This window comes from Nitratireductor sp. J20-h4 (assembly GCF_056780505.1).
Genome location: NZ_CM165557.1, coordinates 2,803,170 through 2,859,567 on the forward strand (window position 1 = coordinate 2,803,170; position 56,398 = coordinate 2,859,567).

The 56,398-nt window shown below is 65.7% G+C and carries 51 protein-coding genes and 1 tRNA gene (2 of these 52 only partly in view); 22 read left to right on the top strand and 30 right to left on the bottom strand.

The genetic code is table 11. From position 1 onward, the window contains the following. The 5 genes from ACT2B0_RS13635 to ACT2B0_RS13655 form a co-directional block, all read right to left on the bottom strand. A protein-coding gene (locus ACT2B0_RS13635; protein WP_473458334.1) for an AMP-binding protein crosses the window boundary here: on the bottom strand, window positions 1–699 show its beginning. It extends 1,026 nt beyond the left edge of the window; only the first 699 of its 1,725 coding nucleotides appear in the window; the start codon lies at window positions 697–699; its stop codon lies off the left edge, out of view. A gap of 106 nt (window positions 700–805) precedes the next feature. Further along, entirely contained in the window at window positions 806–1,504 is a 699-nt protein-coding gene (hisG, locus tag ACT2B0_RS13640; protein ID WP_473458336.1) for an ATP phosphoribosyltransferase, read from the bottom strand. Further along, complete coding sequence (locus ACT2B0_RS13645; RefSeq protein WP_473458338.1) at window positions 1,501–2,619, bottom strand: ATP phosphoribosyltransferase regulatory subunit; 1,119 nt, start codon at window positions 2,617–2,619, stop codon at window positions 1,501–1,503. Before ACT2B0_RS13645 ends, hisG begins: the two co-directional genes overlap by 4 nt. A gap of 58 nt (window positions 2,620–2,677) precedes the next feature. After that, window positions 2,678–4,165 (bottom strand): histidine--tRNA ligase, encoded by a 1,488-nt coding sequence (hisS, locus tag ACT2B0_RS13650; RefSeq protein WP_473458340.1) that lies wholly within the window; start codon window positions 4,163–4,165, stop codon window positions 2,678–2,680. Window positions 4,166–4,279: 114 nt separating this feature from the next. Further along, window positions 4,280–4,918 (bottom strand): DNA-3-methyladenine glycosylase I, encoded by a 639-nt coding sequence (locus tag ACT2B0_RS13655; protein ID WP_473458342.1) that lies wholly within the window; start codon window positions 4,916–4,918, stop codon window positions 4,280–4,282. 224 nt (window positions 4,919–5,142) lie between these two features. Between ACT2B0_RS13655 and ACT2B0_RS13660 the strand changes: the two genes are divergently transcribed. Then, window positions 5,143–5,982 carry a L,D-transpeptidase gene (locus ACT2B0_RS13660; RefSeq protein ID WP_473458344.1) on the top strand — a complete coding sequence of 280 codons (840 nt, stop codon included), beginning with the start codon at window positions 5,143–5,145 and terminating at the stop codon, window positions 5,980–5,982. 298 nt (window positions 5,983–6,280) lie between these two features. After that, entirely contained in the window at window positions 6,281–7,147 is an 867-nt protein-coding gene (locus tag ACT2B0_RS13665; protein ID WP_473458346.1) for a bile acid:sodium symporter family protein, read from the top strand. A 48-nt stretch (window positions 7,148–7,195) separates the two neighbouring features. On the opposite strand, the gene ACT2B0_RS13670 is transcribed toward ACT2B0_RS13665, so the two are convergent. The 11 genes from ACT2B0_RS13670 to ACT2B0_RS13720 form a co-directional block, all read right to left on the bottom strand. Next, window positions 7,196–7,972 (bottom strand): IclR family transcriptional regulator, encoded by a 777-nt coding sequence (locus ACT2B0_RS13670; RefSeq protein ID WP_473458348.1) that lies wholly within the window; start codon window positions 7,970–7,972, stop codon window positions 7,196–7,198. 186 nt (window positions 7,973–8,158) lie between these two features. Beyond that, window positions 8,159–8,911, bottom strand: coding sequence for a ribonuclease activity regulator RraA (locus ACT2B0_RS13675; protein ID WP_348488430.1), 753 nt, complete (start codon window positions 8,909–8,911; stop codon window positions 8,159–8,161). A gap of 122 nt (window positions 8,912–9,033) precedes the next feature. Further along, a complete protein-coding gene (locus ACT2B0_RS13680; RefSeq protein ID WP_473458350.1) occupies window positions 9,034–10,539 on the bottom strand; it encodes a tripartite tricarboxylate transporter permease in 1,506 nt (501 codons plus the stop codon). A gap of 14 nt (window positions 10,540–10,553) precedes the next feature. Next, complete coding sequence (locus tag ACT2B0_RS13685) at window positions 10,554–11,003, bottom strand: tripartite tricarboxylate transporter TctB family protein (protein WP_473458352.1); 450 nt, start codon at window positions 11,001–11,003, stop codon at window positions 10,554–10,556. An 84-nt stretch (window positions 11,004–11,087) separates the two neighbouring features. Continuing rightward, window positions 11,088–12,062 carry a Bug family tripartite tricarboxylate transporter substrate binding protein gene (locus tag ACT2B0_RS13690; RefSeq protein WP_473458354.1) on the bottom strand — a complete coding sequence of 325 codons (975 nt, stop codon included), beginning with the start codon at window positions 12,060–12,062 and terminating at the stop codon, window positions 11,088–11,090. A gap of 512 nt (window positions 12,063–12,574) precedes the next feature. Next, on the bottom strand, window positions 12,575–13,882 hold the full coding sequence (glcF, locus tag ACT2B0_RS13695) for a glycolate oxidase subunit GlcF (RefSeq protein WP_473458356.1): 1,308 nt from the start codon (window positions 13,880–13,882) through the stop codon (window positions 12,575–12,577). Between the two features lie 117 nt (window positions 13,883–13,999). Then, window positions 14,000–14,380, bottom strand: a complete 381-nt coding sequence (locus tag ACT2B0_RS13700; RefSeq protein ID WP_473458358.1) for a DUF4870 family protein — start codon at window positions 14,378–14,380, stop codon at window positions 14,000–14,002. An 11-nt stretch (window positions 14,381–14,391) separates the two neighbouring features. Then, complete coding sequence (gene glcE, locus ACT2B0_RS13705) at window positions 14,392–15,627, bottom strand: glycolate oxidase subunit GlcE (protein ID WP_473458360.1); 1,236 nt, start codon at window positions 15,625–15,627, stop codon at window positions 14,392–14,394. Then, the gene (locus ACT2B0_RS13710) at window positions 15,624–16,031 is read right to left on the bottom strand and encodes a type II toxin-antitoxin system VapC family toxin (RefSeq protein WP_473458362.1); all 408 of its coding nucleotides are present in this window, start codon (window positions 16,029–16,031) and stop codon (window positions 15,624–15,626) included. The genes glcE and ACT2B0_RS13710 overlap by 4 nt, the downstream gene beginning before the upstream one ends. Further along, window positions 16,028–16,282 (bottom strand): AbrB/MazE/SpoVT family DNA-binding domain-containing protein, encoded by a 255-nt coding sequence (locus tag ACT2B0_RS13715; protein ID WP_106570706.1) that lies wholly within the window; start codon window positions 16,280–16,282, stop codon window positions 16,028–16,030. Before ACT2B0_RS13715 ends, ACT2B0_RS13710 begins: the two co-directional genes overlap by 4 nt. Window positions 16,283–16,382: 100 nt before the next feature. Continuing rightward, window positions 16,383–17,879 carry an FAD-linked oxidase C-terminal domain-containing protein gene (locus tag ACT2B0_RS13720; protein ID WP_473458364.1) on the bottom strand — a complete coding sequence of 499 codons (1,497 nt, stop codon included), beginning with the start codon at window positions 17,877–17,879 and terminating at the stop codon, window positions 16,383–16,385. A 254-nt stretch (window positions 17,880–18,133) separates the two neighbouring features. On the opposite strand from ACT2B0_RS13720, the gene ACT2B0_RS13725 reads away from it, so the two are divergent. Beyond that, window positions 18,134–19,129 (top strand): LysR family transcriptional regulator, encoded by a 996-nt coding sequence (locus ACT2B0_RS13725; protein ID WP_473458366.1) that lies wholly within the window; start codon window positions 18,134–18,136, stop codon window positions 19,127–19,129. Window positions 19,130–19,163: 34 nt separating this feature from the next. Here the strand turns inward: ACT2B0_RS13725 and ACT2B0_RS13730 are convergent, their stop codons facing one another. Then, window positions 19,164–20,465 (bottom strand): DUF3422 family protein, encoded by a 1,302-nt coding sequence (locus ACT2B0_RS13730; RefSeq protein ID WP_473458368.1) that lies wholly within the window; start codon window positions 20,463–20,465, stop codon window positions 19,164–19,166. Window positions 20,466–20,637: 172 nt separating this feature from the next. Here ACT2B0_RS13730 and ACT2B0_RS13735 point away from each other — a divergent pair, with 172 nt between their 5' ends. From ACT2B0_RS13735 to ACT2B0_RS13755, 5 genes are read left to right on the top strand one after another with little or no spacing between them, the layout of a single operon-like run. After that, window positions 20,638–21,438 carry a FadR/GntR family transcriptional regulator gene (locus ACT2B0_RS13735; protein ID WP_473458369.1) on the top strand — a complete coding sequence of 267 codons (801 nt, stop codon included), beginning with the start codon at window positions 20,638–20,640 and terminating at the stop codon, window positions 21,436–21,438. After that, window positions 21,435–22,208, top strand: a complete 774-nt coding sequence (locus tag ACT2B0_RS13740; RefSeq protein WP_473458371.1) for a (Fe-S)-binding protein — start codon at window positions 21,435–21,437, stop codon at window positions 22,206–22,208. Before ACT2B0_RS13735 ends, ACT2B0_RS13740 begins: the two co-directional genes overlap by 4 nt. A gap of 22 nt (window positions 22,209–22,230) precedes the next feature. Further along, a complete protein-coding gene (locus ACT2B0_RS13745) occupies window positions 22,231–23,667 on the top strand; it encodes a LutB/LldF family L-lactate oxidation iron-sulfur protein (RefSeq protein WP_473458373.1) in 1,437 nt (478 codons plus the stop codon). Further along, the gene (locus tag ACT2B0_RS13750) at window positions 23,664–24,335 is read left to right on the top strand and encodes a LutC/YkgG family protein (protein WP_473458375.1); all 672 of its coding nucleotides are present in this window, start codon (window positions 23,664–23,666) and stop codon (window positions 24,333–24,335) included. The genes ACT2B0_RS13745 and ACT2B0_RS13750 overlap by 4 nt, the downstream gene beginning before the upstream one ends. Window positions 24,336–24,354: 19 nt before the next feature. Next, on the top strand, window positions 24,355–25,086 hold the full coding sequence (locus ACT2B0_RS13755; protein ID WP_473465999.1) for a metallophosphoesterase: 732 nt from the start codon (window positions 24,355–24,357) through the stop codon (window positions 25,084–25,086). A 4-nt stretch (window positions 25,087–25,090) separates the two neighbouring features. Here the strand turns inward: ACT2B0_RS13755 and ACT2B0_RS13760 are convergent, their stop codons facing one another. Further along, window positions 25,091–25,222, bottom strand: a complete 132-nt coding sequence (locus tag ACT2B0_RS13760; RefSeq protein ID WP_473466220.1) for a hypothetical protein — start codon at window positions 25,220–25,222, stop codon at window positions 25,091–25,093. A 301-nt stretch (window positions 25,223–25,523) separates the two neighbouring features. On the opposite strand from ACT2B0_RS13760, the gene ACT2B0_RS13765 reads away from it, so the two are divergent. The 5 genes from ACT2B0_RS13765 to ACT2B0_RS13785 all read left to right on the top strand — a co-directional run bounded on the left by ACT2B0_RS13765 (window position 25,524) and on the right by ACT2B0_RS13785 (window position 31,490). Beyond that, entirely contained in the window at window positions 25,524–26,198 is a 675-nt protein-coding gene (locus ACT2B0_RS13765) for a hypothetical protein (protein ID WP_473458377.1), read from the top strand. A 462-nt stretch (window positions 26,199–26,660) separates the two neighbouring features. Beyond that, window positions 26,661–27,398 carry a 16S rRNA (uracil(1498)-N(3))-methyltransferase gene (locus ACT2B0_RS13770; RefSeq protein WP_473458379.1) on the top strand — a complete coding sequence of 246 codons (738 nt, stop codon included), beginning with the start codon at window positions 26,661–26,663 and terminating at the stop codon, window positions 27,396–27,398. Between the two features lie 247 nt (window positions 27,399–27,645). Further along, complete coding sequence (locus ACT2B0_RS13775; protein WP_473458381.1) at window positions 27,646–28,938, top strand: Hsp70 family protein; 1,293 nt, start codon at window positions 27,646–27,648, stop codon at window positions 28,936–28,938. A 124-nt stretch (window positions 28,939–29,062) separates the two neighbouring features. Continuing rightward, entirely contained in the window at window positions 29,063–30,436 is a 1,374-nt protein-coding gene (locus ACT2B0_RS13780; RefSeq protein WP_473458383.1) for a glutamate--cysteine ligase, read from the top strand. Between the two features lie 106 nt (window positions 30,437–30,542). Then, window positions 30,543–31,490 (top strand): DUF937 domain-containing protein, encoded by a 948-nt coding sequence (locus ACT2B0_RS13785; protein ID WP_473458385.1) that lies wholly within the window; start codon window positions 30,543–30,545, stop codon window positions 31,488–31,490. Window positions 31,491–31,624: 134 nt separating this feature from the next. Here the strand turns inward: ACT2B0_RS13785 and ACT2B0_RS13790 are convergent, their stop codons facing one another. Then, window positions 31,625–31,930, bottom strand: a complete 306-nt coding sequence (locus tag ACT2B0_RS13790) for a DUF1127 domain-containing protein (RefSeq protein ID WP_473458387.1) — start codon at window positions 31,928–31,930, stop codon at window positions 31,625–31,627. Between the two features lie 170 nt (window positions 31,931–32,100). Here ACT2B0_RS13790 and ACT2B0_RS13795 point away from each other — a divergent pair, with 170 nt between their 5' ends. Further along, window positions 32,101–33,054 (top strand): LysR substrate-binding domain-containing protein, encoded by a 954-nt coding sequence (locus ACT2B0_RS13795; protein ID WP_473458389.1) that lies wholly within the window; start codon window positions 32,101–32,103, stop codon window positions 33,052–33,054. A 9-nt stretch (window positions 33,055–33,063) separates the two neighbouring features. On the opposite strand, the gene ACT2B0_RS13800 is transcribed toward ACT2B0_RS13795, so the two are convergent. From ACT2B0_RS13800 to ugpB, 3 genes are all read right to left on the bottom strand, one after another. Then, on the bottom strand, window positions 33,064–33,945 hold the full coding sequence (locus tag ACT2B0_RS13800; RefSeq protein WP_473458391.1) for an ABC transporter permease subunit: 882 nt from the start codon (window positions 33,943–33,945) through the stop codon (window positions 33,064–33,066). Between the two features lie 7 nt (window positions 33,946–33,952). Beyond that, the gene (ugpA, locus tag ACT2B0_RS13805) at window positions 33,953–34,846 is read right to left on the bottom strand and encodes a sn-glycerol-3-phosphate ABC transporter permease UgpA (RefSeq protein WP_473458393.1); all 894 of its coding nucleotides are present in this window, start codon (window positions 34,844–34,846) and stop codon (window positions 33,953–33,955) included. Window positions 34,847–34,929: 83 nt separating this feature from the next. Then, window positions 34,930–36,237, bottom strand: a complete 1,308-nt coding sequence (gene ugpB, locus ACT2B0_RS13810) for a sn-glycerol-3-phosphate ABC transporter substrate-binding protein UgpB (RefSeq protein ID WP_473458395.1) — start codon at window positions 36,235–36,237, stop codon at window positions 34,930–34,932. Window positions 36,238–36,383: 146 nt separating this feature from the next. Between ugpB and ACT2B0_RS13815 the strand changes: the two genes are divergently transcribed. Then, window positions 36,384–37,262: a LysR family transcriptional regulator gene (locus ACT2B0_RS13815; RefSeq protein WP_473458397.1), complete on the top strand. Its 879-nt coding sequence runs from the start codon at window positions 36,384–36,386 to the stop codon at window positions 37,260–37,262. Between the two features lies 1 nt (window position 37,263). Here ACT2B0_RS13815 and ACT2B0_RS13820 read toward each other — a convergent pair whose 3' ends face one another. Continuing rightward, window positions 37,264–38,685 (bottom strand): amidase family protein, encoded by a 1,422-nt coding sequence (locus ACT2B0_RS13820; protein WP_473458399.1) that lies wholly within the window; start codon window positions 38,683–38,685, stop codon window positions 37,264–37,266. Window positions 38,686–38,886: 201 nt separating this feature from the next. On the opposite strand from ACT2B0_RS13820, the gene xseA reads away from it, so the two are divergent. Both xseA and ACT2B0_RS13830 read left to right on the top strand, forming a co-directional pair. Next, entirely contained in the window at window positions 38,887–40,437 is a 1,551-nt protein-coding gene (xseA, locus tag ACT2B0_RS13825; RefSeq protein ID WP_473458401.1) for an exodeoxyribonuclease VII large subunit, read from the top strand. Between the two features lie 178 nt (window positions 40,438–40,615). Further along, window positions 40,616–40,756 (top strand): DUF1127 domain-containing protein, encoded by a 141-nt coding sequence (locus tag ACT2B0_RS13830; RefSeq protein WP_343040987.1) that lies wholly within the window; start codon window positions 40,616–40,618, stop codon window positions 40,754–40,756. Window positions 40,757–41,054: 298 nt separating this feature from the next. On the opposite strand, the gene ACT2B0_RS13835 is transcribed toward ACT2B0_RS13830, so the two are convergent. The 3 genes from ACT2B0_RS13835 to ACT2B0_RS13845 form a co-directional block, all read right to left on the bottom strand. After that, the gene (locus ACT2B0_RS13835) at window positions 41,055–41,864 is read right to left on the bottom strand and encodes a class I SAM-dependent methyltransferase (protein ID WP_473458403.1); all 810 of its coding nucleotides are present in this window, start codon (window positions 41,862–41,864) and stop codon (window positions 41,055–41,057) included. Window positions 41,865–42,092: 228 nt separating this feature from the next. Continuing rightward, window positions 42,093–42,169 (bottom strand) — tRNA-His (locus ACT2B0_RS13840). 168 nt (window positions 42,170–42,337) lie between these two features. Next, complete coding sequence (locus tag ACT2B0_RS13845; protein ID WP_473458405.1) at window positions 42,338–42,790, bottom strand: phasin; 453 nt, start codon at window positions 42,788–42,790, stop codon at window positions 42,338–42,340. Between the two features lie 248 nt (window positions 42,791–43,038). On the opposite strand from ACT2B0_RS13845, the gene ACT2B0_RS13850 reads away from it, so the two are divergent. The 3 genes from ACT2B0_RS13850 to ACT2B0_RS13860 all read left to right on the top strand — a co-directional run bounded on the left by ACT2B0_RS13850 (window position 43,039) and on the right by ACT2B0_RS13860 (window position 49,882). Then, window positions 43,039–46,626 carry a histidine kinase dimerization/phospho-acceptor domain-containing protein gene (locus tag ACT2B0_RS13850; RefSeq protein ID WP_473458407.1) on the top strand — a complete coding sequence of 1,196 codons (3,588 nt, stop codon included), beginning with the start codon at window positions 43,039–43,041 and terminating at the stop codon, window positions 46,624–46,626. Between the two features lie 418 nt (window positions 46,627–47,044). After that, window positions 47,045–48,091, top strand: coding sequence for a Fe(3+) ABC transporter substrate-binding protein (locus ACT2B0_RS13855; protein ID WP_473458409.1), 1,047 nt, complete (start codon window positions 47,045–47,047; stop codon window positions 48,089–48,091). A 93-nt stretch (window positions 48,092–48,184) separates the two neighbouring features. Continuing rightward, the gene (locus ACT2B0_RS13860; protein WP_473458411.1) at window positions 48,185–49,882 is read left to right on the top strand and encodes an ABC transporter permease; all 1,698 of its coding nucleotides are present in this window, start codon (window positions 48,185–48,187) and stop codon (window positions 49,880–49,882) included. A 251-nt stretch (window positions 49,883–50,133) separates the two neighbouring features. Here the strand turns inward: ACT2B0_RS13860 and ACT2B0_RS13865 are convergent, their stop codons facing one another. Continuing rightward, window positions 50,134–52,092, bottom strand: a complete 1,959-nt coding sequence (locus tag ACT2B0_RS13865; protein ID WP_473458413.1) for an acetoacetate--CoA ligase — start codon at window positions 52,090–52,092, stop codon at window positions 50,134–50,136. Window positions 52,093–52,324: 232 nt separating this feature from the next. Here ACT2B0_RS13865 and ACT2B0_RS13870 point away from each other — a divergent pair, with 232 nt between their 5' ends. Together ACT2B0_RS13870 and ACT2B0_RS13875 are read left to right on the top strand one after the other, a co-directional pair. Beyond that, window positions 52,325–54,127 (top strand): AsmA family protein, encoded by a 1,803-nt coding sequence (locus ACT2B0_RS13870; protein WP_473458415.1) that lies wholly within the window; start codon window positions 52,325–52,327, stop codon window positions 54,125–54,127. A 128-nt stretch (window positions 54,128–54,255) separates the two neighbouring features. After that, a complete protein-coding gene (locus ACT2B0_RS13875; RefSeq protein ID WP_106570735.1) occupies window positions 54,256–54,498 on the top strand; it encodes a DUF6460 domain-containing protein in 243 nt (80 codons plus the stop codon). On the opposite strand, the gene ACT2B0_RS13880 is transcribed toward ACT2B0_RS13875, so the two are convergent. The 3 genes in view from ACT2B0_RS13880 to ACT2B0_RS13890 are tightly spaced (at most 9 nt apart) and all read right to left on the bottom strand, a layout consistent with a single transcriptional unit that may run on beyond the window. Continuing rightward, the gene (locus tag ACT2B0_RS13880; RefSeq protein ID WP_473458418.1) at window positions 54,495–55,361 is read right to left on the bottom strand and encodes an ABC transporter permease; all 867 of its coding nucleotides are present in this window, start codon (window positions 55,359–55,361) and stop codon (window positions 54,495–54,497) included. The two genes, ACT2B0_RS13875 and ACT2B0_RS13880, sit on opposite strands and share 4 nt — an antisense overlap. Next, complete coding sequence (locus tag ACT2B0_RS13885; RefSeq protein ID WP_473458420.1) at window positions 55,358–56,269, bottom strand: ABC transporter permease subunit; 912 nt, start codon at window positions 56,267–56,269, stop codon at window positions 55,358–55,360. Before ACT2B0_RS13885 ends, ACT2B0_RS13880 begins: the two co-directional genes overlap by 4 nt. Window positions 56,270–56,278: 9 nt before the next feature. After that, on the bottom strand, window positions 56,279–56,398 hold the final stretch of the coding sequence (locus tag ACT2B0_RS13890) for an ABC transporter ATP-binding protein (protein WP_106570738.1). It continues 1,023 nt past the right edge of the window; the window shows 120 of its 1,143 coding nt (coding positions 1,024–1,143); its start codon lies off the right edge, out of view — the gene reads right to left on this strand; it ends in the stop codon at window positions 56,279–56,281.

Below are 56,398 nucleotides of genomic sequence, written 5' to 3' on the forward strand. Positions count from 1 at the left end.
CGTCGCGCCTTTGGGCGCGCCGGTGGTGCCGCTGGTGAACTGGATGTTGATCGCGTCGTCCGGATCGAGACCGGCGCTGATCGCATCGAGCCGCGCATGCTCCTCGGCCCCGCCGAGTTCCATCACCTCCTGGAAGCCGAACATGCCGGACGAGCGCCCGTCGCCCATCCGGATGACGGTGGTCAGCACCGGCAGGCGCGCCGCCTTCAGGCCACCCGGCACGGCCTCGTCGAGTTCCGGCGCGAGCTCGCGGATCATGCCGAGATAATCGGACGATTTGAACGCGGCTGCGGTGATCAGCGCCCGGCAGCCCACCTTGTTGAGCGCGTAGTCCAGCTCGTAGAGCCGGTAGGACGGGTTGATGTTGACCAGCACGACGCCGGTGCGCGCGGTGGCGAACTGCGTCAGCAGCCATTCGCGCCGGTTGGGCGACCAGATGCCGACCCGGTCGCCGCGGCCGATGCCAAGCGCCAGCAGCCCCGCGGCAAGCCGGTCGACCTCGTCGGCAAATTCCCGCCAGGTCAGCCGGCTCCCCTCGGCGCAAAACACCGCGGCCTCGCGCGCGCCGAAACGCGCCACAGTCGCGGCAAGCCGGGCGGGGATGGTTTCCTCCAGCAGGGGCCGCGTACGATCCCCCACGACATGCGAAAGCCCGTCGACCGGCGTCAATTCCGGTTCCCGGGCCGGCTGAATGGTCATGCCTGTCCTCCCTGACGCCGCCGTCGACCTGGCGCGGGCGGCTTTCGGAGGAGTTTAGCACCCGGCGTCGCCGTCGCAATGCGCCGGCCGCGCTTCGGGACGGTGCCTAAAGCGCCCGGCCCACCTTGTCGCCGATCTCGGCCACCAGCGCCGCGTCGGCCGTCTCCCGCGCCTTCAGCGCCGTCACCAGGCACGCCTGCGATTTCAGGATGATGCCGTCGTCGAGCACGCGCAGATGATTGGCCTTCAAGGTCGAGCCGGTGGAGGTGATGTCGACGATCACGTCGGCCTGGCCGGCCGCCGGCGCGCCTTCGGTGGCGCCGAGGCTTTCCACGATCCGGTAGACCTGGATACCGTGCATCTGGGAAAAGAACTGCTGCGTGAGGCGCCAGTATTTGGTCGCGATCCTGAGCCGGCGGCCATGGCGCTGGCGGAAATCCGCCGCCACGTCGTCGAGATCGGCCATGGTGGCCACGTCGAGCCAGATATCGGGCACCGCGACCACCACATCGGCCCGCCCGAAGCCGAGCCGCGCGGCGATGGCGACCCGGGCCTGCCAGTCGGCCAGGCTCTCGCGCACCAGATCCTCGCCGGTTACGCCGAGGTCGACGGCGCCCCGGCCGAGCTCGCTGGCAATCTCCGATGCCGACAGGAAGGCGACCTCGATGTCGTCGCGGCCATCGATACGGGCACGGTAGCGGCGCGTATCTTGCGGCGCCACGACCGGCAGCCCGGCGCGCGCGAACACCGCCATCGCCTCCTCGCGCAGACGTCCCTTGGACGGCAGGGCGAGCGTGACGGTCATGACGAAGCCTCCCGCAGGGCCTCGATCCGGTCGAGCCAGACCGAAAAGCCGACGCCGGGTATCGGATTTTGCGCGCCCAGAAGCGTCAGCAGCCGGTCGTAACGGCCGCCGCCGGCAAGCGGCCGCTCGCCGCCTGCGGCCGATATCTCGAAGACGAGCCCGGTATAATAGTCGAGCGGCCGGCCGAAGGCGGCGTCGTAATGGACGCCCTCGCCTGCCAGGTTGTAACCCGCGATCGCGTCGGCGCGGGCGGCGAAACCGTCGAGCGCGGTTCCCAGCGAAATGCCGGCATCGCCCGCGAAGGCTTCGAGCGCGGCGGCCGCGTCGCCGAGCGGCGCGTGGATCGCCAGAAAGCGCTTCAGCGCCGCGAACGCCTCGGCCGACAGCCTGACGCTTCTCAGCTCGGCCTTTTCGATAAGCCGGCGGGCGATCTCGGCCGGCGTGCGCCCGAGCGCCGCCGACAGGTCGGCCTCCTCCATGCCCGCCGCGATATGCGCCGTCAGCCCGTCATGGTCGCCATCGGCGACGAAGGCGGCGACCGGCGCCGGCAGGGCGACGTTTTTCGGCGGATCGGCGAGGTCGGCAAGCGCCGCCTCGAGTTGGTCCGGCGCGCCGAAGGCGCGGGCAAGCCGCATGCGCCAGCCGCGCGGCAGGCCGAGCGCGGCGAGCACGGCCTCGAAGATCGTCTGGTCGCCGAGCGTGACCGAAAGTACATGTCCGGGCAGCGTCCGCTCAAGCAGCGCATGCGCATCGGCCAGCGAACGGGCGTCGGCGGTTGCGATGTCGGCCTCGCCCAGATCCTCGATGCCGGCCTGGAAGAACTCGCTGCCGCCCTCGCGGCGCTGGCGAAAAACCTCGCCCAGATAGGCATAGCGGCGCGGCGTGCCGGCGCGGCTTTCGATATGGTCGAGACAGACGGGAATGGTGAATTCGGGCCTGAGGCACAGCGTCTCGCCGGTTTCGCTCTCCGTCAGGTAGATGCGCCGGCGCAGATCCTCGCCGGCCATGTCCAGAAACGGCTCGGCCGGCTGCAGCATCGCCACCTCGACCATCGCCGCGCCGCGCTCGGCGAACACGGCCGAAATATCCTCGGCAAAGGGCGGACGCGCCGTCATGACCGCCCGCTGCCGGCCGCGCGCACGAAGCCCGCGCGCGAAGAGACAGAAGCCCGCATCACCGGCCGTCCCGCTCCCTGGCCTGTGCGTCGAGAATGCGCGCAACCGTGGCGACAAGCTCGGCTTCGGGCACCGAGACCTGCGCCACGCGTGCCTCGCGCCATTCCTCGTTGCTGTCGATTTCGGCCGAGAGCCGGGCGCCCTCGAGCAGGTCCTTGACCTGAACCTCGCCCCGGTCGCGCTCGTCCGCGCCCTGGATGACGGCGACCGGGCAACCGCGCCGGTCGGCATATTTGAGCTGGTTGCCGAATTTCTTCCAGTTGCCCTGATACATCTCCGCCCGGATACCGGCGGCGCGCAGCGCCTGGGTGAATTGCTGGTATTTCGCCATCGCCGCCGTGTCGCCGTCCATGACGGTGACCAGAACCGGCGGCCGCACCGGGTCCTGGCCGAGCTTGCCGAGATTCTTCAGCGCCGTGGCGAGCCGCGACACGCCGATCGAAAACCCGGTCGCCGGCACCGGCTGGCCGCGAAACCGCGACACCAGCCCGTCATAACGCCCGCCGCCGCCGACCGAGCCGAAGCGCACGATCTCGCCCTTTTCGTTGGGGATCTCGGCGGTGAGCTCGGCCTCGTAGACCGGACCGGTATAATATTCGAGCCCGCGCACGACCGAGGGGTCGATGCGAATCCGATCCGGTCCGTAGCCGGCGGCGCGGCAGAGCTCCTCGATCATGTCGAGTTCGACGGCCCCGTCGGCGAAAAGCGCGTTGTCGATAGTTCTGCCACCATCGGGAGAGACATAGGCCAGAACCAGATCAACCGCCTTCTCATCCAGCCCCGCGCCCTTGGTGAAATCGCCCTCGCCCTCGCGCCCGCCATCCCAGCGGCCGGGACCGAGCAGCAGCTTGACGCCTTCCGGTCCGAACTTGTCGAGCTTGTCGATCGCCCGCAGCACGGTCAGCCGGCGGCCGGCATTTTCCGCGCCGCCGAGCCCGATCGCCTCCATCACCCCGTCGAGCACCTTGCGGTTGTTGACGCGGATGACGTAGTCGCCGCGGGCAATGCCGAGCGCCTCCATCACGTCGGCCATCATCATCGCCATTTCGGCGTCCGCCGCCACCGAGGGCGCGCCGACCGTGTCGGCGTCGAACTGCATGAACTGGCGGAAGCGGCCCGGGCCCGGCTTTTCGTTGCGGAACACCCAGCCGGCGCGATAGGTGCGGTAGGGAAGCTGGATGTCGTTGAAATTCTCCGCCACGTGGCGCGCCAGCGGCGCGGTCAGGTCGTAGCGCAGCGACAACCACTGCTCGTCGTCGTCTTGAAAGGAAAACACGCCCTCGTTCGGCCGGTCCTGGTCGGGCAGGAACTTGCCGAGCGCGTCGGTATATTCGATCAGCGGCGTTTCCACCGGCTCCAAGCCGTAAAGCTCGTAGACTTCGCGGATCCTGCCGCACATTTCCTCAACGGCGCGGATATCGGCCGGCGAACGGTCGACGAGGCCGCGCGGCAGCCGCGCTTTCATTTTCTGGGGTTTGCCGCTCATGTCGTGCTGCGTCCAGGCGATGGAGTGAACCGTGTGGCGTGAAACGTTTCTAAAACAAAGAAACGACAGCCGGCGTGTAACCGATGCGGCAGGGAGCGGCAAGGGTCGGGACGGTCAGCCCGGCCGGGCGAACTGCTCGCGTTCAGACTCCACCACCTCCCGGCACACGCAGCCTTCGATATGGTCGTTGACCAGTCCCATCGCCTGCATGAAGGCGTAGACCGTGGTCGGGCCGACAAACGACCAGCCGCGCCGCTTCAGCTCCTTGGAGATGCGCGTCGAGGTCGCCGTCTTCGGATTGGCGACAAGCGTGGCATAGTCCACCACGGCCGGCCGCTCCTCCGCTCCCGGCTCGAACGACCAGAACCAGGCCGCGAGCGAACCGGCCTCGTCGGCCAGTTCGCGCGCCCGGCGGGCGTTGTTGATGGTGGATTCGATCTTGCCGCGGTGGCGCACGATGCCGGCATTGGTCAGCAGCCGCTCCACGTCGCGCTCGGTATAGAGCGCCAGTCGGTCGATGTGGAAATTCTCGAAGGCCTCGCGGAAATTCTCCCGCTTTCTCAGGATGGTGATCCAGGAAAGCCCGGCCTGGAATCCTTCCAGGCAGATCTTTTCGAACAGGCGCCGGTCGTCGGCGACCGGGCGGCCCCATTCATGGTCGTGATAGTGCCGATAGAACGGGTCGTTGCCGTGCCAGAAACAGCGCAGCGCCCCGTCCTCGCCCGCGATCAATCCGCTTTTCTGCTCGTCCATGCACTCGAAATCCGTTCGTTAACGCGCCCGGGGCCGGCGTTAAGCGCGCCTTTACCAGATTCCTGAACCGGCCGGTAACCACACCGGACTCTTTCCTGACAGATCGGCATTTTAACGAACCGGATTCACCATTCCGACTCTCCGCGCCGCCACAATCGCCGCTGCTTCCGGGCGTCCCCTCGTTACGCGCCCGGTCATCAGACGAAATGTGGAGAGTACGTCCGATGCGAATCCTGTCCTTGTTTGCCGGCGCCGCCGCCGTCGCCCTTCTGGTTTCGGGTGCGACGGCGGGCGAGCGCTACGGAAAACGCCCCCCGCTGACGGTCAGTCCCGATCTGAGCGCGCCCTGGGTGATGCAGTTGCAGAGAAAACCGACCCTCGACCGGTCGAACACGGCACGCCGCATCGGCAATGCCGAGGCGATCGCGCGCGCCCGCCGGACGATGGACCAGCCGCGCCCGGCTTATGTGCGGCGCGGCGGGGTCGTTTACGACCGCGGCGCGCAGGTCCGTTTCGCCGAGCCGCGCGCGACCAGCGCCCATCGCAGCCGGCCGCTGGAAACCGCCGCCGTCGCCCGGCCGGCGCGAAAGCCCGCACAGCCGCAGATGAACCCGATCTATCTGCCGCAGACGGTCGATTATGGCGGGCCGGAAAAACCCGGCACCATCGTCATCGATACCACACAGAACTTCCTCTATCTCGTCCAGCCGAACGGCAAGGCACGCCGCTACGGCGTCGGCACCGGCAAGCCGGGGTTTGAATGGGCGGGCACGCACAAGGTTACCCAGAAGCGCGAATGGCCGGACTGGCGTCCTCCGGCCGAGATGATCGCCCGCGAGCGCAAGAAGGGCCGCGTCCTGCCCGCGCATATGAAGGGCGGCCCCGCCAATCCGCTCGGCGCGCGCGCGCTCTATCTGGGCTCGACGCTCTACCGTATCCACGGCACCAACCAGCCCTGGACGATCGGCCAGGCGGTGTCCTCGGGCTGCATCCGCATGCGCAACCAGGACGTGATCGAGCTTTACGAACGCGTCGGCGTCGGCACCCAGGTCAAGGTGATCTGACACCGACATAACGAGACCCGATTTTCGCGGCGGGGGCAGTCGGTCGCAGCGCGACCGGCCACGACGCGGCGAAGGGGCGGCGTGCCGAGGGGGCGCGCCGCCCCGTTCTTTTTAAGCCCGGCGCAGCGCCTTAAACATTAGCTTTCCCTTATTCAGAATTCTGATGTAGGCAGGTCCTGGGAGATATCCGGCGACGATTCGCCGGTCGGCGCATGGCCGCGGCCACGCGCCGGAATATGGAACAGGCACGCGACGCGCCATTTCCTGACGGGCGGCGCGTGCCGCAGGGAGGGAAACCATGGACATCATCCTGTCCGTCTTCTTGCCGTTGGCGCTCGCCATCATCATGTTTTCACTCGGGCTCGGCCTCACGCTCGCCGATTTTGCGCGGGTGGCGCGCGAGCCGAAAGCGTTTGCCATTGGCGCCGTCGCGCAGCTTCTGCTGTTGCCGCTGATCGCCTACCTGACCGTGATCGGCTTCGGGATTTCGGGCGAACTGGCGGTCGGCCTGATGATCCTCTCCTTCTGCCCGGGCGGCGTGACGTCCAACATCCTGACCCGTTTCGCCAAGGGCGACCTCGCCCTGTCGATCTCGCTGACCGGCGTCATCAGCCTGGTCTCGGTGGTCACGGTACCGGTGCTCGTCGGCCTGGCGGCCGGCCATTTCCTGGGTGTCGACGCCCCGCCGGTCGACGTCACCGCGCTCGGCGTCGCCATGTTCGCCATCACCGCCGTGCCGGTGGCGATCGGCATGCTGGTCCGGCGCTTCGCCGCCCGCTTCGCCGACGCCGTCGAAACGCCGGTCTCCCACCTGGCCACGGCGCTGTTCTGCATCGTCGTCGCCGGCGCGCTGGCGTCCAACTGGACGGTATTCGTCGCCAACCTGCCGGTGCTCGGCCCCGCCGTTGTCGCCCTCAACGTGGTCATGCTTGCCATCGGCATAGCGCTGGCGCGAAGCGGCGGTCTCGACCGTGGCCGGTCGTCGGCGATCGCCATCGAGACCGGCATCCAGAACGCCACGCTCGGCATCACCGTCGGCTCGCTGATCAGCGAGCAGGCGACCGGCCTGCCGCCGTTTTCGCTGCCGTCCGGCGTCTACGGCATCACCATGTATCTGGTGTCGGTCCCGTTCGTGCTGTGGCGGCGACGGCTCGCGCCGGCCTAGAACCCGATCGCGCCTTCACCGTGGAGCGAAATGGAGCTGCGCGAGAGCTCAAATACCCTCATACTGCCGGCCGTCTGAGTTCCCGCACAGAAGTCTGGAAAGAGACTTGCCGCAGGCGATCAGCTCGGCACTGACCCGGTCGCGCACCTCCGCCTCCTGCGCGGCCAGATAGGGGATGCTCAGCGCAGCCGCGCAGGCGCCGGTTTCGTCGAAGACCGGTACGGCGATGGCGTGAATGCCGAGCGCATGTTCGCCCCGGTCGAAACCGATCCCGTCAGCGATGATGTCTTGCAGCGAGGAGGCCAGATCTGCCGGATCGGTCACGGTCGCGGGCGTCAGGCGCTCCATCGGTCCCGACAGAACGGCAGCGCGGAGTTCGGGCGAGGCATAGGCCAGCAGCACCTTGCTGGCCGCCCCCGCGTGAAGCGGAAAGCGTCGCCCGACCCTGGTACTCATAGCGTAGGGATTGTTGCCTTCCGCGACCGCCACCACCTTGGCTTCGGTCTCATCAATCACGGAGAGTTTGATATTATAGCCGGTCTTTTCCGCGAACGCTTCCATAAGGGGAAGAGCCGTTTCGCCCGGGTCCAACGGTGCGACTACATGCCGGGCCAGTCGCTTGAGACCGGGGCCGAGTTCATACCTGGTTTCGTCGATCCGATGCACGAGCGCCGCGGGTTCGAGCGAGTTCAGGATCCGATATGTGGTTGAGCGCGGCAGATTAAGCGCGGCCGACAATTCCCGGATCGTGCTGCGCGGCTCCTGAGCCAGCCGGGTCAGGATGAGGGTCGCCCTTTCCACGGCGGGAATGCGGTTTTGCGGCATGGTCGCATTCTCCTTTTCGGGACACTCGGGCACCCATCCGCCGGCTTCGCAAAACACCTAGTCATTCAGATGAGAACTGTCTAGGTCGCACGCATCAACGCCCAAGCGGCCCGACGCGTCGGGGCACGGCGGGCCATATGGGCATTGCAGCCGGGACCTTGGGCGCGAGAAACATGCGCGCAGTGTCTAGCTTCTTCTCACCAGATCCGGATTGTCCAGCTTCCACTGCTCGAACTCTCCTTCGGCTTCCGGAGCAAGCGGATAGTATCGCCGCAGATCGCCCCCCTTGGCGAGCTGGATCCGCGAGAAGTCCTCCCATTCCGCGTGCTCGTTGCCGTGGCGGATGACATCCTCAGCATAGTCGATGGGGACCGAGACCGCGCCGTCGTCGTCTGCGATGATAATGTCGCCCGGCATCACGAAGGTGCCACCACAGGCGACGGGACAATTGACGGCAAATGGCATCAGGTTGGTCTGGGTGTGGAAATTGGGGGTGGTGCCTCGCATCCAGAACCCCAGATCGGTTTCGAACGCCTTGGAGGCATCGCGAATGCACCCGTCAATGACCATGCCGATACCGCCTTTGCCGGCGAAATAGGTCAGCATCATTTCTCCAAAAATGCCGCTGCTCTCGTCTCCCCGGGCGTCCACCACGACGATGTCCCCGGGCTGGGTGTGATAGAGGACATGCCGGTGCAGTTGCTTTTCGCGATCGGCGTACTCGTCGTCACCGTAGAGGTCTTCGCGCTTGGGCATGAATTGCAGGGTGAGCGCCGGCCCCGCGATACGGCGCCCCCGCGTGAAGGGCCTGGCACCCTTGATGAACGGATCGCGGATCCCGAGCTTGTAGAGCTCGCTGCTGGCGGTTGCACTGCCAATCGCGGCAAGTGCATCGACCATGTCGCGGGGTGGGCGCTTGATGTCGGGTGTCTCCGTCATTTCGTTGTCCTATTTGAAAATTCAAGGCGCGGCTGCGGACCGTCGTGACATCGGTCGGCGACCGCGTTGCGGAATGTCGATCGGGCAGGATGTTGGAAGGCTCGGAGCGTTCGCATCGCCCCTCAGACCTCATCGCGCCGCGGCGCGGAGGCGAACGAGCGCAGCGCAAGACGCACGATGGGGCCCAGCCAGATGAGAATGACCGCAACACCGAGCACGAGACTGATCGGGCGCGAGAACAGCTCGATCGGATTGCCCTGCGCCTTGGCCATGGAAATCACGAAGTTCTCTTCCACCATCTGCCCGAGGATCAGGCCGAGAATGGCGGGAGCAATCGGGATGTCGTTTTCTTCCATGAAGAAGGCCAGAACCCCGAGGGCCAGCATGATGGCGACGTCGAACGCCGTGTTGTTGGACACGAAGGCTCCGACGATGCAAAAGACCAGCACAATCGGCATGACGACGGCGCGATCTATCTGCGTGATCCGGATCGCGCCCCGGATGACCAGCAGGCCCAGCGGGATCATCACAAGATTCGCCGCGAAAAAGATGAAAAACACCGCATACATGAGATCCGCGGAGTTCATGAAGATCAGTGGCCCGGGGGTGAGGCCCTTCATCATCAGGACGCCGATGGCGATGGCGGTTACGGAATCCCCGGGAATACCGAACACCAGTGCGGGAACCCATGTGCCGCCGATGGCTGCCGAGTTTGCCGCGCTCGCTTCGGACAGCCCGTCGAGCGATCCCTTGCCAAAATCCTGCGGGCGCTTTGAGAACCGCTTCGCGATGGCATAGGCGAACCAGGACCCCACGGCGGTGCCCGCCCCCGGCAGGATCCCGACCGTGATCCCGACTGCCGAGCCGCGCAGCAGGCCGATGGGGTTGCGGATCAGCTTCTGGACCATCGCATTGGCAACGCCCGTGACCTTGTCGGTCACGGCATGGGCCGCGCCGTCGGACGACAGCGCGAACCGGATCAGTTCAGGCAACGCAAACATGCCAACGAGTGCCGGCAAGAGCGGGATGCCGCCATACAGGTCGATCGCGCCAAAGGTGAACCGGGGCGCTCCGCCGATCGCACCGATCCCCAACGTCGAGAGCCACAGACCGATAAGCAGCGACATCGCCCCCTTGAGCGGAGATCCGGTGCTAAGCACCGCCGTGCACGACAGTCCGAGGAGCGCGAGCCAGAAATATTCGTAGGACGAGAACTTGAGACCGAACTCGGCCAGCGAGGGCGCAGCGATGGTTAGGGTCAGCGCGCCCAGAAGGCCGCCAACCGCGCTGAATCCCAGCCCCACGCCGAGTGCCTCCGCGCCCCGCCCGCGCCGGGTAAGGCTGTAGGCATCGTCGATATAGGCGGCGGACGCCGGAGTTCCGGGGATACGCATCAGGGCGGCGGGAATATCGCCCGCGAAGATGGCCATGGAGGTTGCGGTGACGATGGCGCCGATCGCCGGAAGGGGATCCATGAAGAAGGTGACCGGAACGAGCAGAGCCGCCGCCATGGTGGCGCTGAGTCCGGGAATCGCTCCCATGGTCATGCCGTAGAGGGCCGAAAGGGCGATGACTGTCACGACGTCGAGCCGCGCAACCAGCCAGAAAGCAGAAACGAGGGTTTCCATAGAAGTGGCTTTCGCTACGAAAGGGCCATGGGCATGACGCCAACCGGCAGCGTCACCGAGAAAACCCGCGTGAACAGAATATAGATCGCAATGACCGCTCCGGCGGACCAGGCCAGCGAGGACAGTGGCCGCCCTCGCCGCTCCAGCATGAAAATAAAGGCAACGATGATGCCGGTCGGAACAAAACCTAGCGGCTGAATGGCGAATACCGAGAAGATCGACAAAGCGATCAGCAATCCGGCGCTGAGAAGCGGATGCAGGCGCCAGGCCGGGGCGATCGCGGATGTCGCGGGCAAGCCGGCGCGCAACCGGGTCAGGATCAGAAGCGCGCCGACTGCCAGCATGGAGATCGCTATGAGGCGCGGGAAGAAACCAGAGCCGTAGGCGTCCATGGGCCGCGGCGGGTAGGTTGCGGCCTCGATCAGAATATATACGCCGCAAAGGCCGATCAGAGCCCCGGACACGATGTCGGGAACGCGGAAGACGGGCCGGTCGCCCTTTGGCGGTTCGCCGGTCTTGTCGTGATCCGTGGCTCTGTCGGGCATCGTTTACTGGACCAGACCGATTGCCTTGAACGTCTTGCCGGTTTCCTCGTAGGAGTTGGTCATCCACTCGCCGAATTCGTCACCGTAACGCACGACCACACCAAAACCCCGCTCACCCATCTGTTCGGCAAAACGCGGGCTTTCCAGGACGTCGGTCAGCGCATCGGTCAGAACCTGACGCACATCGTCGTCAAGTCCGGCCGGAGCGCCGATTCCGCGCCAGGTGCCGCCGGTCCATTCGACGCCGATCTGCTCTTTCACGGTGGGAACATCGGGAAAATTGGGATTGCGCTCTTCGGACAGGACCGCGATGGCCCGCACCTTGCCCGCTTCGCGCATCGGGCCGGATTCCGGCAGGCTCGTCGCGGTTGCATCAATGGCACCGGACGCCAGCTCCGTCATCGCGTCGGCGCCGCCCTTGACTGGCACCCACACGATCTTGCCCAGATCGACACCGGCCCCCAGAAGCGCGCCGGCAATCGCCGCCTGCGAGTTGCCGCCGGGAGGAGCGCCGACTTTGAACGTGCCGGCCGGTTCCGCCTTCATCGCCTCCACAAGTTCACCGAATGAGGTGAAGGGGCTGTCCGCGTTAACGTTCACGCCCGATGCATCGAAGTTGTAGAGCGCAAGGGGCGTCACGTCGTCCGGCGTGATCTCGGAAGTGCCGAGCCACTTGTATGTCCCGAGTTCGAAGGTGACGACCCCGATCGTATAGCCGTCCGCCGCCGCCTGCGTCAGCGCCGTATGGCCTACCAGCCCGATGGCGCCGGAGCGGTTCACGACATTGACCGGCTGCCCGAGTTTTTCCTCCAGAAGGCCCGCAACGACGCGACCCGTGTAGTCGGTACCGCCGCCCGCGCCGTACGGGACGATCAGGGTCAGCGGGCGGTCCGGAAACTCAGCATGGGCGACACCCAGGGTCAGCGAAAGCGCGCCAATCAAGACACCGACACCGTTCGCAACTGATTTTAAGTTCATCAATCTACTCCCCCAACTTGTTCACATTTGAATGATCAGTTTATATTAGATCAATAATGCCAACTTGTATCGTGATGTCAAGCTGGATCAGGCGCGCCATGCCGGCTGAAAACGGACGCCAGCGAAGAACGCCACGGCAAACGATCTGCGGGGATCAAAACGGATTTGCGGTAGATCGAGTTCGGTCGGTGCGGCGTTGCCGCCGGCACTCGTCTGCAAATGTGGACGCCCATCTGGACACGGCTATCCCGCCCGCGGGCTCTGCGGACCACCGTCCCGGCCGGACGCCCATACGCCCCGCGATTCACCCGAGCGAAGGAATATGCGCTCCGGCGCCTGCTGGTTCGATTCGCCCTGACGCCGCGGTCCGGACGACAAGGCCAGCAAAGGCGAAACCCACAGGGGCAAAGCCGGCGTCTTTGAAAAGGTGTTCGCCCATCCCATCGACGACGCGGCTAGGACATCGATACGATGACACAGATACGATGACTGTCGGTTCGAGCCAGCTCTGGTCAGGCGGCCGGCACGCCGGCGGGTTTCGGCCCGCCATAGGCCCAGTCGAGCAGTTCGACCGTATGCACCACCGGCAGGTCGGACCCGGCCCCAATCTGGGTCATGCAGCCAATATTGCCGGTCGCCACCAGCGCCGCGCCCGTCGCCTCGATGTTTTTCACCTTGCGCTCGCCCAGCCGGGCCGCGATCTCGGGCTGGAGGATGTTGTAGGTGCCGGCCGAGCCGCAGCACAAATGGCCCTCGCGCGGCTCCTTCACGGCAAAGCCGGCCCCGGTCAGGAGCGCCTTCGGCTCGCGGACGATCTTCTGGCCATGCTGCATCGAGCAGGCCGCATGATAGGCGACCGTCAGGCCGGGCGGGGTTGCAGGTTCGGGCAGGTCGAGGCCCGCCAGGTATTCGGTGACGTCCTTGGCAAGCGCCGACACGCGCGCCGCCTTATCCGCATAGGCCGGGTCCAGCCGCAGCATGAACCCGTAATCCTTGATCGTTGTGCCGCAGCCCGACGCGGTGATGATGATTGCGTCGAGGCCGCCTTTGTCGAGTTCGGCCGTCCAGGCATCGACATTGCGCCGGGCCGCGTCCAGCGCGTCCGCCTCGCGACCCATATGGTGCACCAGCGCGCCGCAACACCCCTCGCCGTCGGCGACCACCACCTCGATGCCGAGCCGCGTCAGAAGCCGGATCGCCGCATCGTTGATGCCGGGATCGAGCACCGGCTGCGCGCAGCCCGAAAGCAGCGCCACCCGCCCCTTGCGCAGCCCCCGCGCGCCGTGCACGCCCGGCGACACCGAGGCGGACTTTTTCGGTACGCGTGCCGGGGCGAGCGCCAGCATGGCGCCGAGCGGCTTCAACGACCCGACCCGACGGAAAAGCCCGGCGAACGGCCGGCCGAGGCCGGCCAGCGACAGCGCGGCGCGAAACCGCGCCGGATAGGGCAGCACCATGGCGAGCAGGCGTCGCGTCAGGCGATCGATCAACGGCCGGCGATAGGTCTTTTCGATATGCGCGCGGGCGTGATCGACCAGGTGCATGTAATTGACCCCGGACGGGCAGGTCGTCATGCAGGCCAGGCATGACAGGCAGCGATCGACATGGGTGACGATCTCCGTGTCGGCCGGACGGCCGTTTTCCAGCATGTCCTTGATCAGGTAGATGCGCCCGCGCGGACTGTCGAGCTCGTTGCCGAGCGTCACATAGGTCGGGCATGTCGCCGTGCAGAAGCCGCAATGCACGCATTTGCGCAAGATCGCCTCGGATTCGGCGATATGGGGATCGGCGAGCTGTTCGGGGGTGAAGGCGGTCTGCACGTCAGGTCCTGGATCGGGGAAGGAGAAAAGCAGGGGTGGGCACGGCGGGGTGCGTCTCGCCCGGCGGCGGCGATGCCGCCGATGCGCGCAGGTCCGCGACCCTTCCCCCGAGGGCCCTCAAATCAGCCAGCTTTCCGGATTGTCGATCGGCTCCTCGCGCGAGGATTTCTGCAGGCCGATGACGATGCGCACGATCGCCCACACCGCGACCGCGATCATCAAGAGGAAGCCGATGCCGATCACCGCCAGCACGACGCAGATCACGCCGTAAAGCACGCCGATCCAGAAGGTGCGGATCGCCCAGGTATAGTGCGTCTCCACCCAGCCGCCGGCCTTGCCGCGGTTCATATGGGCGAGCACGATGCCGATCAGCGCCGTCACGCCGATGGCCAGGCTGACCAGGTAAAGCACGTAGATGATCTGGATGTTGGTCTTGCCGGCCTCGAGCCAGCGATCGGTCTGGCGCGGCTCGTTCGGACTGGAATTCATGTCGCTCATCGTTTGTCTCCTCAATCTTGCGTTTCGAGGCTAACAGAACTGCCGGCGGGATACATCCGCCCCGGATTGAGAACGTTTTGCGGATCGAATTGGTTCTTCAGCCGCGCCGACAGCGCAGCCAGCGGCGCCGGTTGCGGCTGAAACACGGGCACGGACGACCGCCAGGCCGGCGCCGCCCGCACCAGGGTGGCATGGCCGCCGCCATGCGCGGCAACCAGCGCGCGCACGATATCGGCCTCGGGTTCGCTTTCCATGCGCAGCCACACCAGCCCGCCCTGCCAGTCGTAAAAGGCATCGGCCGCCGCCTGCATCCTGAGCGCCATCACCAGCGCGTGCCCGCGCGTCGGCGGCACGGAGACGCGCCAGACCGGGCGTTCGGTGCCGTCGCAAAACGGCGCCACGTCGCGGATTTCGCGCCAGAGCGTGCCCGAGGCGTGATCCTCGAGCGTCTCGATCTCACCGCCCTTGAACAGGCCCGTCAGCACGTCGCGGCGATAGGCGACCGACGGGCCGAACCCTTCCAGGCGCAGCAGCGTCGACGCCGCGCCGGCAAGCGCGCCGGCGATCACGGATCCGGTCACGCTTTCGGGCAGATGCGCGGCGCCGGACACCTCGCCGGCCGATCCCATGGCCGCGGCCATCGCCGTCGCCGCGTCGGCATCGCTCAGCCCGCGCAGGACAAGCGTGGTTTCGGTCTCGGCCGCCGGCAGCACCTTGAAGGTGGTATCGGTGACGACGGCGAGTGTGCCCCACGATCCGGCCATCGCCTTCGACAAATCGTAGCCGGTGACGTTCTTGACCACGCGCCCGCCCGATTTGAAGGCCTCGCCGCGCCCCGACACGGCATGGATGCCGAGCACGTGGTCGCGCGCCGCCCCGGCCTTGAGGCGGCGCGGGCCGGCGAGATTGCCTGCGAGTACGCCGCCGATCGTGCCGCGCCCGGCCGGCGCGCCGAACAGCGGCCCGTAATCGAGCGGTTCGAAGGCAAGTTGCTGGCGCTTTTCGGCCAGCAAGGCCTCGATCTCGGCAACCGGCGTTCCGGTCCGGGCCGACAGGACCAGTTCCTCCGGCTCGTAAAGGGTAACGCCCGACAGGCCGGAAAGGTCGAGCGTATGCTCGCTCTGCACCGGACGGCCAATGCCGCGCTTTGTGCCGTGGCCGCAAATTTCCAGCGGCGCGTCCTCGCCGACCGCCCATTGCACGGCGGCAAGCACGTCCTCGGCGCGGGAGGGGGAAAATACGGTCATCGGATCGCGTCCACCAATCGTGCATCGATTCCAGATCTTGCCAACAAGCCTACGGCCTTCCGGTCGAACGACACGAACGTTTCCCCACCCATCGACGCGCCAGCGAGCGCGATAGCGCCATCGGCGAAATCGCCACCGGCCTCGAGCAACACCAGCCCGGCGGCCACAGCCGCATCATCGACCGAAACATTGGCCCGGTCGCAAACCATCCGGATCGACCGCGCGACCTTGTTCGGCGGGATGGCATATGTCGCCAGGAGAACCCACGCGAATTCGCACAGACAGGGCAACGGGATCACAACTGTTTCCGCCGCCTCGAGCAATTCTAGCGCCCTGTCTGCCTGAGAGACGTCGTCCCGAACGACAATCCGCACCAGAATATTGGTGTCGACCGTGATCCTCACTTCGACAGTCCCGCCCAGCCCTTCGCGATTGCCTCATTCATCTCTTCGATCGTTGCGACGTTCCCGGTCTCCTCGGCCAGCATTCCATAGATATCGGCCCACGGGCCTTTCGGCCGCGCAGCCCTGATCGACAGCGCGCCATCGGGCAATTGATAAACCTCGATTTTCTGCCCCGGTGCGACACCGAGATGTTTCAACAGTTCCTTTTTCAAAGTCACTTGGCCCTTGGCGGTCACCGTAAGCATCGTCATCGCATCACCTCTCGGCCAAAGTAAGGCGAAATTGCCTTACTTTCAAGCAAGAGCCAGTGCCCGGCCCTTTGCCGGATATTTTGCGTGAGCAGCATCGCTGTCAAAACCGCGGAATGTCGGGAAACGGGATTTGGCCGCGATGGATGTGCATGCGGCCGAGTTCGGCGCAGCGCCGCAATTGCGGAAACACCTTTCCCGGATTGAGCAGATGTTGCGGGTCGAAGGCGCATTTGACACGCATCTGCTGGTCGAGATCGGTATCAGAAAACATCTCGCCCATCAGGTCGCGTTTTTCCACGCCGACGCCGTGCTCGCCGGTCAAAACGCCGCCGACCTTCACGCACAGTCGCAAAATGTCGGCGCCAAACTCCTCCGCCTTTTCCAGTTCGCCCGGATTGTTGGCGTCGTAAAGGATCAGCGGATGCAGATTGCCGTCGCCGGCGTGAAACACATTGGCAACGCCGAGCCCGTATTTCTGCGACAGCGCACGCATGCCGGCCAGCACTGTCGGCAGCGCCTTGCGCGGAATCGTGCCGTCCATGCAGTAATAGTCGGGCGAAATGCGCCCGACGGCCGGAAACGCCGCCTTGCGCCCGGCCCAGAACGACAACCGTTCCTCCTCCGAGGTCGAGATGCGGCTCGTCACGGCGCCGTTCTTGGCCGCGATCGCCTCCACCGCGCCGATCAGGTGGTCGATCTCGGGGCCCGGCCCGTCGAGCTCGACGATCAGCAGCGCCTCGACGTCGAGCGGATAACCGGCCTGGACGAAATCCTCCGCCGCGCGGATCGCCGGCCCGTCCATCATCTCCATGCCGCCCGGCACGATACCGGCGCCGATAATGTCGGCCACGCACTGCCCCGCCGCCTCGCTGGAGGAAAAACCGACCAGCATGGCGCGCGCCGCCTCCGGCTTTTTCAGGATGCGCACGGTGATCTCGGTGACGACGCCGAGCAGTCCCTCCGAGCCCGTCATCAGGCCGAGCAGGTCGTAGCCTTCCGCGTCGAGATGGCTGCCGCCGAGCCGCACCACCTCGCCCGACATCAGCACCATTTCAACGCCGAGCACATTGTTGGCCGTCAGGCCGTATTTCAGGCAGTGGACGCCGCCGGCGTTCTCCGCGACATTGCCGCCGATCGAGCAGGCGATCTGCGAGGACGGGTCGGGCGCGTAATAAAACCCGTCCTGTTCGACGGCGTGGGTGATGGCGAGATTGGTCACCCCCGGTTGCGCGATCACCGCGCGGTTGGCGTAGTCGATGTCGAGAACACGGTTGAAACGGCTCATCACCAGAAGCACCGCGTCTTCCAGAGGCAGCGCCCCGCCCGACAGCGACGTGCCGGAACCGCGCGGCACCACGCGGATGTTGCGATCGTCGCAATATTTGAGAATCCGCGCCACCTGCGCCGTGGTCTCCGGCAGCACCACGACGAGGGGAAGCTGCCGGTAGGCTGTCAGCCCGTCGGTCTCGAAGGCACGCATCTCGTTGACCGTGTCGACGACGCCCTCGCCGGGAACGATGATCCGCATGTCGGCGACGATTTCGGCGCGCCGCGCCAGCGTCGCGGCGTCCGCTTCGGGCATTACAAGGCCGGACATGGTCTCACCTCCAACTGGTCAAAAGTGTTTACCAGTTTTGCGGGGCGAGGCAAACCATCTGTCAGAATCGCGTCCGGAAATGAGTTTGTTCACAGACGGTTCATGTCCGGGCAGCTCTTGATAGCGATCCGCAGACGGAAATAGCAAGCAGCCCGGCTGGCCGAAAACCGGGCCAGGAAATTTTCACACACGGCAACGTGAACCATACATAGACCTAACCGTATTAGGATCAGACAAACAGACCATGTTGTTCCATGACAAATATTGCCGATCTTGAGATTTTTTCACGCGTGGTTTCTGCCGGAAGCCTGTCGGGAGCGGGACGTGAACTCGGCCTGTCGCCGGCTGTGGTGTCCAAAAGACTGCGCAAGCTGGAAGACCGGCTGGGCACAAGGCTCTTGCAGCGCACCACCCGCCAGGTCGCGCTGACAGAGGCCGGACAGGGTTTTTACGAGCGCGTTGTCGCGATCATTGCCGGCATCGAGGAGGCGGAGGCCTTCGTCACCCGACGCTCGACCCAGCCGCGCGGCACCTTGAAGATTTCCGCGCCCACCTCGTTCGCGCGCATGCATATCGCGCCGCATCTCGGCGCCTTCATGCGCCAAAATCCCGATTTGTCGATCAATCTCGTCCTGTCGGACGATTTCGTCGACATTGTCGGTGACGGGTTCGACCTTGCCATCCGCATCGCCGAACTGTCGGATTCCAGCCTCGTGGCGCGCCGGCTGGCTCCGGTCGAGCGCGTCCTGGTCGCCGCCCCGTCCTACCTGTCTGAACATGGGTTGCCGCAATCGATCGAAGATCTGGAACGGCATATTTGCCTGCCCCAGCACAACAACGAGGCCTGGCGGCTCGAAGGTCCGCACGGGGCGATCGTCTACCGGGCCGAAGGGCCGCTGCAGACCAATTCGAGCGAAGTGTTGCGCGAAGCGGTGATCGCCGGGATGGGTCTCGCCCTGCGCTCGACCTGGGATATCGGCGCCGAGATCGCCTCGGGCCGGCTGGTGCGCGTCATGCCCGAATACGCAGCGTCCAAGAGCGTGGCCATCCACGCCGTCTATCCCTCGCGACGCTTTCTGCCGGCCAAGGTGCGGCTATTCATCGACTATCTGGCCGAGCTTTACGGTCCCGTGCCCTATTGGGAAACCGCGCCGGCCGATGCCGAGCCCACACCGGTCGCCGCCGCGACGGTCGCACACGCGTCGAAGCCGAACGGAAGCGCCGAGCGCCCGGGCGGCACGCGGCCTTGAGCACAGGCGCCCCGCGTCCGCCCGGTCGCTGCTGCTAGTCTGCATGGTGGCGGCGGATACGCCGCACCAGCCACCAGACCGCCAGCACCACCGGCATGACGGCGATCGCGGTCGCATGCCCGGGCTTGAGCGGCAGGCCGAAATCCGCCGCGCCCTTGGCCAGATAACCGGCAAGCCCGACCACGTAATACGACACGGCCGCCACCGAGAGCCCCTCCACCGTCTGCTGCAGCCTGAGCTGCAGCTTGGCGCGCCGGTTCATCGAGCCGAGCAGATCCCTGTTCTGGCGTTCCACCTCCACGTCGACCCAGGTCCTGAGCAAGGTCGCCGCCCGCGCCAGCTTGCGCGACAGATTGGCCTGTCGTTCCTCGATCGAGCGGCAGGTGCGCATCGCCGGCGCGACCCGCCTTTGCAGGAAACCCGACCAGGTGTCGTAGCCGGGCACGGCCTCCTCGCCGAGCGCGGCCAGCCGTTCGTCCACGATGCCGTGATAGGCGCGGCTGGCGCCGAACCGGTAGAGACTGGCCGCCGCGTCCGCCTCCAGTTCGGCGGCAAGCTCTGTCAGTTCGTCCAAAAGCCCTTCGCTGTCGCGGCGTTCGCCCGAGCGCATTGCGCCGGTCAGTTGCGCCAGCCGGTCCTCGATGCGGCGAATGCGCGGTGACAGGGACTGTGCCAGCGGCAGGCCGAGCATGGCCAGCGTGCGATAGGTCTCCACATCGAGAAGCCGCTGCGCCAGCGCGCCCACCCGCGCCGAGGTCAGCCCGCCGTCGAGAAGCAGGATGCGGGTCAGGCCGTCGCCATCCTGGCAGAAATCGGTGGCGACCGCCGCCTTGCCGCCTTCCACCAGCGAATAGCACAGGCTCGCCGGGTCGAAATTTTCGATCAGCCGCTCGGCACGCGCGTCCCACGTGCGGATGTCGATCCGCACGCCCGAAATCACCGTTCCCGGCGCCGAAAAACCGTGTCCGAACGGTCCCGCGTCCTCTTCCTCGTCCCTACCGCTCGGCGGGCCTTCCCAGAAATAGGTGGAGAATTCGGTATGGCGTTCCCAGCGCAGCGTGCCGCGGCCCCATTTCATCGCATGGTGGCGGGCCTGGCGGTCCGGCGGCGCCACGCCTAGCCGTCGCGACAGCTCGGCGAGAACGGCGTGGTCGACGGTGCTGCCGCCCTCGGTCATGAAGGCAAGCTGGACGAGCCTGCGCGGCGTCTCGATCGGTGGATGCGGGCGAGCGTGAACCTCGCCGAGGGCGCCGGCCCGGCCCTCGTAGGCCGGCAAGCCCATCACATTGCCGGCAAGCACGGTCTCGGGTCGGTTTGCGGCGTGTTCGTCGTTCATCTGCGTTCCCGCCTCCCCGACGGCACCGCTACCTTAGTCTAACGATACCGCCCGTCCATGCGGCATGGCGCCTCCGCCGCAGCCGCACGATCCCGCAAAGTGGATAAAAAAATTGACCACTGCACCCGGTCTTCTTAAGACTGGGGCGATTGCCCGCTACCGGACGGTACATGTGAACGAGGTCTACACCCGAATCCAGCATGCTCGCACCGCCGACGAGGTCGTGCATCGTATCGAGGACTTGATCCTCGAGGGGGTTCTGCGCCCGGGCGACCGGCTGCCGGGCGAGCGCGATCTGTCGAGCCGGCTCGACGTCTCGCGCCCGATCCTGCGCGATGCGCTCAAGCAGCTCGAGACGCGCGGGCTGGTTGTCTCGCGCCACGGCGACGGCACGCACGTCGCCGATCTCATCGGCGAGGTGTTCACGCCGCCGGTGATGGAGCTGATCGCCACGCACGGCAAGGCGATCGCCGACTATCTGGAATATCGGCGCGAAATCGAGGGCATCGCCGCCGGATTCGCCGCCGCCCGCGCCACCGACGACGATCGCGCCATTTTATCCGACATTCTCGCACGCATGCATCAGGCGCACCGCCACGCCGATTTCGAGCAAGAGGCCATGCTCGACGTCGAGTTCCACAACACTGTCGGCGAATGCGCCCACAACATCATCCTCCTGCACACGCTGCGCTCGTGCTACCGGCTTTTGGCCGACGGGGTCTTTTTTAACCGTGGGTTGATCTATGCGCTGCCAGACGCGCGCGATAGGCTGCTTCAGCAGCATGTCGCCATCGGCGAGGCGATCCTGGCAGGCGACCCGGACCGGGCCGCACGGGCCGCGCGCGACCATATCGATTTTGTGGAGAAGGCGATGAGCGAAGCCGAACGCACCCAGAACTGGCAGAAAATCTCGCGACTGCGCACAGTGCACCGCGCGGCCGCACAAAAGCCCGCGCAGGGAGGCGAGCGTTGAGCGATTCTAGCCAAGCGCGGCCGAAGGTCGGCCTGTTCGTCACCTGTCTGGTCGATCTGTTCCGGCCCCAGATCGGCTTCGCCGCCGTCAAGCTCATCGAGGAGGCCGGCTGCGACGTCGCCGTGCCGATGGCGCAGACCTGTTGCGGCCAGCCGGCCTATAATTCCGGCGACAGCGCCGACGCGCGCGACATCGCGCAAAACACCATTCGCGCCTTCGAGGAATTCGACTATGTGGTGGCGCCGTCGGGCTCCTGCGCCGGCATGCTGAAAAAGCATTATCCGCGGCTTTTCGCCGACGACCCGGACTGGCGCGCGCGCGCCGAGGCGTTTTCGGCCCGGGTGCACGAGCTGGTAAGCTTCCTGACCGACGTCATGGGCCTCGGCGCGGTCACGGCCCGCCACACCGCCACGATCACCTATCACGATTCCTGTTCCGGCCTGCGCGAACTCGGCATCGCCGCCCAGCCGCGCGCGCTGCTCGCCTCGGTCGAGGGGCTGACGCTGAAGGAAATGCAGGATCCCGACGTGTGCTGCGGCTTCGGCGGCACGTTCTGCGTCAAATATGCCGACATCTCGAACGCCATCGTGGAGAAGAAGACGCAAACCATCGAGGCGAGCGGGGCCGACCTGCTTCTGGCCGGCGATCTCGGCTGCCTGATGAACATGGCCGGCAAGCTGAAACGACAGGGCTCGGCGATCGAGACGCGCCATGTCGCCGAAGTCCTCGCCGGCATGACGGACACCGCGCCGATCGGCGGCAAGGGTTAATCCATCCACGGGGCTGAACGCCATGGAAGTCACCTCACCGACATTCAAGCAGAACGCGGTCCACGCGCTCGCGGACGCCCAGCTCCAAAAAGCACTCGGCAATGTGCGTGCCGGTTTCATCGACAAGCGCCGCAAGGCTGTCGACGCGCTGCCCGAGTTCGACGCGCTGCGCGACGCCGCCCGTGACATCAAGGATCATACGCTCGCCCATCTCGACCTCTATCTGGAGGCCTATGAGGAGAAGGTGACGGAATCCGGCGGCCAGGTGCACTGGGCCGAAACGGCGGAGGATGCGCGCCGCATCGTGCTCGACATCTGCCGCATGCAAAACGCCCGCACCGTCACCAAGGGCAAGTCGATGATCACCGAGGAAATCGCGCTTAACGATTTCCTCAAGCTCGCCGGCATCAAGGCGGTGGAAACGGATCTCGGCGAATACATCATTCAGTTGCGCAACGAGCACCCAAGCCACATCATCGCGCCGGCGGTGCATGTGAACAAGGATCAGGTCGAGGCCGACTTCCGCCGCGCCCACGACTATCTGCCCGCCGATCGCGACCTGACCGAACCCGAAACCCTGCTCGACGAGGCGCGCCGCGTGTTGCGCGCCCAGTATTTCGAGGCCGAAATCGGCATCACCGGCGCTAACTTCCTCGTCGCCGAAACCGGCAGTTCGGTGATCGTCACCAATGAGGGCAATGGCGACCTGACCCAGCTCCTGCCGCGCGTGCACATCGTGGTCGCCTCGATCGAGAAGATCGTGCCGACGCTCAACGACGTCAGCCAGATCCTGCGCGTACTGGCGCGCTCGGCGACCGGCCAGGACATGAGCGTCTACACCACCTTGTCGACCGGGCCACGCCGCAAGGGCGATCCGGACGGACCGGAGCAATATCATGTGATCCTGCTCGACAATGGCCGCACCTCGATGCTCGGCACCGAGTTCCAGGACATGCTGCGCTGCATACGATGCGGCGCCTGCATGAACCATTGCCCGGTCTACCACGCCGTCGGTGGCCACGCTTACGGCTGGGTCTATCCAGGCCCGATGGGCGCGGTTCTCACCCCCTCGCTGATCGGCGTCGACCAGGGCGGACATCTGCCCAACGCGTCCACCTTTTGCGGCCGCTGCGAAAGCGTGTGCCCGATGCGCATCCCCTTGCCCAAGATGATGCGGCACTGGCGCGAACGCGAGTTCGAGCGCGGCCTCAATCCGGCCACGCAGCGCTACGGCCTGAAAATCTGGGCCGCCTTCGCCAAGCGCCCGAGGCTCTACAATTTCGCCGCCTCGATGGCGATCCCGCTGCTCGCCCTGTTCGGCGGACGAAAAAAACGGTTTTCGTTCCTGCCTCTCGCCGGCGGCTGGACCAGGCATCGCGAGTTGCCCGCCCCGGAACGCCGGACCTTCATGCAGCAATGGCGCGAGCGCGAAAGCCGCAAGCAGGGAGCATTGGCATGAGCGCGCGCGATGCGATCATGGGCAAGCTGCGCAAAACGTTGGGCGCCGGCACGGACGATACCACCCGGCGCGAGACGGTCGCCAAGCGACTGGCCAAACCGCCGAAAGGCATCGTGCCGGAGCGTGGCCAGGGCAGCGACGCCCACAAGGTCAAGCTGTTTTGCCAGATGGCCGAGGCGGTGGCGGCGAGCGTGACGCGCGTACGCTCGCCCGAGCGCGTGCCGAAAATCGTCTCGGACTATCTGCGCTCCAGAAACCTGCCCGCCTCCGTGCGCATGGGCGCCGACCGCCGGTTGAAGGCGATGCCTTGGGACAAGCTGAAATCGTTGGAACTGAAATATGGACCGTCGGACGGGTTCGACGAGGTCGGCGTCAGCCATGCCTTCGCCGGCATCGCGGAAACCGGAACGGTGGCGCTTTTGTCGGGCAAGGACAATCCGTCCACGGTGAATTTCCTGCCCGAGCACCATATCGTGGTGATCGACGCCAGGGACATCGCCGGCGACCTGGAAACCGTGCTTTCCAGCCTGCGGCGCAAATTCGGCAAGGGCCGCATGCCGCGCACCGTCAATTTCGTCACCGGCCCGTCGCGCTCCGGCGACATCGAGCAGAAGATCATCTTAGGCGCGCACGGCCCGCGCGCCCTGCACCTGATCGTCGTCGGCTGAGGCGGTCTTCGTGACCGGCATGCATTTCCTCGACGCCGCGGCGCCGGACGGGATGCGGCTTTACGCGATCGGCGACGTGCACGGGAGGCTCGACCTGCTGCGCGCCATGCACGGCCGGATCCGCGCCGAACTGATGCGCGACAAGCCGGCCGACTGGCGCATCATCCATCTCGGCGATTACGTCGACCGGGGCCCGGACGCCAGCGGCGTGCTCGCCTTTCTCGCCGAGCGCATCGCGCAGGACCCGCGCGTCGTGGCGCTTGCTGGCAATCACGACGTGAATTTCCGCGCCTTTCTCGACGACGGCGACACGACCGGTCTGTTTAGCCGCTTTGGCGGCATCGACACGGCACGCTCCTACGGGGTAAAGGCCGACTTTTCGAACCCGGCCGCGGCCGAAAAGAGCCGCGCAGCCCTTGCAGCCGTGGTGCCCTCAGCCCACAAGACCTTCATCGAGGGCATGCCGCGCTCGATCGCCTTCGGCGACTTTTTCTTCTGTCATGCCGGCATCAGGCCCGGCGTAGCGCTTGCCGACCAGGACCCGGACGACCTGATCTGGATCCGCGAGCCGTTCCTGAACCATGCCGGCCTGCATGAAAAAGTGGTGGTGCACGGCCACACGCCGCACAATGAAGCCGAGATCATGGTCAATCGCGTCAATGTCGACACGCTTGCCTATGCCAGCGGCCGCCTGACGGCCTTTGTCGTGGAAGGGCGCGAAAAGCGGCTTCTGCAAGCCGGCGCGGATTGACAGTTCAGTTCCGGCCGGCGCCGACGCCGTAACCGTCGGTGACGAGATGGCCCGAATGCGCGTCGGCCGAATAGATGCCGACCCCCCAGATCGCGATTCCGGAGAGCATGAGGAAGGAAAGAAGTGCAGCTTTCACGGGCGTCATCGTCTCTGTTGTCTTTCGTCGTATCAAAAATGATTGTGGTTACGATTCGGTTGCAGCAAATCAGAAATTTGTAACGGACCTTTGACTTCACCCCCGCGACGCCGGTGCCCGGGAGGGTGCGGCAGTGGAGCCATGCCATAATGTGCTAGTCCGTCCGGGGCCAGTCTTCTGTGAAGCGTTCCACATGCCGTTAAGCAGGCGTATCAAAAATGCCACGCTTGACGTCAGGTATAGCGCCACAATGAGCGCAGCCGCGCGCCGGCGCCGGATCGCAGATCGGGGAGACGATGGAATGCCGCTGCAAAACCGGGTCGATCCCTTCGGCGATATCCGGGCCACGACCGCGCGCGGGCTCTTTACCGGCAATCGCGGCGTGCTGCACGATCCCGAGACCAGGACGCTGACGGGTCGACGCTGGACCACCAGGGCCTGGATCGTATGCGAATGCGCGTTTCGCGGCCGCCGGCGCGCGGTGATGGGCCGCAACGCCCCGTCCGGAAATGCCGGCTGGACCGAGCTGTTTTTTCTCGACGAGGCGGCCGCGCTGGCCGCCGGTCACCGGCCCTGCTTCTTCTGCCGACGCGAGGCGGCCACGACGTTTGCGTCCTGCTTCGCCGCCGGAAACGGCCTCGACACGGTGCGCGCGCCGGCAATCGACGCCATCCTTCATCGCGAGCGGCTGACGCCGCTCCGCGAGCGTCCGCCGGTCCGGGCCGGCGCCGTTTCCGCCCTGCCCGACGGCGCCATGGTGGCGTCTGAAAACCAGGCCCTTCTGGTCATCGGTGGCGCGCTGCGGCTCTGGGCCTTCACCGGATACGGTCCCGCGCCGGCTTTTTCCGCCAGCCCGGGTGCACGGCTGCGCCTTTTGACGCCCCCGGCCACGCTCGCCGCGCTGAAGGCCGGCTACAAACCCGTCCTGCACGAAACCGCCCACGCTCCGGCTTCGGCGACGGAACCGGCCGTTTAACGGCGTCGAAACCGTGCCGGGTAACGTCACGGTAGGGCGACTGACCTGGGCGCAGGGCGCACGCTCTAAGACGCATATCTGACGGAGAGCATGTGGGGCTGGACTGTTTTGCGCTTTTCGCCGCCTATGCGCTCTTGGCCCTGTCCTTCGCCGCGCGGGCGGTCCAGGGCCTGTTCGCGGGCGATGGCTTCGAGGCCTATCTTCCCTACGACGCCATGCTCACGCCGCACCTGATGGTCGCTTTGCCGCACGCGCCAGCAAGCGCGCCTTCGCCCTGTCGATCGCCTTTGAACGGACCGCCGCGATGCTGCGCCAGGCCGATGTCGCGCTCTATCGCGCCAAGCAGACCGGCCGCAACCGCGTCGAGCGCCTCGCCGCGTAAACCCGCCGTGCCAGCCCCGCGCGGCATCGTCGGGCAGGACCGCTCTTGACCGCCGCCGCCGGCACGCGCATTGCTCGCCCATGCGTGCCAATTATACGATGCAGCGGCTGTTCGTCGACGCCGACCTGACGCCCGGGGCAACCGTCGATGCAAGTGCGAACCAGGCTCATTACCTGCTCAACGTCCTGCGCATGCGCGAGGGCGCCGAACTGCTGGTCTTCAACGGACGCGACGGCGAATGGCGGGCCCGGCTTGCCGCGCGCGGAAAAAAATCCGCCAGCCTGAGCCTGATCGAGCAGACAAGGCCGCAGCCCGCGCTTCCCGACCTTGTCTATTGTTTCGCGCCGCTGAAAAAGGGCCGGCTCGATTACCTGGTGCAGAAGGCGGTGGAAATGGGCGCCGGCGCGCTCGCCCCGGTGATCACGCAGCACTGCCAGATGCATAAGCCGGGCATGGAGCGGCTCAGGGCCAACGCGCTCGAAGCGGCCGAGCAATGCGGCATCCTCGCCGTGCCCCCGGTCCACGCCCCCGTCAAGTTCGACCGGCTTATTGCCGACTGGGACCCCGGACGGCGGCTGATCTTCTGCGACGAGAGCGCTGAAACCAACAACCCCCTGACCGCCCTGCAGGCGCTTGAGACCGAGCGGATTGGGCTGATCGTGGGTCCCGAGGGCGGTTTTTCCGACGCCGAACGCCGCACCCTGCACGCCCTGCCTTTCGTTACCGCCATCCCGCTCGGTCCGCGCATCCTGCGCGCCGACACCGCCGCCGTGGCGGCGCTCGCCGTCATTCAGGCAACGATCGGCGACTGGCGCTAGGCCATGTCGCGCCAAAGAGCGCTTGATCCGTCAACCCGAACATGCCCACCGCCGGGAGCCTGACGCGCGTCGAACGTGCCTGATCGGACACGGCAGCGGGCAGACAGCTCCACCAAGCGGAAATCCTCCGCCGGCATGCTTGCCAACCGCCCGGCGCCTGTGCGACCAGAGCGCCCTCTCCTCGGCGGGCGCGCATCGTGTCCGCCGCTTCGCTTCACCCTCGCCGCAGACAGGAAGGACGCCGGCCATGGCACGCGCGCTCGGGCTCGATTTCGGTACGACCAACTCCGTCCTCGCGGTCGCCGACCCGTCCGGGGCCGTCACGCACTCGCTGCCGTTTCGCTCCAGCGCCGGCACGAGCGACGCCATGCGCACCGCGCTTGCCTTCGTGAAGGAAGGGCGCAGCACGCAGTCGCTGCGCGTCGAGGCCGGCGAGGCCGCGATCGGACTGTTCATCGAACATCCCGGCGACTGCCGCTTTCTGCAGTCGATCAAGACATTCGCGGCCAGCACCGTCTTTCAGGCCACCACCATCTTCGCCAAGCGCCATTCCTTCGAGGATCTGATGGAGGCTTTCCTGCGCCGGCTGCAAGCCTATGCGGGCGACGCCTGGCCCACCGGCATTGAGCGGCTGATGGTCGGCCGGCCGGTGCGTTTTGCCGGTTCGAACCCTGACGAGCGCCTGGCGCTCGAGCGCTATCAGGCCGCGCTCGCCCGGTTCGGTTTTCCCGAGATTCACTATATCTACGAGCCGGTCGCCGCGGCCTACTGGTTCGCCCAGCAGCTAACGCGCGACGCCACCGTGCTGGTTGCCGATTTCGGCGGCGGCACGACCGACTACTCGTTGATCCGCTTCGAACATCACGCCGGCGCCCTGCGCGCCGTGCCCCTTGGCCATGCCGGCGTCGGCGTAGCGGGCGACCATTTCGACTACCGCCTGATCGACAGGCTGGTCGCGCCGGAAATCGGCAAGGGCAGCCAGTTTCGCAGTTTCGGCAAACTGCTCGACCTGCCGGCCAGCTATTTCGCCAATTTCGGACGCTGGAACCAGCTTTCGATCTTCAAGACCACGCGCGAGTTCGCCGAGTTGAAGTCGCTGATACGCCACGCGACCGAACCGGAAAAGCTTCAGCTTTTCGTCGACCTGATCGATTATGACGAAGGCTATCCGCTCTACCAGGCGATCGCGGCAACCAAGATGGCGCTGTCGGAGGCCACGGAGGCCGAGTTCCACTTCGCGCCGTTGGGCGCGGCCGGCCGCAAGACCGTCCGACGCGCCGATTTCGAGAGCTGGATCGCCGACGATCTTGCCCGCATGGAAGGTGCGCTCGACGATGTGTTGAACACCACCGACACTCAGGCCGACGCGGTCGACAAGGTCTTCCTCACCGGCGGCAGCTCATTTGTCCCGGCCGTGCGCGGCATGTTTTCGCGCCGTTTCGACGCCGCGCGCATCGAAAGCGGTGGCGAGTTGCTGTCGATCGCCCACGGCCTGGCGCTGATCGGCGAAAGCGACGATCTCGGGCAGTGGACGAGCTGAGCAGCCTGGCGATCAAGCGCCTTTGAACCACTGGTCAGGTTTTTTTGCTTGATTGCGCCTGCCGGCTCGGCCATCACTCGCCCGCCGGCGCGAATTCGGCCACATCCTTGCCTGGGAAGCTTTCATGGCGCGTGACACGACCGATTTTCGCCCGATCGAAACCGTCGACGAGCTCGTCGATTACCTCGCCCAGGGCAACAAGCCCCGCGCCGACTGGCGCATCGGCACCGAGCACGAGAAATTCCCCTTCTACGCCGACGGCAACAGCCCGGTGCCCTATGGCGGCGAGAACGGCATCAAGGCGCTTCTGGAAGGCATGCAGCGCGTGCTCGGCTGGGAACCGATCATCGACGCCGGCAATATTATCGGCCTGGTGGAGCCGACCGGCAGCGGCGCGATCTCGCTCGAGCCCGGCGGCCAGTTCGAGCTCTCCGGCGCGCCACTGGAAACGCTGCACCAGACCTGCCGGGAAGGAAACGCCCACCTGGCCCAGTTGCGCCAGATCGCCGAGCCGCTCGGCATCCGCTTCCTCGGCCTCGGCGGCAGCCCGAAATGGACGTTGGCCGAAACGCCGAAAATGCCGAAATCGCGCTATGACATCATGACGGCCTATATGCCCAAGGTCGGCAGCCAGGGCCTCGACATGATGTACCGGACCTGCACCATCCAGGTGAATCTCGATTTTTCCAGCGAAGCCGACATGCGCCGCAAGATGCAGGTGTCGCTGAAGCTGCAGCCGCTTTCGACCGCGCTGTTCGCCAACTCGCCCTTCACCGATGGCAGGCCGAACGGACTCAAATCCTGGCGCGGCGAGATCTGGCGCGACACCGACAACCGGCGCTCCGGCCTGCTGCCATTCTGCTTTTCGCCCGATTTCGGCTTTGCCGACTATGTCGAATGGGCGCTCGACGTACCGATGTATTTCATCATCCGCGACGGCCGCTACCACGACTGCACCCACGTCACCTTCCGCCAGTTCATGGACGGCGCGCTCAGGAATTCCGTTCCCGACGGCGTACCCACCATGGGCGATTGGGCCAACCATTTGTCGACGCTTTTTCCCGATGTGCGCCTGAAGCGCTTTCTGGAAATGCGCGGCGCCGACGGCGGACCGTGGCGGCGCATCTGCGCACTGCCGGCCTTCTGGGTCGGCCTGCTCTACGACGAGGCGGCGCTGGACGCCGCCGAGGCGCTCACCGCGGACTGGTCGTTCGAGGAGGTCGGCGCGATGCGCGACGCCGTCCCGCGCGAAGGGATCGACGCCATTTTCCGCGGCCACAGCCTGCGCGAGATGGCGCGCGAGGTGCTGGCGATCGCGCATACGGGGCTGAAAAACCGCGATCTGCGCAACCATGACGGCTATGACGAGACCAGCTTCCTGTCGCCACTCGACGAGGTGGTGGCGCGCGGCACCACCTCGGCCGACGAAATGATCGACGCCTTCCACACCCGCTGGGGCGGCTCGATCGAACCGGTCTTTATGGAATACGCTTACTGAGCTCCGCTCGTCGGCCTCTGCGATGCACCGGACAGCTGCCGGGACCGTTTGCGCGTCACCCATATTCGGATAGGCTCCTGGGGCGAAGAACGCTCCGGAGACCGCCATGCTGCCGCTCTACGACATGATCGCCAACGCCCAGAACGGGCAGGCCATGGATCTGCTGGCCCGTCAGTTCAACCTGAGCCAGCAGCAGACGCAGCTTGCGCTCGAGGCGCTGCTGCCGGCCTTCAGCCAGGGCCTGAAGCGCAACGCCGCCGATCCCTATGGCGTCGGCGCTTTCTTGTCCGCGCTCTCCTCCGGCCGCCACGCGCCTTATTTCGACGACGCCGCCAACGCCTTCTCCGCGCAGGGCGTCGCCGACGGAAACGGCATTCTCGGCCATTTGTTCGGCTCCAAGGAGCTGTCGCGCGCCGTTGCCGCCCAGGCCGCCGAGGCGACCGGTCTCGGCCAGGACGTTCTCAGGCAGATGCTGCCCGTCATCGCGGCGATGGTGATGGGGGGCCTGTTCAAACAGTCGACCGGCCAGTTGGACGGCGGCATGCGCGGCCAGTCGGTACAGCCCAATTTCGGCGCCGCCGGTTTCGGCGGGCCGGGCAATCCGCTCGGCGAGATTATCGCCGAGATGATGCGCCAGGGCGCCGGCGAGAGCGGCACCGCGCCGCGCCAGCCGCCGCATCCACAGGCCGCGCCCTCGCCCTTCGACAACCCGTTCGGAAAGATCCTGCAGGACATGTTCGGCGGCGCCATGCAGCAGCAGCCCCGGCAGCGACCGCAGCCGCGCGAACAGGAACGGCAGGCGCAGGACGACAACCCGCTCGGGCGCATCTTCGAGGAGATGATGCGCGGCGCGCGACCGCGTACGACCGAAGCGCCGGAGCCGGAGCCGGCGCAGCGGCGCCCGCGCGCCAATCCGAGCGGCCGGCCGCGCACGCCCTATGACGATCTTTTCGGCGACATGTTCGAAACCGGCCGTCAGACCCGTGACGAGTATCAAAAGAGCATGGAATCGGTGTTCGACCAGTTCCTGCGCGGCATGGACCGGCATCGCTGAGACCGACGCTCCGGGTGTTCGGCCCGCCACGAAAAAGCCCGGCCTCCGCGGGGTGAGAGGCCGGGCAGTGAGCAGGCAGAGCCGGGGGGAAAGCCGGCGGGAGTGTCTGGCCTGCGGGAAACGGTTCGAGCCGGTCAGTGGACCAGCCGCGCGCCTTCTTCGATCTGGCGGCGGCGCGCCTGCGCCATGGTGCCGAGAACCGAGGTCGGGTCGACGCCGCCTGGCGCGTGATAGGCGACGTGAAGGTCGCCGCGCACCAGGCCGATATCGGCAAGCTGGGCATCCGTCATCTCGCCGAGACGGTAGATTTCGCGACGGTTGTTCCAGGCGCGGAACCACAATGCCACCTGATCGGCGAACCGCAGAAGCGTAGCGGCCACGACGCGCGGCCGGGCGGTGGCGGGGGCAAGGGACATCGTTTCGTCGTCGATCCTGGTCATGGCGGTCTCCTTCGCGCTGAACGGGCACAACCGCTCGCGCGGTGACCATTCACCGCCGCTTGGAGAGCGTTGCACCCGTCAACGGGACGCCGGATTTCTCGCACGCAACGATTGATCAGTCGAACGAATGTTTCTAATCTTTAGGATCAAAACCACTGATGGGTAATGCCATGGCCTCCCCACTCGACCTGGACCAGCTCCAGACCTTCATCGCCATTGCCGACAGCGGCAGCTTTACCCGCGCCGCCGAGGAGATCCATCGGACCCAGTCGGCGGTGTCGATGCAGATGCGACGCCTCGAGGAACGCATCGGCAGGCCGCTATTCGAAAAGCACGGCCGCGTGAACCGGCTTTCGGAGGACGGCGAAAAGCTGCTTGCCTATGCACGCCGCATGCTGCGCCTCAATCGCGAGACGATCGCCGCCTTCGACGAGCGCAGCCTGGAAGGGCATGTGCGCATCGGCACGCCCGACGACTACGCCGACCGCTTCCTGCCCGAGATCATGGCCCGCTTCGCCCGCTCCAACCCACGGGTGGAACTGTCGGTCATCTGCGAACCGACGGTCAATCTGATCGAGCAGGTCAGGCGCGGCCTGCTCGATATCGCCCTGGTGACGCATGACGACGAAAAGGGCGCGGGCCAGGTCGTGCGGCGCGAGCCGCTATTGTGGGTCGCCTCGTCGAACCATTGCGTGCACGAAGAGGACATCCTGCCGCTGGCGGTCGGGCGGCCGTCCTGTCTGTGGCGCCGCGCCGCCATCGACGTGCTCGACCGCATGGAGCGCGACTATCGCATCCTGTTCACGAGCTGGTCCGCGACCGTCATCATCGCCTCCGTGCTGAGCGGACTGGCGGTGTCGGTGCTGCCCGAATGCGCACTGCGGCCCGGCATGCGGATTCTGGGCGAAAACGACGGGTTCGGAGTACTACCCGACTGCCGCATCGGCCTCATTCGCGGCCAGACGACACAGCCGGCGATCGTCGAGGCGCTGGCCCGCCACGTCTCCGAAAGCCTCGACAACATTTCCTTGCCGGCCGCCGGAGACGAGGCAGGCTTCGATTTCGCCACGCCGGCGCCGGGCCGCGCGCGCCACCAGCGGCCGGGCGTGCTCCCGGTCTGGTGACGCGGAAGCCTATTTTTCCTGGTCGACCAGGCCGCGCACGAACCAGCGCTGCAACAGCACCACCACCAGCACCGGCGGCGCCATGGCGAGCAGCGTCGTGGCCATGGTGAGGTTCCAGCGCGTGTCGGCATTGTCGGTCGGCAGGGTGCGGGCGACCCCGATCACCACCGTGGTCATGTCGGCCTGCGTCGTCACCAGCAGCGGCCACAAATACTGGTTCCAGCCATAGATGAACAGGATCACGAACAGCGCCGCGATCGAGGTGATCGACATCGGCAGCAGGATGTCGAAGAAGAACCGCATCGGGCTCGCCCCGTCGACCTTCGCCGCCTCGCACAGCCCGTCGGGCACGACGAGAAAGAACTGGCGAAACAGGAAGGTGGCGGTTGCCGACGCGATCAGCGGCAGGATCAGGCCGGAATAGGTGTCGAGCATGGAAAAGTTGAGCCCGATATCGATGCCCGCCAGCGAGATGATCGACGTCAGCGGCCGGGCGACATTGGCCACCACCTCGAAGGTCGGCACGATCCGCACCTCCACCGGCAGCATCAGCGTGATGAAGATCGCCCAGAACGCCACCATGCGGAAACGGAAGCGGAAATAGGTGATCGCGAACGCCGAAAGCAGTGAGATCACCAGCTTGCCGGCGGTGATGCCAAGCGCCATCACCGTCGAATTCAGCAATTGGCGCTGCAGGTCGTCCTTGGTCCAGGCCGCGCGCAGATTCTCCCACAGATAGGCGCCCGGCGGCGTCATGAGGTCGAGGCTTTGCGCGCTGTCGGGCTGCGAGGCAATCACGAACGCGTAGTAGACCGGCAGGAAGATCGCCACCAGACCGATCGCGAGGATCAGCCAGCATGCGGCGTCGAAACGGGGTGTATGTTCGATCATGATCCCATCAGGCGTAGTTGACGCGACGTTCGACGTAGCGGAATTGCAGGAATGTCAGCACGATCACGATCGCCATCAGCACGATCGACTGCGCGGCCGACGAGCCGTAGTCCTGCGCCTGGAACCCGTCCTTGTAGACCTTGTAGACCAGGATGCGGGTGGCGCCGCCGGGACCGCCCTCGGTGACGGCGTCGACGATGCCGAACGTGTCGAAAAAGGCGTAGATCACGTTCATGACCAGCAGGAAGAAGCTGGTTGCGCTCAACAGCGGCAGCACAATATCGCGCAGCCGCCGCAGCGGTCCGGCGCCGTCGATCGCGGCCGCCTCGATCAGGCTGCGCGGGATCATCTGCAGGCCAGCGAAGAAGAAGACGAAATTGTAGGAAACCTGTTTCCAGGCCGCCGCGGCGACGATCAGGACCATGGCATCGGTGCCGTCGAGCAGCGGATCCCAGTCGATCCCTAGTTCCCTGAGCGCAAGGGCAAGCACGCCGAAGGCCGGGTGAAACAGGAAAAGCCACAGCATGCCGGCGATTGCCGGTGCCACCGCATAGGGCCAGATGACAAGCGAGCGCAACACCATCGAGCCGTGCAACACGCGGTCGGCGGCCACCGCAAGCGCCAGTGCCAGACCCATCGCCGTTGCCGTGGTGGCGAGTGAAAAGACCAGCGTGACGCGGATGGAATCCCAGTATTCCGGCGATGTCACAAGATCGCGGAAATTGTCGAACCCGACGAAAATCATCGTGTTGAAGAACGGATCGGACAGGAAAAACGCCTGCACGATCCCCTCGCCCGCCGGCCAGAAGAAGAACACGGCCAGCACTGCGAGCTGCGGCGCCAGCAAGAGCCAGGGCAGCACGCGCCCCTTGAAGACGACCTTCTTGTCACGACCCGACATGAGTGATTCCGCAAATAGAGGAGGAACCGCCGCCGGGCCTGGAGCGACGCGGCGGCGGCGTGGAAACGGCGAGGCCGGACTGGTTACTCGACAGTCTTGGCGAACCGGCTCAGCAGCGGATTGCCGCGGCGCACCATGTCGTCGGCGGCCTCCTGGGCGCTCTTTTTCATCGACCAGACGTTTTCGAGTTCCTCGTTGATGATCTCGTCGACCTGGACCATGTAGCCAAGGCGAATGCCGCGCGTATTGTCGCTCGGCGCGCGCATCAGCTGCTTGATGGCGAGTTCCTGATGCGGAAACTCGTCGTAATAGCCCTTTTCCTTGGCCAGTTCGTAGGCGTCGACGGTGATCGGCACATAACCGGAATTCTGGTGCCAATCGTACTGCATCTCGGGACTGGCGAGGAAATTGAAGAAGGCGGCCGCGCCGTCATAGACGGGCTTGTCGAGCCCCTTCATCAGGAACAGGCCGGCGCCGCCGATCAAGGAGTTGCGCGGCGTCTCGTTGTCGGCCTCGACCGGCAGCAGCGTGGCGGAGAAGTCGAACTTGGCGTTCTGCGAGATGCCGCCAAACCCGGCCGAGCTTTCCAGCATCACCGCGCAGCGCTGATTGTAGAAAGCCTGATGCGCGCCGGTCCACTGGCGACCCTGATATTCGTAGAGCCCGTCCTTGATCCAGCCCTGGATACGGTCCAGGTGATCGACGAAACGGGTCTTGTTGAAGGTGAGTTCGGCGTCGGGACCCTGCATGCCGTTGGCCTTGGTGGCGAACGGCTGGTCCTCGACGAACGTGTAGTTCTTCAGGACCACCCATTCCTGCCACGACGAGGTCACCGGGCACGCGTAGCCGGCGTCCTTGAGCTTGCGCGCGGCCGCCTCCAGATCGTCCCAGCTCGCCGGCACCTCGGCGATGCCGGCCTTCTCGAACGCGTCGGCATTGTACCACATCAGCGGCGTGGAGGTGTTGAAGGGCATCGCCATCTGCTTGCCCTCGAACTGGTACATCGCCATCACCGGTTCGATGAAGCGCTCCCATTCGATCGTGTAGCCGGCGTCGGCCATCACCTGGTCGACCGGCACCACCGCATCGGAGAAGATCAGCGTCGGCACGGCCGGGCCGTGGACCTGGGCGATGGCCGGCTGCTTGCCCGCGCGCACCGCAGCGATCGTGGCGTTGATGGTGTCGTCATAGGTGCCCTTATAGGTCAGCACGATCTCGTAATCGTCCTGGCTGGCGTTGAACGCCTCGGCATAGCCGGCCAGCACCTTGCCGAGTTTGATGTCGGGCGAGAACGCGTGCCAGAAATGCACCTGGGTGGTTGCAAGCGCCGTGGTCGACGACAGCGCGAGCATCGCACCGGCGACGAAAAGGCCGATAGATCCGTTTTTCATGATTGGTTTGCTCCTGTTGCGGGGACGAAGGCACGCGTCGCGCGCTCTTGTCGAAAAAGGCGCCTTGCGGGGAAGGCCTGATAAGGATTAGTAAATTGCGATGACCGTTTTATGAAATTCGTTTATGACAAGCAGGTAACGCCGCGATGAATTTCACCCAGTTGCGCGCCTTCCGCGCCGTCGCCCAGACCGGCAGTTTTTCCCAGGCCGCCCAGCATCTGGGCGTCAGCCAGCCGGCGGTCACGGTGCAGATCAAGGGGCTTGAGGAAGCGCTTGGCGCGCTGTTGTTCCTGCGTGGCGGCGCGCGCGTGGAACTGACCGCTGAAGGCCGGCACCTGCTCGCCCTGGTGCCGCGCGTCCTGCATCTGCTCGAAGAGATGCAGCACAGCGTGGCCGCAACGCGCGCGCTGATGCGCGGCCAGCTGCGGGTCGGCGTTTCGACGCCGGCAACGATCCTCGGCCTGCTTGCGCTCTATTCCAGCCGCTACCCGGGCATCGACCTCGTGCTGCAGGATGGCAATACCAACGAGTTGATGGACGACCTCGACGGCAACCGGGTCGACGTCATCGTCACCTCGCAGCTTGCCTGCCGCAAACAGCTTTTCAACCTGCCGCTCGGACGCCAGGACCTCGTCCTCGTCGCCCGCTCCGATCACCCTCTGGCCGGAGAGGGCGAAATCGAGCCGCGAATGCTCGAGCGATGGCCGGTTTTGGTCCGCGAGGAACGGTCCGTCACCCGCGCCGTCTTCATGAACGCCATGCGCAAGGCCGGTATCAAGCCGCGCATTGCCGCCAGTCTCGGCAGTCGCGAAATGGTCAAGGAAGCGGCCGCGGCCGGCCTCGGCCTCGGCGTGGTCTTCGACGGCGAGGTCGGCCGGGACGCCCGGCTGTCGATGCTGCGCCTGAAGGTCGACGCCGATCTCGGCACCGAGGTCTATCTGAGCTGCCGTCCAGAACTGGCCGAACTGGGATCGGTCGGCGCGCTCGTCCGCCTTGCCCGCGAAGAGATCGCCGGCAAGACGTGAGCTAGTCCCCGCGCGCGAACAATTTGTGCGCCATCACGCCGACACCCGCCTCGACCGCCTCGCAGGCGTCCAGCACCATATCCTCGCGGAAGCGCCGCCCGACAATCTGCACACCGATGGGCAGGCCGCCATGGAAACCGGCGGCGATATTGCCGGCCGGCAGGCCCATGAAATTCATCGCGAAGGAATAATGCGCCTTGCCGAGCACCTCCATCGCGCCGTCGACGCCTTCGGCGTCGCGGTTCCAGCCGAACACCGGCCCGGTCAGGAACGGGGTCAGCACCAGCGGATAGTCTTGCATGAACAGTAGCCATTGACGCGTGAAGTGAGCCCGCTTGGCCATCGCCTCCAGCAGTTCCACACCCTCGAACGGCGCGAACAGCGAAAAATAGTCCTTGAAGATGCGCTTGATCGTGTCGCTGCCATATTTTTCGATATCCGCCCCCATCAGCGCGTGCACCTCGCCCATCAACGCGCGGTAGCCGATTTCGCCGCATTCGCGTACCAGCGGCGGGTCGATCTCCACGATCTCGTAACCGGCGTCGGCCAGGCAGTCGGCCGCCTTCATGATCGCCGCCTCGACGGCGGGATGCAGATCGAACTCGAACGTATCGCGCGTGACCGCGACGCGCAGCGGCCCCTGCTCGACCGGCCCCTCGAACGGCATCGGCACCATCCACGGATCGTGCGGATCGTAGGCGATCAGCGCCTTCAGCCCGGCGCGCACGTCGCGCACTTCGCGCGCGATCACGCCCTGAACGGACATGATCTGCGCCAGAAGTCCGCGCTCGGCCTTGGCCGACGGATTGTAGGCCGGCACCCGGCCGAGACCAGGCTTGACCGTGGTCGCGCCGGTGGCCGCGCTCGGAAACCGCAGCGATCCGCCGATATCGTTGCCGTGGGCGAGCGCGCCCATGCCCGACATCACCGCCGCCGAGGCGCCGCCGGACGAACCGCCCGGCGAGGCCCAGTCCGCCCAGGGGTTGAACGTGCGCCCGTGCAACTCGTTGTCGGTGGTGGCGCGAAAGGAAAACTCGGGCGTGTTGGTGCGCCCGATCACGATCGCGCCCGCCTTTTTCAGGTTTTTGACCACCGGCGCGTCGTCCGGGGCGATGATATCCTTGAAGGCCGCGACCCCGTTCGGCGTCGCACGGCCCTTCTGGTCGACATTTTCCTTGATCGTCACCGGTACGCCGTGCAGCGGTCCGACCGGCGCGCCCGTCGCCGCCATCCGCGCGTCAAGCTGTCGCGCCTCCACGACCGCCGCGTCGCCGAGATCGTCGACCACGGCGTTGATGGCGCCGTTGCGCGCGCGCATGCGCTCGACATTGGCGGTCACGGCCTCCTCGGCCGAAACCCGCTTGGCCGCGATCTCCTCGGCCAGTTCGCAGGCGCTCAACTGCCACAGGGCGCGTTCGCTCATGCCAGACCCCTTTTTCCTTGCTTCGTTCGGCCGCGCGCCGGCACGACCGTCCCCAACCGGTAGCGCGCGGTTGTCGGCCCGGCAAGCCGCGCCCGCAAGGACCAGCAAAACGCCCGCGATGCGGCCAGCCGCCGCCGCGCGGTCGCACGGCGTCGTCCGCGCGGGCTTGACTTGACGGCGGCCGATCCCGCGAATGGGGCCATGAACGATTCCCCGACCAATGCGACCGAATTCACCGTTTCGGAGATTTCCGTCGCGCTCAAACGTACCGTGGAAGACGCTTTCGGCCATGTGCGCGTGCGAGGCGAGATATCCGGCTATCGCGGCCCGCATTCGTCCGGCCACGCCTATTTCGCCTTGAAGGACGAACGCGCCCGCATCGAGGCCGTGGTCTGGCGCGGCACGTTCTCGCGCCTCAAGATCAAGCCCGAGGAAGGCATGGAGGTGATCGCCCAGGGCAAGCTCACCACCTATCCCGGCTCCTCCAAATACCAGATCGTCATCGACAGTCTCGAGCCGGCCGGCGCCGGCGCGCTGATGGCGCTGCTGGAGGAGCGCAAGCGCAAACTCGCCGCCGAGGGCCTGTTTGAGGACTCCCGCAAGAAACCCCTGCCCTATTTGCCGCGCGTCGTCGGCGTGGTCACCTCGCCGACCGGCGCCGTGATCCGCGACATCCTGCATCGCATTTCCGATCGCTACCCGCTGCATCTGGTCGTCTGGCCGGTGCGCGTGCAAGGCGAGACCTCCGGCCAGGAGGTGGCGAACGCCGTTTCAGGCTTCAACGGGCTCGCTCCCGGAGCAGGCCGGCCCGACATCATCATCGTGGCGCGCGGCGGCGGCAGCCTGGAAGATCTTTGGGGCTTCAACGACGAGGCGGTGGTGCGCGCGGTCGCGGCCTCGCAGATCCCGGTGATCTCGGCCGTCGGCCACGAGACCGACTGGACGCTGATCGACCTCGCCGCCGACAGGCGCGCGCCGACGCCGACAGGCGCTGCCGAGATGGCGGTGCCGGTCAAGGCCGAACTGGAGGCGACGCTCGCCAGCCTGGCCGCGCGGCTTGCCGGCGCGATCTCGCGCACGGGCGAACGCAAACGCCAGGCACTCAGGGCCTCCGCGCGCGCCCTGCCGTCGGCCGACCAGCTTCTCGCCCTGCCGCGGCGGCGCTTCGACGAGGCGGCCGCCAGGCTGACACGTGGCCTCCAGGTCAATGTCGACAGCAAGCGTCTGCGCCTGCGCGGGCTGCGCCTGACGACGGTCGCGCTCGAAAGACGCCTCGGCGAAGCGCGCCGGGCCGTTGCGCAGACCACCACGCGCATGTCCGGTGCCCAGGACGCGCTGGTGCGCGATCGCCGCACGCGGCTGGCGACCGCCTTCGCGCGGCTCGGTTTCGATCCGCTGCTGCGCCGGGTCAGGACCGCCCGCGAGCACCTGTCGGGCCTCGCCCGGCGCCGCGACCGGGCGATAGCGCAAACGATCGAGCAGCGCAGGAACGGCCTCGCCAATACCGAACGGCTGCTGTTGAGCATGTCCTACAAATCAGTGCTCGACCGCGGTTTCGCGCTGGTCAGCGATGCAAACGGCAATCCGGTCAAACGCGCCGCCGGGCTCGCAACCGGCGATCAGGTGGCGCTGCGTTTCGCCGACGCGACAGCCGACGCCGTAATCGTCGGCAGCGAACCGGCAACGCCCCGCAAGCCGCGTCCGCCACGCGAAAAAACGGTGCCGGGCGGTCAGGGCTCGCTGTTCGAATAGGCCGATCACGCCTGCCGCGCGAATGCCGGCGCCGATCCATGTGTCCGGCACGATGTTTCGGGGCGGCGAGCCGGCTTGCGCCGGGCGCAAACCTGCCATGCACAAACGAGGCTTTTGTTTGTGCGGCGCACACCTATCTACCGGTCATCAGATTTGACACGCAGAAAGGGCAACCGCCGTGAGCCTTATTCACAATTATCGCAACTGGCGCCGGTACCGGCATGCGGTGAGCGAACTCAACCGCCTCAGCGACCGCGAACTGCACGATATCGGCCTTAATCGCGCCGAAATCCCGGTGGTCGCGCGCAGGACCCTCTAGATCCGGAATTCCGGCGGGTTTCCTCCTCCCTGCCCGCCGGTAGCGGGCGGCGCGCTCCTCCTCCCATTTCGCGCCGTCCGACGTTAGAAGGCCCGCCGTTCCTCCCCGGCGGGCCTTTTCTTTGTGGCAACGTCAGGCAAGGCCGTCGCACCGTCCGTGCGCCAGGGTGCAGCGGGTGAGCACCGCCTACCTTCGCAATCTCGCGTCGGTTTTCGCTCAACGACAACCAAACATGCCTTGCCGCTCCTGTTGAGCCGCCGAACTCGCACAGGCCGGGTCGGATCGGGTCGCAGCGAAATCAGGCGCGTGCGGAAATCACGTTTGAGACATGCGGAAAGCGCAACGCCTTTCCATCAAGGTAATCGCCCAGCCCGGCAAGGAACTCGTCAATCGCCATTTCGATACTGGTTTCGGCGAGTTCGGACAGCTTGTCGCCCGTATGCATCCCACCCATGGCGCCTGCCGCAAAGGCTCTGCCATCGGGATGGCCGAGCATCAGGCTCACCGTCTCGATTGTGACGTCGCGAAACCCGGCACCTTCAAAAAGCTCTCGAATTTCGTCCGCGTCCGGCAGGCTGCAGATCGCGCGTACAGCCGCCCCGGCCTGCGGGCCGACATGCTTGTCCAGCGCTGCCGCCTGCGATTTGAGCAGTGGATTGACGGACAAGTCCTTCTGAACGCAAAAAATGACCTTCCCGCCACGTTTCATGACACGACGCAATTCACGCAACGCCGCGGGACGGTCCGGAAAGAATTGAAGGGCCTGCTGGCAGAAGGCGACATCGAAACGGTCGCTCTCAAACGGCAAATCACCCGCATCGGCTTCAACCCATTCTGCCTTTTGCCCGAGCCGCGCGGCCAGGTCGCGCGCCACGCCAAGCATGTCCCCATTGTGATCGGCGGCAGTCAGACTTCCGGTCGATAGGCCCGATTTTGCGATTTCCCGTGTCACAACGCCGGTGCCGCAGGCGAGATCGAGCACGTTCTCCCCGCCCTGGAGCGCCGCGCGATCGATCAGCTCCCGCGCCCAGGGTTCGAAGATTACCGGCACAAGGACGGATTGATAACGTTCCGCGAAATTCCGAGCATTCGTCGGGCCGTTGGCCATCTGGATTGCCCTCCTCGACCATTCGCGGAATAGGCTATCACAGTTCCATGAAATCGACCGCTTAGGGCCCGAAGCTGACCTTTGGATTTGCCGTGAGGGGGCGCACCAGCGCCGCGGATGGAGATAGGCTGCTTGCCCTCTGCGGCCGGCAAACCGAGCCAAGACGCGACTGCGCGCCAAGCGTGAGGCAAAAGGGCAAATGCCCGGGCTGTCAGGGTTTTTGAAAAATGGTACGGTTGGGTGGATTCGAACCACCGACCTCAGGAGCCACAATCCTGCGCTCTAACCAACTGAGCTACAACCGCACGGCGCCTCTTGCGAAAGGCTGGAGTGCAATACGGTCAAATTCCCCCGAATGCAAGGGCGGGCATGCCGTTTGAACGCATGAAAAAGGCCGGCTGAAACCGGCCTTTTTCCACGGTGCGCCCGCGAAGGGATCGGCGCGGCTTGCCGCCGCGCATCGATAGGCCGGATCACGCGGCCTTGATGTCTTTCATGGTCTTTTCAAACGCGGTCTTGACCGGCTTGGCGATGTCTTCGGCGGCCTTCGACGACACAGCCTGCATATCCTTGGCCTGATCGACCAGCATCTCGACATTCTTGCGCACGAAGCCGGTCTGCAGCTCGACAAACTCCGAGATGGTCTTGGCGCCGATCAGCGCTTCGAGATGGCCGAAGCCGGCCTCGGCATTGGCGCGCATCGCGGCGACCGCCTTCAGCGACACTTCGTCGCCGGCCTGCTTCATGGTCTCGAAGCTTGTTTCCAGCGTCTTCTGCGCGTCCTCGGCACCGGCCTTGAACTTGGCGTAGGCGTCCTTCGACTGCTCGAGGCTCTTTTCGGCGAATGAGCGGAGCTGGTCGGTGGCTTTTTCAGCGTCGAAAGTGGGGAATTCGATCGTTTCTGCGGTTTTGGCGGTTTTCGACATGGAGGATCTCCTCTTCAAGTGACTGCGACCCGATGCAAGACAAAACAGGCCGCTTCATCTTCAATATAGCGCATTTGATTGTGCATTGCAACATGATTGCTGCATTGCAGCATTCCAGCGGATCAGGTTAACCAACCAGCCAGATTCCGCTCGCCAGACCGCCCCAAATTGTGGACGTTCGCGGTGGTCTCTTTTATTAACGAACTCTTAACACCGGGGCGGGTTCCAGCGAATTCGGATTGATGCGTATGGCGTCCAGCGACTACTCGTTCATAGATATCGCCGTAATGGACGAGGTCCGTTCCCGTTTCGCCGCCGGCGACGCGCTGGCTATACTTTCGGCCGATATCGGCGAGGTGATCTGGGCCAATGGTCCCGGCGCAAAACTGTTCGGCTACCCCGACATCGAGGCGATCCTGGGCGCCGAAACCGGGCTGACCGTCGCGCAACGCCGTCAGATCGCCGCCACGCCCGGCTTTCCCGAGATCGGCCGAGAACGACCGCTTGCTCTGCGCCTGTCCAGCGGCAGCACCAGCCGCGCGGTCACGTTCCTGGCCACCGGCCTCGACCTGCCGGATGGAGAACGGGCGATCCTGCTCGCCGCCCCCGCGCCGGCGGCAACCGCGCGCGACCCAGAAACGGTGCAGCGGCGCGCCATATCGGGTTTCACCGAAGCCGGCTATTTCGCCGCCCTGATCGACGAAAACGGCACCGTGCTGGCCGCCGCGCCCGGTTTCGACACGCTGGAAATCGCCCCGGCGACGCTTTTTGACCTCGTGCAGGAGGTCGCCGACGAAGGCGACCGGCTGGTCAAACGTCGGATCGCCGCGCACAGCGGCAACATTCCCGCCGGCATCGCCCGGTTGACGGACGCGCCTGCCATGCACCTGCTGATCGCGGTTGACGACGCCGAACCGCGGGCCGGCGCGCCCGCTTCTGTCGACGACAATTCGCCGGCCGACCCGCGCGCTGCCCCGCCCGATACCGCACCCGAAACCGGACCGGCCTTAGTCGACGACGGGCCCGGAGACGTGTTCGCCGCGGTTGGCGACGATGCGCTCGACGCAGACGAGACCGCCGCACCGGAGGATCGGCCCGTCGGGGCAAACGGTCGCGGTCAGGTTGACCGGTGGTATTTCGACACGGATCGCCCGGCGCGGTCGCAGGGCGCCGCCGACAAGGCTCCTTACGCCGGCACGCCGGCAACGCCCGAACCGCCGCGTGAGGCGGCGGATGACGGCGAGCCCGAGACATCGCCGCCCGACGACGCCGCGCTGCTTGAGACCCTGCAAAGCTCGGGTCCGCTGCGTTTTGTCTGGCGCACCGATGCCGACGGGCGCATCAGCATGATCGCGGAGGACTTCGCCGACGCGGTGCATATGCCCGTCGACGCGATCGCGGGCCGCGACTTCTCGGACCTGACGCAACGCTACGGGCTTGACCCCGATGGCGAAATCGCCGGCCTGCTGGCGCGGCGCGACACCTGGTCCGGCAAGACGGTCTTGTGGCCGGTCGAGGGCACCGCGCTGCATATTCCCGTCGACCTGGCGGCCTTGCCGATCTACGGGCGCGAGCGTCAGTTCGAGGGATTTCGCGGTTTCGGCATCGCCCGCATGGCCGACGCGGCGGTCGATCCGCAATCGCGCGGCCTCGCGCCCGCGGACAAAACGCCGGCCGGCGACGAGGTACAGGAGCCCCCCCGCGCGCCTGCCTCCGCTGTCGGCGCGGACACGACCGACCGACCGGCAGACGATGGAGACACGGAGGCGTCCGCGGTCGATGGTCGTGAAAAGATCGTTCATCTGGAAACGCGGCGCACCGGTCCGGCCGCGCGCGCGCTGTCATCGAGCGAGCATGACGCGTTCCGCGAAATCGGCGACCGTCTCAAGGATGTGACCGGCGAGCGTGCGCTGCCGGAGAATGCGGAAGACGGCTCGTCATCCGAGACCCGGCCTCCCGCCGATAATGACGACCGCAGGGTCGCCGACGCACAGCGCCCGGACGAAACCGGTCGGACCGAAGGTTCCAGCGCCGACGGCCACGCTGACGCCTCGTCCGCTGTCGGCCCGCGCACAACCGCGCATCCCGAAACCGACGGCGAAACCCCGCCCGGCGACAGCGAAACCGCCGGCAAGGACGCGGGCGCCGCGCGACCGGCTGCCGGCGCCGCCGACCAGGACGAGCCCGCCGGGGCCCGGCAGGCCCTTTCCGGCGACACCGTCCCGCCCGACGCCGACAGCGCGCGCGAGACGGCATCATCCGGCGACATACCCGCGCAACCGATCACAGCACAAACGCGCGAGCAGCCCGCAGACCGGCCGGCGACCGCAATCGTGCCGTCCGCCTTCGCCGCGGCGGGCGCCAACGACCAGGCGCGCCAGGTCGACGTGTCGGTATTTGCCAAGCTGCCGATCGCGCTGCTTGTCCATTCCGGCGACGTTCTGCACTTCGGCAATCCGGCCTTCTGGCACATGACAGGCTACGCCTCGCTGGACGATCTCGACGAAGCCGGCGGGCTCGGCGCGCTGTTTGTCGAGCACTACGAGACGCTGGACAAAGACAAGGACGGCGCCGCCATGCTGCGGACCAGGGATGGCCGCGAATTTCCGGTCCGGGCGCATCTCCAGTCGGTGCCCTGGCGTGAGCGCAAGGCGCTGCTTCTGGCCCTGACGCCGCTCGAGCGGACGGCCGAACAGGATGCGGCCTCCGACATCGCGCTCGCCGACGCACGCGTGGCCGAAATGGGCACCATCCTCGATACCGCGACCGACGGCATCGTCTTGATCGACGACAACGGCACGATCCGCTCGCTCAACCGACCCGCCGAGGCGTTGTTCGGCTATGATGCCGCCGACATGACGGGCAAGCCCTTCGTGTCGCTGTTTGCCGTGGAGAGCCAGAAGGCGGCCCGCGACTATCTGCAGGGCCTGTCGGAAAACGGCGTCGCCAGCGTCCTCAATGATGGCCGCGAGGTGATCGGGCGCGAGGCGCAGGGCCGTTTCATCCCGCTGTTCATGACCATCGGCCGGCTGCCCGCCGGCGGTTTCTGCGCCGTGATGCGCGACATCACGCAATGGAAACGCGCCGAGGAGGAATTGACCAAGGCGCGCGCGCTCGCCGAAACGGCCTCCTCGCAAAAAACCGATTTTCTGGCGCGCGTCAGTCACGAGATCCGCACGCCGCTCAACGCCATTATCGGCTTTTCGGAACTGATCCTCGACGAAAAATTCGGTCCGATCGGCAATGAGCGCTACCGCGACTACCTGCGCGACATCAACCGCTCGGGCAATCACGTCCTCGACCTTGTCAACGACCTGCTCGACATCTCCAAGATCGAGGCGGGCGAGCAGGAACTCGCCTACGAGGCGGTGCCGCTCAACGAGACGCTGGCCGAGATCGTGGCCATGATGCAGCCGCAGGCCAACCGCGAACGCGTCATCATCCGCTCCAGCTATCCCGCGCACCTGCCCGATGTCGTGGCCGATCTGCGCAGCATCCGCCAGATCGCGCTCAACCTGTTGTCGAACGCGGTCCGTTTCACGCCGCCCGGCGGCCAGGTGATCGTCTCCACCGCCTATGAGGCGACCGGCGACGTGGTCATGCGCGTGCGCGACACCGGTGTGGGCATGTCCCGCGCCGAGATCGAACAGGCACTCAAGCCCTTCAAGCAGATCAATTCGCTGAAACGCAAACGCAGTGACGGCACCGGACTGGGCCTGCCGCTTACCAAGGCGATGGTGGAAGCCAACCGGGCCAATTTCTCGATCCACTCGACGCCCGGCGAAGGCACGCTTGTCGAGGTGTGCTTCCCCTCGACCCGCGTTCTGGCCGACTGATCCGGCACGGTCTCGACCGCATCCGTCCGCGCTCGCGATGCCGGGCGCAAGAGCCGGTCCTGCCGTACCGCATTCGCCCGGCCCTGGTCTTTCGAGCCCCTTGCAGCGTCGCGCGCGGCTCGCACTGCCTCCACCGCGTCGCCGCGCGCTCCTGGCCGGTGTGCGGAATTGCGACGGTCAGACGATTCCGCTTGGGGACAAACGGCTCTGGTTTCATGCGCGCCGGGAAAACTTGAGGCAGGAAGGCAGCAATTTCCAATACTTGACAATTCCAGTTTAGAATAATTCTAAACTATTGATTTTTATCGCTTTTTTCTTGACGTCAGCGCCTCTTTGTCTCAATAGGGGATAATTGCGGCCGGATCTGGCGTCCTGCCGTAAAACCAAGCAATCCCCCATCAGGAGGAGCCTGATTTCAATGTCCCATGCGATCCATCGCTTCCGCAGCGCCGGCATTGCCGCGTTCGCCTTGACCTTCCTGGCCGGCCCGGCGTTGGCCGATGGCGAGGTCAACATCTATTCCTACCGCCAGCCGGACCTGATCAAGCCGCTGCTCGACGCCTTCACCGAGCAGACCGGGATCGCCGCCAACGTGCTGTTCCTGAACAAGGGGCTGGAGGAAAAGATCGAGGCGGAAGGGGTCAACTCGCCGGCCGACCTGATTTTCACCGTCGATATCGGCCGTCTGTCCAACGCCAAGGAAAAGGGCATCACCCAGCCGCTCTCCGACGAGGCGATCAACGCCAACATCCCCGCGCAATACCGCGACCCCGAGGGCCACTGGTTCGGCCTGACGACGCGCGGCCGCGTGGTCTACGCCTCCAGGGACCGTGTCGGGCAGGACACCATCACCTATGAGGAGCTCGCCGATCCGAAATGGAAGGGCAAGATCTGCATCCGCAGCGGCCAGCACGCCTACAATCTGGCGCTGTTCGCCTCCATGATCGCCCATCACGGCGAGGACTATACCAGGACCTGGCTGACCGGCCTGAAGAACAACCTCGCCCGCAAGCCGGACGGCAACGACCGCGCCCAGGCCAAGGCGATCTATGCTGGCGAATGCGATATCGGCATCGGCAACACCTATTATGTCGGTCTGATGCAGACCAACGACAAGGAGCCGGAACAGAAGGACTGGGCCAAGTCGATCAAGGTCCTGTTTCCGAACGGCGAGGATCGCGGCACCCATGTCAACATTTCCGGCATGGCGCTGGCCAAGCATGCGCCCAACAAGGACAACGCCGTGAAGCTGATGGAATTCCTGGCGAGCCCCAAGGGTCAGGAGATCTATGCCGAGCAGGTCTTCGAATATCCGATCGGCCCCGGCACGGAGCCGTCGGACATCGTCAAGGGCTTCGGCGAGATCATGCCCGACCCGCTGCCGCTCGACGAGATCGCCAACAACCGCAAGACCGCGTCCGAACTGGTCGACACGACCGGGTTTCAGGATGGCCCGGCAAGCTGAGCGCCACAGCGCCACTGACGAAACAGGGCCGGATCGCCGATCCGGCCCTGTTTGCATGACGTTTATGGACGGCCTGGGGAGACGCGAGGGATCATGACGGCGCAAACGGTCTCGCATGATGTCGCCGCCGCCGCGCCGGTCGCTCGTCGCGACCGGCATGTTGCCGCGCTCTTGCCTGCCATCGTCATAGCCGGGCTCGCCGTCCTGCCGATTGCGGTCGTGATTGCGATCGCTCTGACGGGCTCCGGCGAGGACTGGCCGCATCTCGTCAGGAACGTGCTGCCAGGCGCCACCGCGACCACGTTGGCGCTGCTTGCCATGGTGGCCGTCGGCACCGCGACGATCGGCGTCACCTGCGCCTGGCTGGTCGTCGCCTACGACTTTCCCATGCGCCGGCTTCTCGCCTGGGCCCTCGTCCTCCCGCTTGCCGTGCCGCCCTATCTCGCCGCCTACGCATTCGGCGAGTTCTTCCTGTTCACCGGCCCGGTTCAGACGGCCCTGCGCGCCCTGTTCGGCTTCCAGTCGGCGCGCGATTACTGGTTTCCCGACATCCGCTCCACGACCGGCACCGCCATCGTCCTGTCGTCGGTGCTGTTTCCCTATGTCTACCTGACCGTGCGCGTCGTCTTTTTGATGCAGGGTCGCAACATCGCCGACGTCGCCCGCACGCTGGGCGCAGCGCCGGTGCGCGTCTTTTTCCGTATTCTCCTGCCGGTCGCACGGCCGGCCATCATCGCCGGCTGCGCGCTGGTCCTGATGGAAACGCTCAACGATATCGGCGCGGCCGAGTATCTCGGCGTCAACACGCTGACCATCGCCGTCTTCACCACCTGGTTGAATCGCGGCAGCCTCGAAGGCGCGGCCCAGATATCGACCGTCATGCTCTTTCTGGTGCTGGCGCTGCTTTATGCCGAGCGTATGGCGCGGCGCAACCAGCGCTTTCACGGCGCCAGGGCGACGCACATGAAAGCCCGGCCGCCACGGGTGCGGCTCGACGGCGCGCGCAAATGGTTGGCCACGATGGCCGTCCTCTTTCCGGTTCTGTCCGGATTCGGCATCCCGGCCTATGTGTTTTGCGGCTACGCGGCGCGGCGCCTGGACCAACTCGCCGAGCCCGCGCTCCAGCAGGCGTTCGTCACCAGCGTGTTCACCGCCGGCTGCACCGCGCTCGTCACGGTCGCGATAGCGCTGGTGCTGGTCAACGCGACCCGCCTATCGCGCACGGCCGCCGTCGGCGCGGTGGCGCGGCTGTCGGCCAGCGGGTATGCGCTTCCGGGAACCGTGCTCGCTCTGGGCCTTCTGTTCGCGCTGACCCGACTCGACAACGCCGTCGACTCCTTTGCGCGCACCTATCTCGGCCTGTCGACCGGGCTGTTGCTGAGCGGCACGGCGGCTGCCGTGATCATCGCCTGCACCGTCCGGTTCCTGGCTCTGGCCGAGGGCGCAATTCGCTCCGGGCTCGAAAAACTGCCGCCCCATCTCGACGAGGCGGCGCGCAGCCTGGGGCACACGCCGACGGCCAGCGCCCGCAAGGTGTTGTTTCCACTTCTGAAGCCGGCGCTCGCAACCGCGGCCGTTCTCGTCTTCGTCGACACGATGAAGGAGCTTTCCGCCACCATTTTGCTGCGCCCGTTCGGGTTTTCGACGCTCGCCACACATGTCTACGAAAACGCCTCGCGCGGTGTTGTCGAGGACGGCGCCGTGGCAGCCCTGCTCATCATTCTCACAGCGCTGGTACCGGTGGTGTTGCTGTCCCGCGCCCTGATGCGCGATGCCGACGCGACGATGTGAGCCTGCTCCGCCAACCCGACAAAAAAGAAGGCGCCCAATAGGACGCCTTATTAGAATTCGGGCTGTCACGCGAGGACTTGAGCAAATGCGGGCGCCCGCCAATCGGCCTGGAACAGCACCCTCAAGTTACGCACGACTATCGGCGTCATCCCTTAACAAAATCTTACCGGGGCGGCTCGATATTTACCGAAGTGTACCACTTCTTCCACTTAGGTAAATTTCGACTTCACCGTTTGCTAACCATGCGCGGCTCAGTTTTGCAGCTGCGAAAGCCCCGCGAAATAGGCCAGCGCCTCCGGATTGGCGAGGGCCTCCTTGTTCTTCACCGCGCGGCCATGCACCACGTCGCGGACGGCCAGTTCTGTGATCTTGCCCGACTTGGTGCGCGGGATGTCCTTGACCGCCACGATGCGGGCCGGCACGTGCCGCGGGCTGGCGCCGGTGCGGATCTTGGTGCGGATGCGCTTTTCCAGCGCCTCGTCGAGAACGACGCCGTCGGCGAGCCGCACGAACAGCACCACACGCACGTCGTCGTCCCAGTCCTGGCCGATGCAGATCGCTTCGATTACCTCGTCCATCTGCTCGACCTGGTTGTAGATCTCGGCTGTCCCGATCCGCACCCCGCCCGGATTGAGCGTGGCGTCCGAGCGCCCATGAATGATGAAGCCGTCATGCTCGGTGCGTTCGGCGAAATCGCCGTGACACCACACATTGTCGAACCGGTCGAAATAGGCGGCATGATATTTGGCGCCGTCGGGATCGTTCCAAAACATGATCGGCATTGACGGAAACGCCCGCGAGCAGATCAGCTCGCCCTTTTCGCCGCGCACCGGCCGGCCGTCATCGTCCCACACGTCGACCGCCATGCCGAGCCCCGCACCCTGGATCTCGCCGCTCCAGACCGGCCGCGTCGGCACACCCAAAACGAAACACGACACGATATCCGTGCCGCCCGAGATCGAGGCAAGGTGCACATCGGCCTTGATGCCCGAATAGACGAAGTCGAATCCTTCCGGCGACAGCGGCGAGCCGGTCGACGAAATCCCCCGCACCGTGGAGAGGTCATGCGTGGCGATCGGCTGCAGCCCCGCCTTGCGCACCGAATCGATGAATTTCGCCGAGGTGCCGAAATAGGTCATCTTCTCGGCCTGGGCATAGTCGAATAGCGCGTTGCCGTCGGGATAGAACGGCGAGCCGTCGTAAAGCAGCAGCGTGGCGCCCACCCCAAGGCCTGACGCCAGCCAGTTCCACATCATCCAGCCGCAGGTGGTGAAGTAGAACAACCGGTCGCCCTTGCCGATGCCGGCGTGCAGCCGCAGCTCCTTGAAATGCTGCAAAAGCGTGCCGCCGGCCGAATGCACGATGCACTTGGGGATGCCGGTCGTGCCGGAGGAAAACAGGATGTAGAGCGGATGCGAGAAGGCCAGCCGCTCGAAATATAGCGGTTTCGGCGCGTAGGGCCGCAGCGCCGTCTCCAGCGCCGTCGCGCGATCGAAACCTGCCGCGACCTCTTCAGCCTCGCCGAGATAGTCGACGATCAGCGCCAGGCGCACGCTCGGCAGCTTGTCGAGCACCTTGCCGATCTTGTCGGCGACCGCGATCCGCTTCCCGGCATACCAGTAACCGTCGCAGGCCACGAACACGACCGGCTCGATCTGGCCAAAGCGGTCGAGAACGCCCTGCTCGCCGAAATCGGGCGAGCAGGACGACCAGATCGCGCCGATCGATGTTGCCGCCAGCATGCAGGCCACCGTCTCGGGCATGTTGGGCATCATCGCGGCAACGCGGTCGCCCGCCTTCACCCCGGCGTCGAGCAACGCCTGCTGCAGCCTGGATACCAGCGCGCGCAGATCGTCCCACGACAGGCGGCGCTCCACCTTGTCCTCGCCGCGAAACACGATCGCTTCCTCGGGGCCGCTCCCGCCGAGCAGGTTTTCGGCAAAGTTCAAACGCGCGTCGGGAAAAAATTCGGCGCCCGGCATGCGCTCGCCATTGACGAGCATCCGTTCACCCTTTTGGCCGACGACCCCGCAGAAATCCCAGAGCAGAGACCAAAACGCCTCGCGATCCTCGACTGACCAGGCATGCAACTCTTCATAAGTGTTGAAGACCCGGCCGGCACGCTTGGATGCATCGGCCATGAATGCCATGATGGGTGCCCTGCGGACAGCGTCGGGCGATGGGGTCCAAAGCGGGTCTGTCCGAGACATCGAGATCCTCCAATTGTCGTCGCGCGGTTATGCATTGGGCGCCGCAAGAGGGCAAGGCGCCATGGTCGCCATCCCGGGCCGCGCCATCGCCCGGCCACAATGGCTTGAAATGGCATGGAGCCTCGTGCAAACCGGACGGCGCGTGAACCGCTGGCGGTGCGAGAGCAGGAGTTGAGCAACACGGATGCGATCGCGACGGGCACGAAGAGGCATCTGGATCGTTGTTGCCGGCATGGCGGCCGTGCTCGTCGTCCTGGCCGCGCTGCCTTATGTCGCCTCGACCCAGCTCGTGCGCAATCGCATTGCCCAGGAAATCGGCAACTGGACCGGCTATCGCGTCGTCTTGCGCGGTACGCCACGCATCGACGTGTGGCCGGTTTTGCGGGCCGATCTCGCCGACGTCGCCTTCCTGGAATGGGGCGAGCCCAACGCGCCTCCCGTCCTTCAGGCCGAGCGGGTCGAACTCGACCTGTCGGCGATCGCCGCCCTTGGCGGCGAAGTGTCCTTTTCCAAAATGGTGCTGGTGCGCCCGCGGTTGCGGCTCAAACAGACACCGGGCCCGTTTCCGTTGCCGGCCGGCACGCGTGGCGGGCGCATCACGCGGGCGATCAACGCCACGCGCGCGCTCGTGGAAGCCAATCCCGCCGCCCCCGATACCAGCCTGATACCGAAAGACGCGCTCGGCACGGTCGAGTTCGTCGACGGCCAGATCGTGCTCGCCAACAGCGACGGCACGGAGGAAACGCTGGTGTCCGACATGTCGGGCCGTGCCGGCTGGCCATCGCTCGACCGTGCCTTGACCGTGGTGGCGAAAGCCGTCTGGCGCGGGGAGAACGTTGCCATTGAATCCACCGTCAACCAGCCGCTGGCGCTGTTTGCCGGCGGCAACGCCAGCGTCGATTTTTCCCTCGCCTCCGCGCCGCTCACCCTCGACTATGACGGGCTCGTCACCTTCTCCAACAGCGGCTTCATCGACGGCAAGACGACATTGTCGTCGCCGTCGCTGCGTCGTGTGCTGGAATGGTCGCAAACCGAAATATCACCGGGCAGCGCCGTCGGCGCGGCCTCCGTTTCCGGCCGCGTTATCGGCGACATGAGCCGGCTCAAGGTCGAGGACGCCAAGATCGTTTTCGGCGGCAATCCCGGCATGGGCGCGATCGATCTGTCCTTTGCCGGCCCGGTGCCCTCCGTGACCGGCACGCTCGCCTTCGAGACGCTCGACATCTACACCTTCCTGTCGGCCTTTTCGCCGAGCCCGGGCGGGGCGATCGTCTGGAACGAACAGATCGACATCTCCTTCGCGCACGAACTGGGGCTCGATCTGCGCCTGTCGGCGGACAAGGCCACGGCCGGCGCATTGTCGATGAGCCAGGTCGCCGCGACCGTCCAGGTCAAGGACGGGCTTGCCGCCTTCGACATTTCCGACGCGACCGCCTTTGGCGGCACCGTGCAGGCGGGCTTGCGGATCGAGCCGCGCGAGGACGGCAAGGCGGCGCAACTGCGCATTCTGGCCACCGACATCGACACCGCGCAAGCTGAAACCGCCATGCAACTGACCCCGCCCGTGCCACGGGCCAGAGGAACCGTCTCCGTCATTCTCGACAGCACCGTGACGGTTTGGAAGGATTTCCTGCCCAGGGCCAGCGGCTCGGTAGCGGTCAAGCTCGGCTCCGGCACCATCGCCGGCCTCGACCTGCCGGGCTTTCTCGCGCGCGCCAGGCAAGGCGGCTTCTTCCCTCTGAGCGACGTCTCCAACGGAAATCTGCCCATCGAAAGCGCGGAACTGAAGGCGACGGTCGCCAATGGCGTCGCTCGTCTCGATACCGCCAGGGCGATATCGGGAGATCAGGCCATCTCGCTGACCGGGATCGTGCCTTATGTCGGCCGCGGCCTGGCTCTGTCGGGCATGATCGCCCCGCGGCAACTCGCCGGCGACACCCAGCCGCCCGGTGAGATGTCCGCCTTTTTCGTCGGCGGGTCCTGGAGTGCGCCCTTCGTGTCGCCGATGCTGGCGCCGGTCGAGCCGACGGAATAGGCACGCTGTTTCTTGACGGCGGCGAATCGCGCTAATGTCGTCCCGGCGCCGATCGGCAGACGAGCCTCCCGGGCCGCTGCCGCGACGACCGGTGCGCGGGAGCGCCGGTGTCACGCGCGGGGGAAAATGTGTTTCGCTTGCTGTCCGGCCTGTTCAAGATCGCGCTCGTCTCGCTGATCACCGGGGCGGGGCTTTCGGCTTTCGACATCACCGCCGCCGACATCCTCGCCGATCTTGGCCTGACGCCCGAATCCGTGCTCGCGCTGATCGAGCGCGGCGTTGCCTGGGCGATCCCCAACATCGTCTTGGGCTCGATGGTGATCGTGCCGATCTGGCTCGTCATCTATCTGCTGCGCCCGCCGCGCAGCTAGGCTCCTTTGATCCCTTGCCGCGGCCTGCACACCGGCCGGGGCGACGACAACCGCATCGCGGCCTGCGCGTCGCGCTGCCGCTGCACTTCGCGGCGCTTGTTGACAAGCGAGGCGGCGACCACGCCGACCGTGACGATGGCGATCAGGATGGTGCAGACCGCGTTGATTTCCGGCGTCACGCCGAGGCGGACCTGACTGTAGATCTTCATCGGCAAGGTCGTCGCCCCCGGCCCGGAGGTGAAGCTCGCAATCACCAGATCGTCGAGCGACAGGGTAAAGGCCAGCATCCAGCCCGATACGATGGCCGGCATGATCACCGGCAGGGTAATGGCGAAGAAGGTCTTGACCGGCGGCGCGCCGAGATCCATCGCCGCCTCCTCCAGCGAGCGGTCGAACGTCAACAGCCGCGATTGCACCACCACCGCGACGAAACACATGGAAAAGGTGATGTGGGCGAGCGTCACGGTCATGAAACCGCGATCGAAACCGATCGCCACGAAAAGCAGAAGCAGTGACAGCCCGGTGATCACCTCCGGCATCACCAGCGGCGCGAACACCATGCCGGAAAACAGCACCCGCCCGCGAAACCGGGTGTAGCGCGTCAGCGCCAGCGCCGCCAGCGTGCCGAGCACGGTGGCGACCGTGGCCGAAACGAGCGCGACCCGCGCCGTCACCCAGGCCGCGTCGAGCAGCCCGCGATTGTTGAACAGCTCGAAATACCATCTGGTCGAGAATCCGGCCCAGACCGTGACTAGCTTGGATTCGTTGAAGGAATAGACGACCAGAAGCACGATCGGCAGATACAGAAACGCAAATCCGGCGACGATCGAGACGATGTTGAACCGTGTCCAAGACCCCGTCATCGGTCCTGCTCCTGCGCGCGCGCCTGCACCTGCTGGAAATACATGATCGGCACCACCAGGATCAAAAGCAGCACCACCGCCACCGCCGATGAGACCGGCCAGTCGCGATTGTTGAAGAATTCGCTCCACAGCGTCTTGCCGATCATCAACGTGCGCGATCCGCCGAGAAGATCGGGGATGACGAATTCGCCCACGGCCGGGATGAAGACCAGGAGACAGCCGGCCACCACGCCGGGTATCGCCAGCGGAAAGGTGATCTTCCAGAACGCCGCGATCGGCGGGCAGCCGAGGTCCTGCGCCGCCTCGATCAGCGAGTAGTCCATCTTTTCCAGCGACGCATAGAGCGGCAGCACCATGAAGGGCAGGTAGGAATAGACGATGCCGATGAAGATCGCCGTGTGGGTGTTGAGGATGATCAGCGGTTCGTCGATGACCCCGATCCACAGCAGGAACTGGTTGAGCAGGCCCTCCGGTTTCAAGATGCCGATCCAGGCGTAGACCCTGATCAGAAAACTGGTCCAGAACGGCAGGATGACGAGCATCAAAAGCGTCGGCCTGAGTGCGGCCGGCGCCCGTGCCATGCCGTAGGCGATCGGAAAGCCGACCAGCAGCGTGATCGCGGTCGACACAGCCGCGATCACGATGCTGGAAATATAGGCGTTGACGTAGAGCGCGTCCTCCGTCAGCCAAAGGTAATTGTCGATGCCGAGTTGCGCCAGATTGGCGAAAAAACCCGATACGCCGTCGGAAAACGAAAAGACCGGCGTGTAGGGCGGCATCGCGATCACCGTGCCCGAAAGCGAGATCTTGAAGACGATCAGGAACGGGACCAGGAAGAAGACCAGCAGCCACAGATAGGGGATGAGGATGACCAGGCGGCTCGCGACGGCGGTGGCTAGGCGTTTCATCGACATCTCCTAGCGCGTCAGCACCACACCGGCATCGGGCCTGAAGGATATCCACGCCCGGTCGTGCCAGGTCAGCAGTTCCTGCGAAACGCGGGCGCTGTTCATGGTGCTCGCCTTGACGATGCGGCC

What these genes read in the sequence shown, in the direction of transcription:
- hisG (WP_473458336.1), bottom strand. Translation starts at nt 1,504, where the DNA reads ATGACCGTCACGCTCGCCCTGCCGTCCAAGGGACGTCTGCGCGAGGAG.
- ACT2B0_RS13645 (WP_473458338.1), bottom strand. Translation starts at nt 2,619, where the DNA reads ATGACGGCGCGTCCGCCCTTTGCCGAGGATATTTCGGCCGTGTTCGCC.
- hisS (WP_473458340.1), bottom strand. Translation starts at nt 4,165, where the DNA reads ATGAGCGGCAAACCCCAGAAAATGAAAGCGCGGCTGCCGCGCGGCCTC.
- ACT2B0_RS13655 (WP_473458342.1), bottom strand. Translation starts at nt 4,918, where the DNA reads ATGGACGAGCAGAAAAGCGGATTGATCGCGGGCGAGGACGGGGCGCTG.
- ACT2B0_RS13660 (WP_473458344.1), top strand. Translation starts at nt 5,143, where the DNA reads ATGCGAATCCTGTCCTTGTTTGCCGGCGCCGCCGCCGTCGCCCTTCTG.
- ACT2B0_RS13665 (WP_473458346.1), top strand. Translation starts at nt 6,281, where the DNA reads ATGGACATCATCCTGTCCGTCTTCTTGCCGTTGGCGCTCGCCATCATC.
- ACT2B0_RS13670 (WP_473458348.1), bottom strand. Translation starts at nt 7,972, where the DNA reads ATGCCGCAAAACCGCATTCCCGCCGTGGAAAGGGCGACCCTCATCCTG.
- ACT2B0_RS13675 (WP_348488430.1), bottom strand. Translation starts at nt 8,911, where the DNA reads ATGACGGAGACACCCGACATCAAGCGCCCACCCCGCGACATGGTCGAT.
- ACT2B0_RS13680 (WP_473458350.1), bottom strand. Translation starts at nt 10,539, where the DNA reads ATGGAAACCCTCGTTTCTGCTTTCTGGCTGGTTGCGCGGCTCGACGTC.
- ACT2B0_RS13690 (WP_473458354.1), bottom strand. Translation starts at nt 12,062, where the DNA reads ATGAACTTAAAATCAGTTGCGAACGGTGTCGGTGTCTTGATTGGCGCG.
- ACT2B0_RS13700 (WP_473458358.1), bottom strand. Translation starts at nt 14,380, where the DNA reads ATGAGCGACATGAATTCCAGTCCGAACGAGCCGCGCCAGACCGATCGC.
- glcE (WP_473458360.1), bottom strand. Translation starts at nt 15,627, where the DNA reads ATGACCGTATTTTCCCCCTCCCGCGCCGAGGACGTGCTTGCCGCCGTG.
- ACT2B0_RS13715 (WP_106570706.1), bottom strand. Translation starts at nt 16,282, where the DNA reads ATGACGATGCTTACGGTGACCGCCAAGGGCCAAGTGACTTTGAAAAAG.
- ACT2B0_RS13720 (WP_473458364.1), bottom strand. Translation starts at nt 17,879, where the DNA reads ATGTCCGGCCTTGTAATGCCCGAAGCGGACGCCGCGACGCTGGCGCGG.
- ACT2B0_RS13725 (WP_473458366.1), top strand. Translation starts at nt 18,134, where the DNA reads ATGACAAATATTGCCGATCTTGAGATTTTTTCACGCGTGGTTTCTGCC.
- ACT2B0_RS13730 (WP_473458368.1), bottom strand. Translation starts at nt 20,465, where the DNA reads ATGAACGACGAACACGCCGCAAACCGACCCGAGACCGTGCTTGCCGGC.
- ACT2B0_RS13745 (WP_473458373.1), top strand. Translation starts at nt 22,231, where the DNA reads ATGGAAGTCACCTCACCGACATTCAAGCAGAACGCGGTCCACGCGCTC.
- ACT2B0_RS13750 (WP_473458375.1), top strand. Translation starts at nt 23,664, where the DNA reads ATGAGCGCGCGCGATGCGATCATGGGCAAGCTGCGCAAAACGTTGGGC.
- ACT2B0_RS13755 (WP_473465999.1), top strand. Translation starts at nt 24,355, where the DNA reads ATGCATTTCCTCGACGCCGCGGCGCCGGACGGGATGCGGCTTTACGCG.
- ACT2B0_RS13765 (WP_473458377.1), top strand. Translation starts at nt 25,524, where the DNA reads ATGCCGCTGCAAAACCGGGTCGATCCCTTCGGCGATATCCGGGCCACG.
- ACT2B0_RS13770 (WP_473458379.1), top strand. Translation starts at nt 26,661, where the DNA reads ATGCGTGCCAATTATACGATGCAGCGGCTGTTCGTCGACGCCGACCTG.
- ACT2B0_RS13775 (WP_473458381.1), top strand. Translation starts at nt 27,646, where the DNA reads ATGGCACGCGCGCTCGGGCTCGATTTCGGTACGACCAACTCCGTCCTC.
- ACT2B0_RS13780 (WP_473458383.1), top strand. Translation starts at nt 29,063, where the DNA reads ATGGCGCGTGACACGACCGATTTTCGCCCGATCGAAACCGTCGACGAG.
- ACT2B0_RS13785 (WP_473458385.1), top strand. Translation starts at nt 30,543, where the DNA reads ATGCTGCCGCTCTACGACATGATCGCCAACGCCCAGAACGGGCAGGCC.
- ACT2B0_RS13790 (WP_473458387.1), bottom strand. Translation starts at nt 31,930, where the DNA reads ATGACCAGGATCGACGACGAAACGATGTCCCTTGCCCCCGCCACCGCC.
- ACT2B0_RS13795 (WP_473458389.1), top strand. Translation starts at nt 32,101, where the DNA reads ATGGCCTCCCCACTCGACCTGGACCAGCTCCAGACCTTCATCGCCATT.
- ACT2B0_RS13800 (WP_473458391.1), bottom strand. Translation starts at nt 33,945, where the DNA reads ATGATCGAACATACACCCCGTTTCGACGCCGCATGCTGGCTGATCCTC.
- ugpA (WP_473458393.1), bottom strand. Translation starts at nt 34,846, where the DNA reads ATGTCGGGTCGTGACAAGAAGGTCGTCTTCAAGGGGCGCGTGCTGCCC.
- ugpB (WP_473458395.1), bottom strand. Translation starts at nt 36,237, where the DNA reads ATGAAAAACGGATCTATCGGCCTTTTCGTCGCCGGTGCGATGCTCGCG.
- ACT2B0_RS13815 (WP_473458397.1), top strand. Translation starts at nt 36,384, where the DNA reads ATGAATTTCACCCAGTTGCGCGCCTTCCGCGCCGTCGCCCAGACCGGC.
- ACT2B0_RS13820 (WP_473458399.1), bottom strand. Translation starts at nt 38,685, where the DNA reads ATGAGCGAACGCGCCCTGTGGCAGTTGAGCGCCTGCGAACTGGCCGAG.
- xseA (WP_473458401.1), top strand. Translation starts at nt 38,887, where the DNA reads ATGAACGATTCCCCGACCAATGCGACCGAATTCACCGTTTCGGAGATT.
- ACT2B0_RS13835 (WP_473458403.1), bottom strand. Translation starts at nt 41,864, where the DNA reads ATGGCCAACGGCCCGACGAATGCTCGGAATTTCGCGGAACGTTATCAA.
- ACT2B0_RS13845 (WP_473458405.1), bottom strand. Translation starts at nt 42,790, where the DNA reads ATGTCGAAAACCGCCAAAACCGCAGAAACGATCGAATTCCCCACTTTC.
- ACT2B0_RS13850 (WP_473458407.1), top strand. Translation starts at nt 43,039, where the DNA reads ATGGCGTCCAGCGACTACTCGTTCATAGATATCGCCGTAATGGACGAG.
- ACT2B0_RS13855 (WP_473458409.1), top strand. Translation starts at nt 47,045, where the DNA reads ATGTCCCATGCGATCCATCGCTTCCGCAGCGCCGGCATTGCCGCGTTC.
- ACT2B0_RS13860 (WP_473458411.1), top strand. Translation starts at nt 48,185, where the DNA reads ATGACGGCGCAAACGGTCTCGCATGATGTCGCCGCCGCCGCGCCGGTC.
- ACT2B0_RS13865 (WP_473458413.1), bottom strand. Translation starts at nt 52,092, where the DNA reads ATGTCTCGGACAGACCCGCTTTGGACCCCATCGCCCGACGCTGTCCGC.
- ACT2B0_RS13870 (WP_473458415.1), top strand. Translation starts at nt 52,325, where the DNA reads ATGGCGGCCGTGCTCGTCGTCCTGGCCGCGCTGCCTTATGTCGCCTCG.
- ACT2B0_RS13880 (WP_473458418.1), bottom strand. Translation starts at nt 55,361, where the DNA reads ATGACGGGGTCTTGGACACGGTTCAACATCGTCTCGATCGTCGCCGGA.
- ACT2B0_RS13885 (WP_473458420.1), bottom strand. Translation starts at nt 56,269, where the DNA reads ATGAAACGCCTAGCCACCGCCGTCGCGAGCCGCCTGGTCATCCTCATC.